Below are 57,671 nucleotides of genomic sequence, written 5' to 3'. Positions count from 1 at the left end.
CTTCTGCTCAAGCCAAAGCGTCTCATCGTGCCCGGCCCAGCCCTTGAAACCGAACCGTTCACGGTCCAGGTTCGGCGCCTGGTCGGCGGCCATCAGTGCGGCCTCAATCAGCAGCGTGCCGGCACCACACAGCGGATCGATCAACGGCTCGCCGGCTTTCGCCCGCTCGGGCCAGCCAGCACGGATCAGCAACGCTGCCGCGAGGTTTTCTTTGAGCGGCGCATGGCCGACATCACGACGATAGCCCCGGCGGTGCAAGCTCTCCCCCGAAAGGTCGATGCCGATGGTCAGGTTGGCGCGATGCAGATGTGCGTAGAGACGCAAATCCGGCGTTTTGGTATCGATGGAAGGACGCTCCTGCCCGGCAAGCTGTAGCGCGTCCACCACGCCATCTTTTACCGTTTGGGCGCCAAATCGAGTATGGCGAATGTGATCACTGCGGCCATGAAAATCCACCGCCAGGGTTTTGCCAACCGCCAAGTGCTGGGTCCAGGCAATGCGGGCAACCACGTCGCGTAGTTGCTCCGGCGTTTCAATCATCGGCTCGCGAACCAGCTGCAGAATGATCCGGTTGGCAAGGCGTGACCACAGGCATACACGGTAGGCGATGGCTTGGCTGGCGGTAAAGTACACGCCAGCCACGGTGGTTTTTCCAGGCGTCGCGCCTAGCGCTGCCAGCTCATCGGCCAGCAGGCCTTCAATGCCTTTAGGGCAAGTCGCCAGCAGGTTCAGGGGGGCGTTTTGACTCGTTTCGGTCATAGTCATGGCAGCGCGTAACCGCGCGATATTCCTATATATGGCAAATGTATTTACATCTTATGACAATTTGGGGGTCGACAAGTGCCCCCATCATGATCTAAGAATAAAAGAGTAGCTACTGAAAACGCATGCGTTGCTTGTCTTGGTCATTAATAGACCAACGGGTCATTAATGGACTAAAGGCTTGTTTTGGTTGCCGCCTAGCCGGTTCAGCTCGTGAGTGCTAGACATTAGCGCACGGCTGGCAGCCTGCTCTTGAAGTCAGCTCTCGAAATAGGGGCCTAACGCCAAAGGCATAGTGCACTATTTCTTTTTAAAGGCTTTCATGAAAAGAGGTTAGCCAATGAAACGACAAAAACGTGACCGCTTCCAGCGGGCCTATGTTCACGGGTATAAAGCAGGTGTTATCGGCCGTTCCCGTGATGATTGTCCCAGTCAAGATGTCAATTTACGCGAATACTGGATGAGCGGTTGGCGTGAAGGTCGCGGAGACCAGTGGGACGGAATGACCGGCATTTCCGGTATCCACAAAAACCCCCTTGTCATGACCTAGCAATTTATATATTCCTTAATTTTCATTTTGGAACATGGAGCCCGCGTTTCAGCGGGCTTTTTAGCTCATGTTTTTTAATGCGCGTTTTTTAATTCACGCTGAAAAATTAATGCGCTTTTAGCGCACGGGCACACTCATTGACCAATTTGGGTCCTTGATAAATAAGCCCCGAGTAGAGCTGAATCAAATCAGCGCCCGCCGCTATCTTGGCCTTCGCAGCTTCCGCGCTATCAATGCCGCCTACGCCGATAATCGGAAGCGTTGGCAAATGCTGGCGTAGCAGGCGAATGACCACATTAGACGCCTCAAAAACAGGCTTGCCAGAAAGCCCACCCGCCTCACTCGCCTGCGGGTCGCTTTGCACCGCTTCACGTGACACGGTCGTGTTGGTGGCAATCACGCCATCCAGCTCATTGCGGGCGATGCTTTCTGCCACCAGCGCAACTTCCTCTTCGCTCATATCCGGTGCAATCTTAATTAATAGCGGCACCTTGCGCTCAGCTTGCGCGTCCAGGGCCCGGCTGCGCTCACGAATTGGCCCGAGCAAGCCATCCAATTGCTCACCAAACTGCAGCGTGCGTAGCCCTGGCGTATTGGGCGAGGAAATATTCACCGTAATATAGTCGGCTACCGAGTGAACAGCGTCCAAGCAGATCAGATAGTCATCCAGGGCATTGTCCACAGCGGTGCTGAGATTTTTGCCGATATTGATCCCTACCACGCCCTGATAATGGCGCTTTTTAACCTGCGCCACTAGATGCTCAACGCCTTTGTTGTTAAACCCAAAGCGGTTGATGATGGCGTCATGGCCGGCCAAACGAAACAGGCGAGGCTTAGGGTTACCCGGCTGCGCTTTGGGCGTCACGGTGCCCACTTCGACAAACCCGAAACCTAGCGCGCCCAGCGCGTCAAGATGGTCGGCATCTTTATCAAGCCCTGCGGCTAACCCCACGCGGTTGGCAAACCGCAGTCCCATCAGTTCGACCGGATCGCCGATCGACTTACCCACCAGTGGCGCTACGCCACCCACGCGATGCAAGGCGTCTAACGTCCCTAAAGCCAATCCGTGCGAGGTTTCAGGGTCAATACGAAAGAGCAGCGAGCGTGCAAGTAAGTACATCGACTAAATCTCTTTTGAAGGTGAGCGGTGCTGAGCGGCGCCGAGTATAGCGCAAACTGCCCTTTTGGCGCACGGCACTCAACAATTACCGGTGTAATAGGCCTAAAAAAACCGTGCCTGGATTGCCCAGGCACGGTTACTTTTTTCCACAACGCTTATTTACAGCGCTTAAGCGTTTTACCTAGCTAACGCCGTGGCGCTCAGGCTTCGCTGTCGCTTTCAGCAAGGTCTACCAACTCGCGCACGGCTACCGCAAACAGCGCAAACCCACCTTCACTGCCACCGCGCACTTCTTCAAGCAAACGGCGCCAGCGGTTATGCAGGTGATCGTGCTGCTCAAGCCACTGATCCACACGCTCTTGAGTGTCACGACTGCCGGCTTCAAGTTTCAGCACGCTGGTGGTAAGCGCCAGCTGCTGACGGTCGATATCATCGCGGAAGGTTTCCCGCGCCTGTACTTGCCACGCGTCACGCACTTCAAGCTGCGTGACCTGCTGGCTCATCCAGGGTAGCTCCAGGCGGCTGCCGATCTCGTAGAACACCTCGGCTACTCGCTGGGGCTTCTCGCTGGTAATCCGCGCAGCCTGAATAATACCCAGCCCAGCATACAGGTTAGGGGCTCCCGCAACCGTTGAGGCCAGCGCTTCAGGCACACCCGCTTCCTGCAGCTCATTACGACGAAGACGCCATGCTTCCAGCTCTTCACCGCTTAACAGCTCACCCATGTCTTCTTGCAACTGCGCCAAGCGAGGACCGAAATACTCGATCGTATCTTGCGTGGAAAGCCCCAGATGCTGGCGCAGGAACCAGCGTGTCGAACGGCGAATCAAGCGCATGAGATCCAGCATCATCGAGTGCTGTACCTTGCTTGGCACTTGATTATCCAGGGCTTCAATCTGTGCCCATAGAGAAAGCAAGTTAAAGCTGTCGCGGGCAATTACGTAGTTACGCGCGATATCGGCCCGACCTGCACCAGTGGAGTCTCTTAACCGGCGGACAAACACGATGCCCATATGATCGACCAGATCATTGGCAACTTGCGTAGCCACAATCTCGCGCTTCAGGCGGTGCTCATACATTTCTGGCTGATAGCGCTCGGTCAAGACTGACGGGAACAGCCGCTCAAGGTGGCGATGAATATACGTATCATCAGGCACATCAGAGGTAATCAGATCACCTTTAAGCGTGCTTTTGGCGTAGGAAATCAGCACCGAAAGTTCAGGCAAGCGCATTCCCTGCTGATTACTGGCACGCTCTTTTAATACGTCATCGGTGGGCAGAAACTCAAGTTCACGATCAATTTGGCCCGCGACCTCCAGCTCACTAATAAAGCGGCGATACGGTCCGATACCCTGGAGAGAAAGAATCTCCGAAAGATCTAGCGCCTGCGCTTGGCGATAGTTATCCAAAATCACCAGATCGGCCACTTCATCGGTCATTTCGGCAAGCAGTTCATTACGCTGCTTCTCGGTCATATCGCCACGCTTGACCACGTCATCAATCAATATCTTAATATTGACCTCGTGGTCAGAGCAGTTGACGCCGCCCGCATTATCGATAAAGTCGGTATAAACGCGCACGCCGTTGGCGGCGGCTTCCATCCGCCCACGCTGGGTAAGGCCCAGGTTACCGCCCTCACCTACCACGCGGCAGTTGAGGTCAGCGCCGTTAATGCGCAGCGCATCGTTGGCTTTATCGCCCACGTCAGCATCGGTTTCATCCGAGCTTTTCACATAGGTGCCGATACCGCCGTTCCAGATCAAATCCACCTTGGATTGAAGCATGGCGCGAATGAGTTCATTGGGCGACAGGCGTTCTTCCTGAATACCAAACACCTGCTGCATTTCGGGGGAAATCGCAATCGATTTGGCACTGCGGCTAAAGATACCGCCGCCCTGAGAAATCAGCTCGACACTGTAGTCTTCCCAGCTGGAACGCGGCAGATTAAAGAGCCGGGTACGTTCAGCGAACGCTGCTTCGGCATCGGGGTTGGGGTCCACAAAGATATGTAGATGGTTGAAAGCCCCGACCAATTGAATCTTATCAGACAGCAGCATGCCGTTACCGAACACGTCGCCAGCCATATCGCCTACGCCTACCACGCTGAACAGATCTTGCTGGGTGTCGATACCCAGGTTCTTAAAGTGGCGCTTAACCGACTGCCAGGCACCGCGTGCGGTAATGCCCATTTTCTTATGGTCATAGCCGTTAGCGCCGCCGGAAGCAAACGCATCGCCCAGCCAGTGACCGTATTCAATGGAGATTTCATTCGCGATATCTGAGAACGTGGCGGTGCCTTTATCGGCAGCCACCACCAGATAGGCATCATCCTCATCGTGGCGCACGACATTTTCAGGTGGCACAACGTCACCACCGTCCAGATTATCAGTGACATCCAAAAGTGCACGGATAAAAATTTTATAACAGGCGATGCCTTCTTTCTGCTGGGTTTCGCGGTCAGCATTTTCCGGCATCCGTTTACACACGAAACCGCCCTTGGCGCCGACCGGCACGATCACCGCGTTTTTAACCTGCTGAGCTTTTACCAGGCCGAGTACTTCGGTACGGAAATCTTCGTGGCGATCAGACCAGCGCAAGCCACCCCGGGCGACCTTGCCGCCACGCAGGTGAACACCTTCCACCCGCGGCGAGCAGACGAAAATTTCGAACATCGGCCGCGGCTTGGGCATTCCAGTGACCTTGGAAGGCTCTAATTTAAAGGCGATGTAGTCTTTAACACGGCCACTCTCTGCACGCTGGTAATAATTGGTACGCAGTGTTGCCTGGATAAGCTCCATAAAGCGACGTAACAGCTGGTCATCGTTAAGGCTGGCCACCGCTTCCAGGTGTTCATTAAGCCGCGCCACACACTCGTCGGTATCATGAGAGACGAGCGTGGGATCGAAGCGCAAGCGGAACATTTCGACCAGCTCTTGGGTAATCGCCGGATAGTTAGCCAGTGTCGCCGCGATGTAATGTTGCGACATACCAAAGCGGATCTGCTTAAGATAGCGCGCGTAGCCACGTAGCATCGCCACTTCATGCCAATCCAACCCAGCGGCAATGATCAGCCGGTTGAAGGCGTCGTTATCGGCCTCGCCCGCCCAGATACGCTTGAAGGCTTCACTGAAGGTTTCACGCATTTCGCCCAGGCTGACATCTTTATTGCCATGTTCAAGCTCAAAGTCATGAATCCAGTAGCGCTGCTCGGGGGCATTAATTTCGTAGGGGCGCTCACCAATAACCCGCAGGCCCAGGTTTTCCATCATCGGTAGCACATCAGAAAGCGGAATCTGTGAGCCTCGGTGGTACAGCTTGAGATTAACCCCACTGCCCTTCTCTTCTAACGGCCGATAAAGCGACAGTGATAGATCATCACCGTTATTGAGCGTTAGCAGATGCTGGACATCAAATACCGCCGTACGCGCGGTAAAATCTTCACGATAGCTTGCTGAAAACGCATTCTGGAACTGCTCCATTTGGTGATTGGCGCTCTCTTCCCCAAACCCTTCTACCATGGCGGCCATCAGCTCATCGCGCCAGCTACGCGCGAGGCGGGCAACCTTGCTTTCCAGGCGTTTAAGGTCGAACTGGCTTGGCGCACTGCCATTGAAACGTAAAATCAGCTGGATACGCGCCAGCACCGACTCAGACAGGTAGGTGTTGAAATCGCCAAAGTGAGCATCAAGCTCGTCACACAGCAGGTTCTGAATACGCTGGCGCAAATCGGTTGAAAAGACATCACGCGGAACGAACACCAAGCACGAGTAAAACTTGCCGCTAACATCGGCACGGATAAACAGGCGTACCTGACGACGTTCGCGAATATCGAGAATGCCCAGCGCAGTATGTGCCAGCGACTCCGTGCTGATCTGAAATAGATCATCGCGAGGATAGACTTCAAGCACTTGTAAAAGCTGCTTACCGTTATGCCCCTGGGGGTTAAATCCGGCGATATCCATCACGGCTTTAAGCTTGCGGCGCAGCAGCGGGATATTGCGCGGCGACTCGTTGTATACCGTTGAGGTAAACAGGCCGAAGAAGCGGCGTTCACCGATGACATTGCCGTCATCGTCGTAACGATCCACGGTGATGTAGTCAGGATAGGTAGGCCGATGTACCCGCGAGTGGTGGGCGCTTTTGGCAAACGAGAGCAGCTGAGGCACCAGCTCGTAGTTACCGTTCTCATCGATGCCTTCTTCAGAACGAATGCGCTCATCGTAGCGCGGCTCGTCCAGGCGGAACACGCCTAAGAGGCTGTTGGGGTCGCGCTGCAACTCACTACCTTCAAGCAGGTATTCGTCGTATCCCAGGAAGGTGAAATTATCTTTCACCAGCCACTCTAAGAAGGCAATGGCTTCTTCGTGGTCATCGGGGTCAATCTGTGGTGGGCAGTTTTTTTCAAGCTCTTGGATCGTGGCGGTGATTTGCCCACAGATCGCGTCGTAATCGCTCACCGCCGTGCGCACATCGCGCAGTACCTGATGCAGCTGCTTTTCGATATTGGAAAGCGCTTCAGGGTCAGTATGACGATCAACTTCAATTACGATCAGTGACTCACGCGCTTCAGGCGCGTTAGCGTCGCGGGGTGAGGCCAACGCCTGCAGTTGGTTCTGTTCATTGCGGGCAACGGCAAACACGGAGTTCTGGATCGCATGCACGGTAAGACCGCGGCGATTCAGCTCAATGCGCACCGAATCGACCAGAAACGGCATATCCTCATGCAATATCGCCACAAAGGTATGGGTCGACTGCCAGCCGTTTTCTTCAAAATCAGGATTAAACACGCGCACTTTAGGGCGTTGGGCATCGTGGTGCTGTAGAAACTGCCAAATGGATAGCGTGGCGCCGTACAGGTCATCCAGGCGACGATCGATAAGATCCTCTACCGGCACGCTTGCGTAAAATCGTCGTGCAAACGCTGATATCGCCGTTGCTCGGTCCGGTTCCAGCCGCGCTTCCAAGCGCTCAAAAAGCTGCTTCAAAAGGTCTTGCCGACTCTCTTCACTCGCAACGTAATCCATCCATCACCTCGACTGCCGGGGCCACATTTGGCCAAAAAAACGTAGGACAATAGGCCTTTAGGCCAATATAACGACTAGCTTACGCTACCCAGGGTCGCCACTCTATCCATCTGACATGTTCTTCATGGTGTATGCCACTTTCGCATCATGCGCCCTCTTGATTAATCTCGCGTCGCGTGAGCCATACACCACATTCACAATGGTTGGTGAACGGAAACTGGTCAAATAATGCAAAACGCTCTATCTGATGCGTTTTAGTAAGCAGCGCTAAATTTTCGGCAAGTGTTGCCGGGTTGCATGAAATATAGACGATCTGATCATATTCGCTGATCTGCTCGCAGCTCTGGGCGTCCAGGCCTGCGCGAGGCGGGTCTACCAACACGGTGGAGAAGCGATATTCGTCCAGCGCCATTTCGGCCACACGACGCCCCCCTTTCTCACCTTTGAGCGCCAGGGCAAACTCTTCAGCCGACATGCGGACTACATGCGCATTGGTGATGTTATTGGCGTCAAGATTGACGTTGGCACTAGCTACCGACGTGCGCGAGATTTCGGTCGCCAATACGCGCCGAAAATTATCGGCCAGAGCAATGGTGAAGTTGCCATTGCCGCAATAAAGCTCCACCAGATCTTCTGTCTGGCGGCCTGCGGTGACTTCCCGCGCCCAGCTCAACATTTTCTGGCAGATATGCGCGTTTGGCTGGGTAAAGCTATTTTCAACCTGCTGATAATCGAGCGCTCGCCCATCAACCGTTAGACGCTCCCAGACGTGGTCACGGGTTAGCACTAAGCGCTGCTTGCGCGAGCGGCCGATAATCATAATGCCAAGCTCGGCTTCCAGGGCGCGCGCTTCTTGCTCCCAGGACGCTTCCAGCGGGCGGTGATAAACCAGTGTTACCAGCGCCTCGCCTGACAGCGTAGTGAGAAACTCCACCTGAAAAAGCTTACGTCGCAACTCATTACTGGCTAAAAAAGCCTTGCGCAGGCGCGGCATTAACGCGTTGATGGACTCGCTCGCGACATCAAACTGATCCAGGCGTACCACGCGCTTGTTCTTAGGGTCGGCAGGGTCGACCTCGAACATGGCGTAGAAAAGGTCATCACCTTCGTGCCATATCCGAAACTCACAGCGCTGACGGTAATGGCTCGGCGGCGAGGCAAACACTTCAAGCGCAGGCGGATTAAACACCGCAAAGGTGCTTTCCAGGTATGCACGCTTCTCGGCGAGCTGCTCGTCATAACGTTCGGGGTTTATCACGGGGATAGCCAAGTCGGCGCCTCTTTTTCAAAAACGGTATTAATAACGATGCTAATAACAGTCGTGTCGGCTCAGGCTGAAAATACGCGCCCTAGGCGCTTAATTCCAGCCAGCCTGGAGTGTAAAAGCCGTACTGGGAAAAGCCTTCGCCGAGTGCCTCAGCAGAAGCAGTGGTAAAAAAGCGGCCATCCTGCCCGTTTTTTAACGCCGGGGCGATCTGGCCAACGCGCCGGGCAATGGCATCGCCGGAATCAACCCAACTCACAGGCGTTGGCGCAAGCGCCTCAAGCCAAGGTTTGAGTAGGGGGAAATGAGTGCAGCCGAGTACCACGGTGTCCACGGGCAGCTGATGGTCGACCGCTTGCCAAAGGGGGTATAGGGCTTGCTGAAGTCGTTCGCGGTTGGGAGAAACGCCGCCAAGTAGCGCCTCGGCTTCAAGCACCAGCGCGTCTGCCGCGACTCGGGTAATGATGCAGTCGCTGGCAAAACTCTCGATAAGCTTTTGCGTATAAGGCCTGCTTACCGTCGCACGGGTGGCTAGCAGGCCAATATGGCGCGTTTGACTGATGGCAGCAGCGGGTTTTATAGCGGGCACTGTGCCGACCACGGGAATCGTTAGGGCTTTGCGCAGGCCATCGAGTGCAAGCGTGCTGGCAGTATTACAGGCGACCACCAGAACGCTTGGCTGGCAGGCCCGAACAGCAGCTTGGCAAACGGCCACGATGCGTGCCGAAAGCGTGATGTCATCGCGCAGCCCATAGGGCATCCACGCGTTATCACAGGCGTAGCACATGGCCGTATTGGGGTAATGCTGGCGTAGCGATCGAGCCACGGAAAGCCCGCCTACGCCTGAGTCAAAAATCAGCACAGGGCCAGTCATTACTGCCCCTTTGCCTTTTGTTGGGCCTTAGCCTTTTGTTTGAATAGGTACACCTGCTTCTCCTTCAGCCGCTCAGTCACGGGGCGCTAGTTTAACACGCCCCGCTGGCCGCTGAAGGAAGCTTCGTGACTAGACCGCTTAGCTAGACCGGAGGCACTTCCGCACCGCGTAGTTCAGCATAAAGTTCTGGGTAAGCTTGCTGCAGGCGCTCAAGATCCTGCTCGGCACCTTCCGGCAGGGCGTGCAGCAACTCTTGCATGTCTTCTTGAGTAAAATGCTGATCTATCAGCGGAAAGAGGCCTTCACGCTCATGACGAAGATACGCCCGGTGCGCTTCAAGATAATCGCCCAGGTCCTCTGCAAAACGATCCATAGGCAGAATATTATCCATCAGGATCGTATCGATGTTGTCCGAAAGCTGCTGTAGCCGAGGCTTGAGCTTAAGGTAATCACTTGCCATCTGCTCCATTAGCGCCAAATGTTCAGGCGCTTTAGTCTCCAGACGGTCAACGCATATACGCTCTAATGGTGCAGCAAAACCTTCCATGTAGGCCAGAATGTAATCCACTACTTCACGCATCAGCTGAAAATTAGGCCGCTCGCCCACGGCCAGCGTTTTTTGTTTAAGCTGCAATACATGGAGCATTCGCGCCATGTTGGCATGATCTAGACGCAGTTGGTTTAACATCGTGCCGTCTCCTTGGTTGTGTCATGCCGGCCGCCGAATCCATAAGTGGCGTGGGCACGCAATTATAAGCGGGTTCACTACACTATGTTTATAAGACACTATGTTTACAAGACGCTATGTTTACAAGACATGTTTACACAAGACATGCCTATACACGATATACCCATACACGATGGCTAAGCACTTAAATCATGTGTGTTAATCAAATGCTTCAGGCTAGTTTTTCAAGCTAGCTCTGCCAATAAGTACACCAAATAAGCACTTTCGATAAGTACGATGGCTAGTGTCACCATGCACTTAAGACACTACCCTAGCAAGCGTATTGTTCGTATCATTTTGTAATGAGGGTTATGCAAAAGGTAGCCTGACAATGCGCCGTTTACCATACACACTTGTAGCTACTTTGCTGCTCAACGTCTAGATTTACAACGGAAGTTTACATGGACCTGTTTGACTCTCAGCGCTCAACACCCAGCGATGATGCCCCGCTCGCCTACCGGATGCGCCCGCAAACGCTAGATGACTACGTAGGCCAACAGGCGCTGGTGGGGCCCGGCAAACCGCTTCGCCGTATGGCAGAGGCGGGCCTTGTCCGTTCAATGATTTTATGGGGGCCTCCCGGCGTTGGTAAAACGACGCTTGCCGAACTGCTCGCTCATGCCTCCAATGCTCAGCTTGAGCATTTAAGCGCGGTAATGGCCGGGGTAAAAGAAATACGCGCGGCGGTGGAGCGCGCCCAGCAGCAGACTTCTCCGGTTATTCTCTTTTTGGATGAGATTCACCGCTTAAACAAAAGCCAGCAGGATGCGCTGCTGCCCCACGTTGAATCTGGCCTGTTGACCCTGATCGGCGCGACAACGGAAAATCCGTCGTTCGAGGTTAACTCCGCCCTGCTTTCACGCGCTCGCGTTTACGTGCTTAAAGCGCTCGACCAAGAAGAGCTGGTCAGCGTGATGCGCCAAGCGCTGAGCGACGACCAGCGCGGGCTTGGCAAGCGTAATATCCACGTTGATGACGAGGTACTTGCGGCCCTGGCGCATGCAAGCGCTGGCGATGCCCGACGGGCCTTGGGCCTGCTGGAAACCGCGTGTGATTTTACCCAGCCGGAAAATGGCCAGGAAGTGCTGCCCATGGCGGTATTGGCGGATGTAATCGGCCATCAGGCAAGCGCGTTTGATAAGCAGGGTGACGCCTATTACGACCTGCTCTCGGCTATTCATAAATCAATACGCTCATCACGCCCAGACGCCGCTCTACTCTATATGGCGCGGTTTATGCAGGGGGGTGGCGACCCGCTGGACGTGGTGCGAAGGCTTGCCGCGATTGCCTCAGAAGATGTCGGTAATGCCGACCCAAGGGCGCTGCCGTTGGTGATAGCCGCCTGGGATGCTTATCTGCGTTTAGGGGATTATGAAGGCCAGCGTGCGATTGCTCATGCGGCCATTCATCTGGCCGTGGCGCCAAAGAGTAACCGGATTGATCGCGCCTGGAAGGCCGCCAAGCAGTTTGTAAGCCAACAGCCTCAGGTAGAGGTGCCCACCTATTTACGCAATGCACCTACCAAGCTAATGGAGCGGCTAGGGCATGGTGAAGGCTACCGCTACGCCCATAACGAGCCGGACGGCTACCCGGCTGGCAGCGCGCATAACTGCTGGCCGGAGGACTTACCCCAGGCACGCTTTTTTGAACCCAGCGCGCTTGGCCAGGAAAAACGCTTTGCTGAGATTATGGCGTGGCGGGAAAGCCGCGACCAGGAAGCAGATCAGGCGCCCTAGGGCGCCTGATCGTTATTGTTACCACTTACTATTCACAACTCACCAATCACAACTCACTAATCACAACTCACTAATCACAACTCACTAATCACCACTAAAACTCTTCACGGATGACGTCGGTTCCCTCAGGAATATCAAAGTTAAACAGGCTACGATTGATAGAGCCGTTACGGATTATATCGCTAAAGGTAATCATGGTTTTCTGGCCGGTGCTGTCCATCATCCACAGCTCAGTCAGGGTTTCGTTGTCAAACACCAGGCTCAGCTCTTCAAACAGCGTATCTGCAGAGTTAGGCACCAGTGTAAAGATGTCTTCGCCGCCTTCCTGCTCATACACCACATCGTAGCTTTCGGTCAGATCACTGACATTGCCCGAAAGCAGTAGTGCCGGCGTATGCGTTACACGGTCATCCATCGGCTGAACCGTCACCTGCTCAAGATCCGGGTCGTATAAATACACATCGTTACCGTCGGATACCACAACCTGCGAATAAGGGGCTTCTACTTCCCAGCGCAGCATGCCCGGGCGTGAAAGCCACATTTCACCACGTGCATTCTGCAAACGCTCGCCAGCACCATCGAGAATTTTTTGATCGAAGGTGGCCTGATAGTTTTCCAGCGGCTCAAGCCGTTCAGTCAGGCGTTCAGCGGCATCGTTCGCCCAAGCAGCCGGGGCAGCAAACGTTAAGCCAAGGGCGGCAGCCGCCAATGATAATGGTGAAGAAAGCAGAGTTTGCGTATCGCGCATAGAGATCTCCCTGGGCATACGTTGTCAGATTCAATAGACATACGCTGCCGAATTAAAACAGTACTTAAAATCGTACTGAGGAATCGTACTGAGGACCGTCAACAACGTCCATGTGGTTAGTCAGACGCAAAACGCGCCGCAGGGTTTCACCTGCGGCGCGACTTTCACGCTTATTGCACGATTAACCGGCGCAGCATCAGCGCGCAGCCGCCGGTGCCAGCACTTCACGGGCACCGTTGGTTCCCATTGAGGAAACAACGCCAGCCATTTCCATGGCATCAACCAGGCGGGCGGCGCGGTTATAGCCAATCTTAAAACGCCGCTGCACCGCTGAAATTGACGCTTTACGGGTTTCGGTCACGAACTGAACGGCCTCGTCATAAAGCGCGTCCTGCTCAGCGTCGTCGCCTTCACTGCCTTCGGCTTCAAGGCCGGTCAAGGCATCGGCTGACACGCCGCCCGAAAGAATCTCCTCAATGTACTCAGGCTCTCCGCGACGCTTCCAGTCATCGACTACGCGGTGCACTTCGTCATCATCCACAAATGCGCCATGCACCCGGTTAGGCGGGCCGGAACCCGCGGGCAAATACAGCATATCGCCGTGGCCCAGCAGGCTTTCAGCACCGCCCTGATCGAGAATGGTGCGTGAGTCTATGCGTGAAGAAACCTGGAACGCCATGCGCGAGGGAATATTCGCCTTGATCAGGCCTGTTACCACGTCCACCGAGGGGCGCTGGGTGGCCAGGATCAAGTGTATACCCGCAGCCCGGGCTTTTTGCGCCAGGCGGGCGATCAGCTCTTCGACTTTTTTACCGACGATCATGAACATATCGGCAAATTCGTCGATCACGACGACGATATATGGCAGCTTGGCAAGTACCGGCGGCGGCTGATGCATTTCCCAGGGCTGCGGCTCCCATAAGGGGTCAGCTACCTGAGCGCCCGCGCGCTCTGCTTCATCCAGACGCGCATTGAAACCAGCAATATTACGAACGCCCATGGCCGCCATCAGCTTATAGCGACGCTCCATTTCGGCCACGCACCAGCGCAGGCTGTTGGCGGCTTCTTTCATATCCGTCACGACCGGCGCCAGCAGGTGTGGAATACCGTCGTATACCGAAAGCTCCAGCATCTTGGGATCGACCATGATGAGCTTCAACTCATCGGGCTTGGCCTTAAGCAACATCGAAATCAGCATTGCGTTAACGCCGACCGATTTACCCGAACCGGTAGTACCCGCCACTAACAAGTGGGGCATTTTGCCCAGGTTGGCAATCACCGGGCCACCGCCGATATCCTGCCCTAGCGCCATAGTGAGCGGCGATGTTTCCTGCTGAAAACGCTCGGAATCGATGACTTCGCGCAGGCGGATCATGGCTCGATGCGGGTTGGGAATCTCGATCCCGACAGTCGGCCGCCCAGGGATGACTTCCACCACGCGTACGCTTTTCACCATCAGCGAGCGGGCCAGGTCTTTGGCAAGGTTGCTTATCTTGGAAGCTTTGACACCTGCTGCCGGCTTGATTTCAAACCGGGTGATAACCGGGCCGGGCCAGGTATCGACCACTTCTGCTTTGACGCCATACTCGCGCAACCGCACTTCTAGAAGCTCGGCCATATCGGCAAGCTGTTCTTCCGTGTAGTTAGGCTGATGCGGTTCAGCGGGTGTCAGCAATTGAAGGCTGGGCACCTCGCCTTCGGGCTCAGGCAGCGTTTCAAAGGCTGGGCGCTGGCTCTGCAGATGCTCGACCGTCCAAAGCGTTGGGCCGCTGTCCACCTCACCTGCCACGTCGTCAGCCGAGAAAGTGGGCTCATGGCGTGCAGCGTTTGTCGGCATTGGCGTTGGCGTTGGCGTTGGCGTTGGCGTTGGCGTTGCAGCCAGCATCACATCGTCTTCGTCATCTTCCCATACCGGCTCGGGAACCACTTCAGGCACGCGTTCACGACGCGGCTCGGCTGTCAGTGAAGGCTCAGAGCGCGCGGCCTCGTCAAGCGGCTCAGCATCGCTTAATGTGGGCTCAGAGCGGAACGGTACGCCGCGGGACACAGCAGGTTCTTCGCTGTGCCACTCGCCACGCTGCCTCTCATCGTTATAGTCGTCGCTCTCGTCCTGCTCATCCTGTGCGCTTTGCTCGTCTTCTGGCGCATCGTCAGCCTCTTCCTGGGCAAAGAAGTGCTTGGCAATGGGCACAGCGGCGTCTTCTTCGCGAGAAGCCCGCATCATCATCGATGGCTCGGCCTGCTCGCGCGCTGGCTCAACAGTAGCGGTAGGCGCTTCAGCGGCAGGTTCGTCTTCTGGCCCCCGTGAAGACACCGCAGGCGAAGGTGTCAGAGCTGGCTCTTGGGTACGAGCCGCGAAAGCATCCGCACGAGGTGTGTTCGGTACCGATACGCTCGGCTCACGAACTTCAGGCGTTATTTCTGGGGTTCTCTCCGGAGTTCTCTCCAGGACTCTATTCGGGCTAGCCGGTGCGGGCTCTGGTTCAGCCTGAGGCTTGAGCGCTGGCTCAGGCGCTAACGTTGGCTCTGGCGCGCTGGCAACGGCGGGCTTAGCCGGTGTTTTCACCGCTGGCTCTGCCGCTGCAAAAGCGGCGGCCTCCCAGGGAATGGAGGTGTCGGTTGGTTCAGCTTTTCGCGCCTCAGACGGTGCTTCGCTCTGGCGATTGATATCATCCGCAACATCCGCCGAGAAGCCAGGCTCTCTGCGCTCACGGCCCGTATCACGCTTGGGCTTAGGCGCCCGCGTAGGCTCTTCCTCTTTTGGCGCGGGTTTTAAAGAGGCACGCAGCGCGGCTCGTTCACGACGTTTCTCACGGCGCTTTTCCCTGCGCGAACTAAACCAGCCGCCTACCCGGCATAAACGACGCCCTACTTCATCGGCCACCTGCAGCCACGACATGCCGCTAAACAGCGGGAACCCGATTAGGATCAAGGCTGCGGCAATCAGGCCCACGCCTCCACTGCCCACCAGGGGCTTGAGCGTACCCACCAGCCCTTCGCCTAAAATACCGCCGGAGGCATAGGGCAAAATGCTGTCAGGATGATAAAAATGCAGCGCACCGAGCATGGTAGTGCCAAACATCAGCAGCACGAGACCACCGGCGTGCACGGCAATGGCAACCGGATCTAATTCAAAGCGCACCTGACGCGAGCGCATCAGCCACCAGGCAGCAAAGCCAAACATGCCCGGCCACCAGAGCGCACTCGCCCCCAGGAGCGAATAAAGTACATCCGCCAGCCAAGCACCGACGGGCCCCATCCAATTGCGAACATCCGTTTCCGGCCCCTGGTAAGACCAGCCCGGGTCTTCCGGCTGGTAGCTAAACAGTGCTAATAATAAAAAAACACACAGCGCGAGCAGTACCACCACTACGCCTTCACGCACCGAGCCCTGTAAACGCAGGCCAACCCGGCGAGCTTTATCTTTCGCGGCTTTAACCCGCGCAGAAGAGGCTGAAGATGGTGCTTGACGCGAATTACGCTGCGTTCGCTTGTCTACCGCCTTATTCACTTTCAAGCGATTCTCCCTTTACACCTCAATGGCGTCTTTAATCCACTTGCGAGTTTGCATCATACCGAGCATCCTTCCGCCGTCACAGAGCTTCTCTACAAGTGCTCAGTAACAGGAGCAAATAATGCTACCTTGGCTTTCTTCGCCATATCCAATATTTCCATCTACCGCCATTGCGCTGGATTCGCCCAATGGCCTGCTGGCCGCGGGCGGCGATCTTTCTCCGCACTGGCTGGTAGAAGCGTACCGTCGCGGCATCTTCCCATGGTACAGCGATGATGACCCCATTTTATGGTGGAGTCCCGATCCGCGCATGGTACTACGTCCTGAGCAATTCAAGCTGCGCCGTAGCTTAGCAAAACGGCTGCGCAATGGGGGGTTTGACGTTACCCTGAATCAACATTTTGAGCACGTAATTAATGCCTGCGCCGCGCCACGCGATGAAGACACCGGCACCTGGATCACCGACGACATGTACAATGCCTACGTTACGCTTCATCGTCTAGGGATTGCACACAGTATCGAGGTACATCAAGCGGGCCAATTGGTGGGCGGCTTGTATGGGTTGGCGATGGGGCCTGTGTTTTTCGGGGAATCCATGTTCTCCAATGCGCCTGATGCCTCCAAAATAGCGCTTGCCCGCCTGGCAGGTGCCATGCAAGCCCATGGCGGTAAGCTGATTGACTGTCAAATGCATACGCCGCACCTTGAAAGTCTGGGAGCAACAACAGTCGCCCGCGAGACGTTCATCAACTATCTTGAACAGTGGCTGCCCGAAACGGCGTTTAGCGTCTCATCGTCGTTTGCTGGAGCACCATCGGTGCCTGCATCCCCATGGCTTCAGTCGATAGCAAGCCACGGCGATTCATAATGCTGGCAAAGCCCTGGTTTATTTGCCAAGGAGGCAAGCTGTGAGTAGTAATACTCCGCGTCAGCCGGTACAGGATCTGCGCTTTTTTCTTACTGTGCCCCATACTTGCAGCTATTTACCCAGCAAAGAGGCGACGACACTTTTTCTCGACCCGCTGGAGTCTCCCGTCACGGGGGTCTACGATTCGCTTTCACTGCTTGGTTTTCGACGCAGCGGGCGGCATTTATACCGTCCTCACTGCGAAAACTGTAACGCCTGCCAGTCGGTGCGCATCCCCGTCGAGCAGTTTGCGGCCAGCCGTTCCCAGCGCAAGGTGTGGAGACGCAATACCGATATCACCACTCGCGTGGTACCCGCGCGCTATGAAGCACGCCACTACGAGCTTTACGCAAACTATATTCGAAAGCGTCATGCCGATGGTGACATGTACCCGCCTAGCAGTGAACAGTACCGTACGTTTCTAACCCTGGAAGAGCCTTACGCGTACTTACTTGAAATGTACCTGGGTGAGGAGCTCGTGGGCGTCTCGGCATTTGATCAGCTGGAGCATGGGCTTTCGGCGATCTATACCTTTTTTGGCGTTGACGACGAACTCGACAGACGCTCGCTTGGCACGCTTGCCATTTTAAAGTTGATTGAGCTGAGCCATAAAAAAGCCCTGCCCCATCTATATTTGGGGTACTGGATCGCAGAGTGTCGTAAAATGCGCTACAAGCAAGATTTTTCCCCAATCGAGCGGCTGGATGGGCGCCATTGGCGGCCACTAATTTGTTAAAACGTACAAATTAACCCAGCTTTTTTGCCTTGACGACGGGCTTACGGCACAATATAGCGCTGTTTCTTAAGTGCCAGTCCTTTGGCCCTTAAAACCTGAAACGGTTTTTGGTTTGCTAACTACGTTAAATAAGTGAGGATCTGCCTATATGGCACGCGAAGATCATATTGAAATGGAAGGCGTTATCGTTGATACCCTTCCTAATACCATGTTCCGTGTTGAACTGGAAAACGGCCACGTTGTAACTGCTCATATCTCTGGCAAGATGCGTAAAAACTATATCCGCATTCTGACAGGCGATAAAGTGAAAGTGGAACTGACACCGTACGATCTTTCTAAAGGCCGCATTGTCTACCGTTCGCGCTAAGCCTTTCTAACGCCTTTTCAGCCAGCACGCAGTACGGCGCCGTCACCTGTATACGACAACGCCCCGTCGAAGACAGGGCGCTGTGCATTTTTACGGCATGATTAGGCGCTACGCACTAAGGCGATCTTAGCGCCCTTTTCAGGGCGCATCCGCCATTTCAGTCTCGGTGGAGAGATGAAGCTCGCCCTCCTCCAGACTGACATGCACAATACCGCCATGCTCGGCCAGCTCGCCAAACAGAATCATTTCGGCAAGTGGCTTCTTCAGCTTCTCTTGAATCAGACGCGCCATGGGACGGGCCCCCATATCCGGATCATAGCCTTTCTCAGCCAGCCAATCGCGCGCCACATCATCTACTTCCAGCTGTACGCGTTTCTCGTCTAACTGCGCCTGTAGTTCGATCAGGAATTTGTCGACTACGTTGCGCACCACCGATGTCTGCAAAGCATGGAACTGAATGATGCCATCCAACCGGTTACGGAATTCAGGCGAGAACGTCCGCCGGATAACTTCCATGGCATCGGTTGAGTGGTCCTGATGCTGGAAGCCGATAGAGCGACGTGACGCCTGCTCGGCCCCGGCATTGGAGGTCATGATAACGATAACGTGACGGAAGTCAGCTTCCCGCCCGTTATTATCGGTCAGACGACCGTGATCCATGACCTGCAGTAGCAGGTTAAAGACTTCAGGGTGCGCTTTCTCAATTTCATCCAGCAACAGCACGCAGTGCGGCTGCTTGGTCACGGCTTCAGTCAGCAAGCCGCCCTGGTCATACCCGACATAGCCGGGAGGCGCACCAATCAGACGCGATACGGTGTGACGCTCCATGTACTCCGACATATCAAAGCGCACAAGCTCAATACCCATGATATGGGCAAGCTGCTTGGCCACTTCGGTTTTACCGACACCCGTAGGCCCTGCGAACAGGAAGCTGCCCACAGGCTTATCCGGCGACTTTAGACCGGCCCTGGAAAGCTTGATGGCGGCTGAGAGCGTATCGATTGCTTCATCCTGACCAAACACCAGCATTTTCAGATCGCGATCAAGTTTTTCAAGCAGCTTACGATCCGAGCTTGAAACGCTCTTCGGCGGAATGCGGGCAATGGAAGCGACGATCGCCTCGACCTGCTCGACATCGATCGTGCCCTTACGCGCTTCTGGCGGCAGCAGCCGCTGGTGCGCTCCAGCTTCATCAATGACGTCAATGGCCTTGTCCGGCAGATAACGGTCGTTTATATAACGATCAGCCAGCCGTGCGGCGCTTTCCAGCGCGCCATCGGTGTACTTGATTTCGTGGTGCTCTTCAAAGCGTGAGCGCAGCCCCTTGAGAATCTTGATGGTGTCGTCAACCGAAGGTGCCAGTACATCGACTTTCTGGAAGCGACGCGCCAGCGCGCGGTCTTTTTCAAAAATACCGCGGAACTCTTGGAAAGTGGTTGAGCCAATGCAGCGCAGCTCACCTGACGATAACAACGGTTTGAGCAGGTTAGAGGCATCCATGACACCACCGGACGCCGCACCCGCACCAATGACCGTATGGATCTCGTCAATAAACAGCACGGCATTAGGCTGCTTACGTAGCTCACCTAGCAGGCTTTTCAGGCGCTTTTCAAAGTCGCCGCGGTACTTGGTGCCAGCAAGCAGCGCACCCATATCCAACGAGTACACGACAGCGTCGGCGATAACGTCAGGTACGTCTTCTTCAACAATACGCTTGGCAAGGCCTTCGGCTACAGCCGTTTTACCCACGCCAGCTTCACCCACCAGCAGCGGATTGTTCTTACGCCGACGCGCCAGAATCTGTACAACACGCTCAAGCTCATGGTCACGGCCGATCAGCGGATCGATCTTACCCAGCCGCGCCTGCTCGTTAAGGTTGGTGGCATAGCCAGTCAGCGGATGAGTTCCGCTTTCAGAAGCGCCTTCTTCAACGTCTTCACCCTCTTGAGAAGCGCTGGAGGGTGAATGACCATGCCCCGCCACTTTGGAAATACCATGGGCGATGTAGTTGACCGCATCGACACGGGCAACGCTTTGCTGCTTAAGGAAATAAACCGCCTGGCTTTCCTGTTCGGAGAAAATGGCTACCAATACGTTGGCGCCGGTTACTTCACTTTTGCCCGACGACTGAACGTGGAAAACCGCACGCTGCAACACACGCTGAAAACCGAGCGTAGGCTGCGTTTCACGATCTCCGTGACCTTCGGGAATAAGCGGCGTCGTTGAGTTGATAAAATCCTGCAGATCGGACCGCAGCTTGTCGAGGTTAGCCCCACACGCCTTTAAAACATCAACGGCTGAGGCATTGTCCAGCAACGCTAGCAGCAGATGTTCAACGGTCATGAATTCGTGGCGCTTTGAGCGGGCCACGGTAAAGGCCGTGTTCAGGGTCAGTTCAAGTTCTTTGCTCAGCATGGCAGTCCCCTTTTCGCTACTACCTAGGGCGTATCGCCACCTAGGACTTGCGTCGGATCAAATTAGTCGACCGGCACTTTCAACATCGGGTACAAATGGCAGGGTTGCAAGCCTCACCGACAAATTTTTATCAACGCACTCAATTTGCGGCTTCAATATCACTCATTAGCGGGTGTTCGCACTCACGCGCATACTCGTTAACCTGATGACATTTAGTCTCTGCGATGTCGCGAGTAAAGACACCACAGGTAGCTTTTCCCTGAGTGTGTACCGCAAGCATTATCTGAACAGCCTTTTCGCTGTCCATATTGAAAAACTCCTGCAGTACTTCAATGACAAAATCCATTGGCGTGTAGTCATCGTTATGCAACACGACCTTATACAAGGGAGGCTGTGCCAGCGCCGGTTCAGCAGACTGAACGGCAACATCCCCATCGTCAGGCATTTCGGGTCGTGTCATACCGGCCATTACACATGGCGCTTTTGTCTTATCAAACACTAGATTAGGCATAGATTGCACTGTTGGTTATCTCAAGACTCATGAATGACCTAGCCAGCGCTCATCAACAATTGCAACCCGCAACAGTGACCAGTCAATAGCTATGACGCTCAAGTTCTACAAGGGTTCACATGGCATTAAAAATATCATACCGCAAAAGCTAAAAAACCCCCGCCCACCAGCGGGACGAGGGTTTTGCTACACGCCCATGCAGTCAGGGCGATTCAGCATCAGCCTTTTGCAACCACTGCTAACGCTTCGTTCAGCGTTTTGCTTGGGCGCATGGCCTGACTCGCCAGCTCACCGTTCGGACGGAAGTAGCCCTGAATATCCACGGCCTGTCCCTGAACACCATTAAGCTCTTTCACAATGGTGTCTTCGTTGGCTTTCAGCTTATCAGCCAACTGCGCGAAGAGCGATTTCAATTCAGCGTCGTCGTTCTGCGCGGCCAGGGCTTCTGCCCAGTAAAGCGCCAGATAGAAGTGGCTGCCGCGGTTATCAAGCTCGCCCACTTTACGCGACGGTGACTTGTTACTGTCCAAAAACTTGCCGTTGGCTTCGTCAAGCGTCTTGGCCAGCACGGTGGCGCGTGCATTGCCGAAGGTGCTGCCCAGGTGCTCAAGCGACGCCGCCAGGGCCAGGAACTCACCCAGCGAATCCCAGCGCAGGTGGTTTTCTTCCAGGAACTGCTGAACGTGCTTGGGTGCACTACCGCCAGCGCCAGTTTCAAACAGGCCACCGCCGTTCATCAACGGAACGATAGACAGCATTTTCGCGCTAGTGCCCAGTTCCATGATCGGGAACAGATCCGTCAGGTAGTCGCGCAGCACGTTGCCGGTGACGGAAATGGTGTCTTCACCTTTGCGGATACGCTCAAGCGATACCGCCATGGCATCGACCGGCGCCAGGATACGGATATCCAGACCGTTGGTATCGTAATCTTTAAGATACGCTTCTACCTTTTTGATCAGCTGCGCGTCATGGGCGCGGTTCGCATCCAGCCAGAAAATAGCCGGAACGCCGCTTTCGCGTGCACGGGTAACCGCAAGCTTCACCCAGTCCTGAATCGGCGCGTCTTTGGTCTGGCACATACGCCAGATGTCGCCCGCTTCAACGTCATGACTGAACAGCGTATTGCCGTTTTCGTCAGTAACCACCACGGTGCCGTTGGCAGCGATCTGGAAGGTTTTGTCGTGGGAACCGTACTCTTCGGCTTTTTGCGCCATCAGGCCCACGTTAGGCACGCTGCCCATGGTGGTTGGGTCAAACGCACCGTGCTTTTTACAATCTTCGATCACGGCCTGATAGATAGTCGCGTAGCAACGATCCGGAATGACGGCTTTGGTGTCGTGCAGCTGATCGTCAGCGCCCCACATTTTACCGGAATCACGAATCATCGCCGGCATGGAAGCGTCGATGATCACATCAGAAGGCACGTGAAGGTTGGTGATGCCTTTATGGGAGTTCACCATCGCCATCGGCGGGCGCTCTTTATAAAGTGCTTCGATATCACCTTTAATAGCGTCTTGCTGGTCGCTGGGCAGCGACTCAATGGCGCTGTAGAGATCGCCAATACCGCTGTTGGCATTAAAGCCAACTGACTTGAGCGCATCGGCATGCTTTTCAAGTGCGGCTTTATAGAACTCTTCAACCACGATACCAAACATGATCGGGTCGGAAACCTTCATCATGGTGGCTTTCAGGTGCAAAGAGAACAGCACGTTGCGCGCTTTGGCATCGTTGATTTCGCTGTCGATAAAGCTGCGCAGGCGGCGGCTGCTCATGGAAGCCGCGTCAATCACTTCGCCTTCAAGAACGGCCAGACCGTCTTTCAGAACGGTAGTGGTGCCATCTTTTTGTTGCAGCTCAATCTTGAGCTTGCCGGCTTTTTCCATGACCGCGGATTGCTCGCTGCCGTAGAAGTCGCCTTCGCTCATGTGAGCTACGTGAGACTGAGAATCAGCGCTCCACTCGCCCATGCGATGCGGGTATTTACGCGCGTAGTTCTTGACCGACTTCGGCGCACGGCGATCAGAGTTGCCTTCACGCAGCACCGGGTTTACCGCACTGCCCTTGGCCTTGTCGTACGCCGCTTTGATGGCTTTTTCTTCATCGTTCTTAGGCTCGTCCGAGTAATCCGGCAGCGGGTAGCCCTGGCCTTGCAGCTCTTTAATGGTGGCTTTTAGCTGCGGACCGGAAGCACTGATATTAGGCAATTTGATAATATTGGCTTCAGGCGTAGTCGCAAGCTTACCCAGCTCAGCCAGATCATCACTAACGCGCTGCTCATCGTTGAGCAGGTCAGGGAACTGAGCCAGTACACGCGCTGCCAGGGAGATATCGCGAGTCTCTACCTCAATACCGGCAGGATCGGTAAATGCATCGATAATCGGTAACAGTGAATATGTCGCGAGCGCAGGGGCTTCGTCGGTGAGCGTATAAATGATCTTCGGCGTTTGGGACATTTTTGCGTTAACCTCTTTTCTAGTCGCTTTAGTTATAAAATCCTAAGCTACGCGGCTCATTCGACGATAGACCGTGCCGCGAAGCGCGCGGGGCAGCGTATCAATCTTGCTGCTTTACTATCACTTCGGTGGTGTTGACGACGACTCCAGCGGTCACGCAGGAGTATACCAGCGCTGCACTTTAACCGCATGAGAGATTGTCGACAAATCAGGCGTAAGACGTAAGAGACTTTATGAGCAGCCTATACCTACTGCATAAACCCTACCGTATGCTCTCCCAATTTACCGACAGTGAAGGACGGGCTACCCTCGCCGATGTTATCGAAGTGCCCGGCGTTTATGCCGCTGGCCGACTTGATTACGACTCTGAAGGGCTTTTGTTACTCAGCGATGACGGCGCGCTCATCCACCGCATTGCGCATCCTCGCCATAAGCAGCCTAAAACCTACTGGGTGCAGCTTGAAGGTCAGATAGACGATACCGCCCTTAACGCGCTGCGTACGGGTATTACCTTAAAGGATGGCCCTACCCGGCCGGCCAAGGCCCGCTTGATTGCCACCCCGCCGCTGGCGCCACGCGAGCCAGCCATTGACCCCAAGCGCCACCCTTCCACCAGTTGGCTGGAATTGACCATTAGCGAAGGGCGCAACCGTCAGGTACGCCGAATGACCGCCCACGTCGGATTTCCCACGCTTAGATTAATTCGCGCCTCGATTGGCGCTTGGCAATTGGGCGACCTAAAGCCCGGCGAATGGCGTAAGGAAACCCTGCACGCCCCACGCCCGGCCCAGGCGTCCAAGCGTTCGCGCAAGCCAGTGGCTTCACGCCGGAAACCCTCATGAGCGCTATTCGAACCAGCGCCATTCACAGCACGGCCGCCTGCGTTATTCAGCGCGACAATCGGTTCTTGCTGGTTGAAGAAGCCAAGGGCGGCCCCTTTACGGTATTCAACCAGCCGGCGGGTCATATTGAGGCGGGCGAAGGGCCTATGGCAGCGATTTTACGTGAAGTTGAGGAAGAGACCGCCTGGCGTGTCACGCTAAACGGCTACCTGGGACTTTATATTTTTCACACCGATAGCGGCCAAACCTTTCATAGTCATGGGTTTACCGCCGAGCCCGCCGAGTTTCTCAATACGCCGCTGGACACTGACATTATCGCGACACACTGGCTCACGCTTGCCGAAATTCGTGCCTTAAGCGCGCAACAGCGGCTACGAAGCCCGCTGGTACTCAAGCGCATTGAGGACGCTGTCAGCGAATGCTGCTATCCATTAAGCGTCATTCAGGAGTGAAGCGCTCGAAGCAGCAACCCCCTATCGTGTATAATCGCTGCCCAATTGCATACCACTTCAACCGAGGATGCCAATGACATCCACCAATGGCACACCCACCACCGAGGCATCCGCTGCGGGCAAAGTAATTGTCGGCATGTCTGGTGGCGTCGACTCGTCCGTTTCTGCCTTGCTTCTGCTTCAGCAGGGGTACGAGGTGGAAGGCCTGTTTATGAAAAACTGGGACGAAGACGACGGCACTGAATACTGCACGGCGAAGGAAGACCTTGCCGACGCCGAAGCAGTGTGCGCCAAGCTGGGCATTAAGTTACATACGGCGAATTTTGCCGCCGAGTACTGGGATAACGTCTTCGAGCATTTCCTCGAAGAGTACAAGGCTGGACGCACCCCCAACCCTGACATTCTGTGTAATCGAGAGATCAAGTTTAAGGTATTTCTTGAATACGCCGAAATGCTGGGTGCCGAGAAGATCGCCACCGGCCATTACGTTCGTGAAGGACGGGTTCGCCAAGGTACTAGCGATGTTCGCCCGCGCCTGCTTAAAGGGCTGGACGGTAACAAGGATCAGAGCTACTTCCTGCACGCGGTACCTGAAGCCGCCATTGCCCGCACGCTGTTCCCGGTGGGCGAGCTGGAAAAACCCGCCGTTCGCGCGCTTGCCGAAGCGCACGACCTGATCACGGCTAAGAAAAAAGACTCTACCGGTATCTGTTTTATCGGTGAGCGGCGTTTCCGCGACTTTCTACAGCAATACCTACCCGCCCAACCCGGCAAGATCGAAACGCCCGAAGGCGACGTGATCGGCGATCATATGGGATTGATGTACTACACCCTGGGTCAGCGCCAGGGGCTAGGGATTGGCGGGCTTGCCAACTACTCAGAAGAGCCTTGGTACGTGGCGGCAAAAGATCTGGAACGCAACGTGCTGATCGTGGTGCAGGGTAAGCATCATCCGCTGCTTTTATCGGACACCCTGGCGACTGAAGCCATGGACTGGGTTGCGGGCGAGCCGCCAGCTCAACACGGCCGATTTACCGCCAAAACCCGGTATCGGCAAAGCGACTGCGGCTGCGAAATGCGCACCCTGCCCGATGGCGGCGTTGAAGTGACGTTCGATGACCCCCAATGGGCGGTAACGCCCGGCCAATCGCTGGTGCTTTACGATGGTGATATTTGCCTGGGTGGCGGCGTTATTCGCGCCACCTGGAAAGCGTCGGAGAACCCCGCATGAGTACCACAACGCCCATTCACCGCGCACCCGACTCACCGTCGGTGCGCCAGGCGCTTGCCTTGGCCGGGGTATTCCAAGCCGCCAGCCTGGTCGATGAACTAGCCCGCACAGGCCAGGTTGATAACCGTGCCTGGGACACGCTGATTGAAGCGACCGTGGATACCAACCCGGAAAGCTTTGAAGCCATTTACGGTGGCCATCCGAATAACCTGCGGCGCGGTCTTGAAACGCTTGAGGCACTCGTCGGCCGCAAGCAGGCCAATCCGGTGGTGCTGCGCTATGGTTTTACGATTCTACTAGTCATGAACAAGCTGCGTACCAACAGCGACATGATGGATTCCCTGGGCCAGCACCTTACCCGCATCCAGGGTCAGGCCGAGCACTTTAGCCCGACGCATGAAAACGTTATCGCAAGCTTGGGCGAAGCCTACCAAGAAACAATCTCCACCTTTAAAACGCGCATCGTGGTACAGGGCGACCCGTCGCTACTGCAAAGCCGGATGATGCCCGAGCGCGTGCGGGCCTGTTTATTGTCAGGCATTCGCTTTGGGCTTTTATGGCACCAGCAAGGCGGGCGCCGCTGGAAGCTGGTGTTCCAGCGTAAAGCGCTGCGCCGCGCGCTGGATAGCCTCGGCTAGCCATTTGATTGATGATAGTGCGCTCTATACCCCTTTTCCGACTCACCTGTTCTTGAACTACTTGGAAACGACGCCATGCAACTCTCCGCTCTGACTGCTCTCTCCCCCGTTGACGGCCGCTACGGCTCCAAAGCCTCTGCGCTGCGCGAACATTTCAGCGAATTCGGCCTGATCCGTGCCCGTGTCATTGTGGAAGTCCGCTGGTTACAGCGCCTGGCTGAGCATAGCCAAATCGTTGAAGTACCGCCGCTTTCTGCCGGCGCGACCGCCTTTCTTGAACAATTGATTAGTGAGTTCTCCTTAGATGACGCTGAGCGTATCAAAGAGATCGAGCGCACCACCAATCACGATGTGAAAGCGGTCGAGTACTTCCTGAAAGAAAAAATCGCTGGCAACGCCGAACTGAATGCAGTGACCGAATTCATTCACTTCGCGTGCACCTCAGAAGATATCAACAATCTTTCTTACGGCGTGATGCTGGCCGACGGCCTGCAGGCACTGCTGCCCACCATGCATGAAGTCGCCGATGAAGTAGCTAAGCTTGCGATTGCTCATGCCGCTCAGCCGATGCTCTCACGCACCCATGGCCAAACGGCAAGCCCGACTACGCTTGGCAAAGAAATGGCCAACGTGGCGTATCGCTTGAAGCGTCAGCTCAAGCAGATCGAGCGCGTTGAGATTTTGGGTAAAATCAACGGCGCGGTAGGCAACTACAATGCGCATCTGGCAACTTACCCTGAAATCGACTGGGAAGAAAACGCGCGGACTTTTGTCGAAGGCTTAGGGTTAAGCTTCAATCCCTACACCACGCAAATCGAACCCCACGACTACATCGCTGAGCTGTTCGATGCGGTATGCCGTTTCAATACCATCCTGATCGACTTCAATCGCGATGTCTGGGGCTATATTTCTCTGGGCTACTTCAAGCAGCGCACGGTAGCGGGCGAAATCGGCTCTTCTACCATGCCGCATAAGGTCAACCCGATTGATTTTGAAAACTCTGAAGGCAACCTGGGTCTGGCCAACGCGGTACTGAACCACCTGGCGCAAAAGCTGCCGATTTCCCGCTGGCAGCGTGACTTAACCGACTCCACCGTGCTGCGTAACCTGGGTGTTGGCCTGGCGTACGGCCTGATCGGTTACCACGCTGGCCTTAAAGGCATCAGCAAGCTGGAAGCCAACCCTGAGCGCCTGGCAGAAGACCTGAACAACAGCTGGGAAGTGCTGGCCGAGCCGATTCAAACCGTCATGCGCCGCTACGGTATCGAAAAGCCGTACGAAAAACTTAAAGAGCTGACCCGTGGCAAGCGCATCGACCAGGCAGGCTTTGCCGCGTTCATCGATACTCTTGAGCTGCCAGCCGACGTAAAAGCCGAGCTTAAAGACCTCTCGCCGGCGAGCTATATTGGTAATGCACAAGCGCAGGCCGAAGCGCTTACCCAACGCCTTGGCAACTTGTCATAAGCGCTGCGGCCACTCACCTAGGATACCGCTATGAGCCAACACGATAAGCCACTCACCCTGCTGGGCGATTTAACACCGGCAGAATTTTTGGCCCACTACTGGCAACAGAAACCGCTGCTGATTCGTGGCGCTATCCCCGACTTCATCAGCCCAATCGACCCTGATGAGCTTGCAGGACTTGCCTGCGAGCCGGGTGTAGAAGCGCGCCTGGTTGAAGAAGACGGCCCGGAGGGCGCCTGGCAGGTGTCTCACGGCCCCTTCGACGAAACAACGTTTGAGCGTCTGCCTGAAGGCCACTGGAGCCTTTTGGTTCAGGCGGCGGATCACTACGTGCCGTCTGTCGCGGCACTGATGGATGAATTCGACTTTCTGCCCCGCTGGCGGTTAGACGATATTATGATCAGCTACGCGCCTCCCGGCGGAAGCGTAGGTCCGCATGTCGATCAATACGATGTCTTTTTACTACAGGCCAGCGGTCACCGTCGCTGGCAGCTGGGTGGCAAGCAGGCAGACGACGCACCCATTATCCAGGGCGTTGACCTGCGTATTCTGGAAACCTTTGAGGTCGAGCAGGATTCTGACTGGACGCTGGCACCGGGCGATATGCTTTATCTGCCGCCAGGTTGGGCACACCACGGTGTCAGCCAGACGGATGACTGCATGACCATTTCAGTCGGCTTTCGGGCACCGTCTGCCGACGAGTCAATCACCTCTTACGCCGACTACCTGGGCGAACAGCTACCCGCCTCGCAACGCTATAGCGATGCGGGCATGGCGCCTGCCAGCCAGATCGGTGAGCTGGACGACGCAGCTGTCGAGCGCATGCGCCAATTCATGCTGAAAACGCTTGATAACCCCGCGCAAATCGCTCAATGGTTTGGCCGAGTAATGACGCAACCTAAATACGTCGATCAAGTCGCTCCGCTTGAAGAGCCGATGGATGAAGCGGCGCTGATGGAACACCTTCAAGAGGGCGAGCCGCTCCTGCACATGCCCGGCTCGCGCTTTGCCTGGCGTAAGGATGCAGGCAGCGTAACGCTATTTGTCGATGGCGACGCCCATCCCTGCGCCGAAGCGCTGGCAAAACGCTTAGCTAACCCGGCTCCCATGTACGAAGACGTACTGGAGCTTGAAGGAGCTGCACTGCTGCTCACTCAGCTGGTTAACGCGGGTAGTCTGGGCTTTATGGGTGAAGACGACGAAGAATAGTCACGCCCTTTATCGACCCAGCGATTAAATGTTTAGCGCCGCCCCAAAGCGGCGCTTTTTTGTATTTGGTTTATCTTCCTGACAAAAAACGACTACATAAACGCGGCGTTTTGCTAACCCATTGTCGTCAAGTTACAACCCCGCCTGCCCCCAAGTGTCAATTGTTAGATGCTCCTTTGTCGTCAATAGTTATTGCACTGCAGCGCTATCAAGCCTGCCCAGCTATTCACTGGCCATCGTCCTTTGCCGGTAAGCAGCTGGAAACGTTTTCGCAAGCGCAGCACCGCTATAAAACAACTTACGAAGTGCTCATACGACCCTGGAGAAATTACTCATGACTGGACTGCTTAACGATATTAAAGCCATGGCTCAATTACGCGAAGCCCAGCGTGGCAAGTGGGATGCCATCAAACCTGAATACGCTGCCCGCATGCGTACTCAGAACCGCTTTCATACAGGTCTCGACATCGCCCGTTACACCGCCAAGATCATGCGTAACGATATGGCCGCCTACGACGCAGACACTTCGCAGTACACGCAGTCACTGGGTTGCTGGCACGGCTTTATTGGCCAGCAGAAGCTGATCTCGATTAAAAAGCACTTCGGCACCACCAAGCGCAGCTACCTGTACCTTTCGGGCTGGATGGTGGCCGCACTGCGCTCTGAGTTTGGTCCTCTGCCCGATCAGTCCATGCATGAGAAAACCTCGGTCGCCAACCTGATTGAGGAGCTATATACCTTTTTAAAACAGGCCGATTCTTGGGAGCTTAACCATCTGTTCCGTGCCCTGGACGACGCCAAAGCCGCTGGCGACAGAACCAAAGAGCAGGAAATCATTAGCAGCATCGATAATTATGAAACCCATATTGTGCCGATCATTGCCGATATCGATGCGGGGTTTGGCAACGCAGAAGCGACTTACCTGCTGGCCAAGAAGTTTATTCAGGCAGGCGCTTGCTGCATTCAGCTGGAAAACCAAGTCTCCGATGAGAAGCAATGCGGCCATCAGGACGGCAAAGTAACCGTCCCTCATGAGGACTTTCTGGCCAAGATCAACGCGGTTCGCTATGCATTTTTAGAGCTCGGCGTAGACGACGGTGTGATTGTGGCACGCACCGATTCTTTAGGCGCAGGCCTGACGCAGAAGATTGCCGTTACCCACGAGCCCGGGGACCTTGGCGATCAGTACAACAGCTTTCTGGATGGCGACGTTATCGAGAACGCCGCCGATATCAATAATGGCGATGTGGTGATCAAACAAAATGGTCAACTGGTAAAACCCAAACGTTTGCCATCCGGCCTTTACCAGTTTAAACCGGGGTCAGGCGAAGACCGCGTTATTCTTGACTGCATCACCAGTTTGCAAAATGGCGCCGATCTTTTATGGATCGAAACTGAAAAACCCCACGTTGGCCAAATTGCCAGCATGGTCAACCGTATTCGTGACGTTGTGCCGGATGCCAAACTGGTTTACAACAACTCGCCTTCTTTCAACTGGACGCTCAACTTCCGCCAACAGGTATTCGACGCCTGGGAGAAAGACGGCAAGGATGTTTCCGCCTACCAGCGCGACAAGCTGATGAGTGTTGAGTACGACGATACCGAGCTTGGCCAGCTGGCAGATGAATGGACGCGTAATTTCCAGCGCGACTCCTCTCGCGAAGCGGGTATTTTCCATCACCTGATTACCCTACCCACCTACCACACCGCCGCACTCTCCACCGATACGCTGGCCAAGGGCTATTTCGGCAAGGAAGGTATGCTTGCCTACGTAAAAGGCGTTCAGCGTGAAGAGATTCGCCAAGGAATTGCCACGGTAAAACACCAGGACATGGCGGGCTCCAATATTGGCGATGACCATAAGGAATTCTTCCACGGCGATGCCGCGCTTAAAGCAGGCGGCAAAGATAATACGATGAACCAGTTTGGTTAATTAGTTTTTCCATCCTCATTCATTGAAAGCCCTGCAAACCAGGAGACCTTAAGGCTCCTGGTTTTTTCGTTATATCTGCACACTGTTTTCTTATTCACTGTCTACACTGAGATTTATGATCTTTTCGAATGATCAGTGGTCATAGCCAACAGCTTCAGTTATCTTTTAGCGAACACTGTTTTATAATTGAAGTATCTTGATATTGCCATTTGAGCTGCAACACCTTGGAGGTTTTAATGAAACGTTTACTACCTGTTGCTGCATTAAGCATCCTGACCTTAGCCGGGTGTGCCAACACCTCACCTTACTCGGGCGATGTATACCGCGGCAACCAAGCACAGACAGGCCAAAGCGTCTCTTACGGTACGATTGTTGCTATTCGTCCGGTACAAATTCAGGCCGATAGCCGTGCTGGGGGCCTGTTAGGTACCGGTGGCGGTGCTATCATCGGTGGCCTTTTAGGTAGCCAAGTGGGCGGCGGTTCTGGTCGTCAGCTAGCCACCGTTGCCGGTGCGTTAGGTGGTTCCGTTGCCGGTTCAGCAGCCGAAGATCGGGCTAACCGCGTTGCCGCCTTAGAAATGGAAATTCGCCGTGATGACGGTAGCGATGTAGTGGTTGTACAGCGAGCTGACCATCAGTACCAAGCTGGTCAGCGCGTGCGCCTGATTGGTAGCGGTGGCAACCTTAGTATCGCGCCTTACTAATCATTGCCACTTGCCCATTATCGTGATTGATGGTGGGCAGTGAACAGATTGGCATCTTTACGCACTACCGCAGTCACTTAGAAACGTTGTTAACCGCAATACAAAAAACGCCCGACCATTTTTTGAATGGTCGGGCGTTTTTATTTAAGCGCGGTGATAAATCAGTGCGCCATACTGCTCGCCCACTCAGCCAATTTCATAACGACTAGACCAATAATTACCAGCAGAATAGCTACCAGCAGAACTTCTACCGGGCGTACCAGCGTAGTTGCACCTAATACAGCCAGTGTGCCGACCCATAAATAGCGGTTTGAGCCATGACTTTTCATTACGCTGGGCAGCATTCGATCTAGGCCGCAGCTAACGCCGCTATGCCATTTTTGATTGACAAAATAGGCAATTACGCCAAAAGCGATAAGCCAAATAAGGAAAGTCGTCATAGCAAACTCCGGTGAATGGAATTTAAAAAAGGCCAAAAGTTGTTGGCGTAGGGTATCCCCGGTCACCGTGCGGCGCAATACCGCGATGAACGAGTGAGCGTAAAAACCTGGCTTACCCCCTGACAAGCCGCGTTTCACGCGTTACCATGTTGGGACATGCACTCACCGAAAGGCTATTCAATGCAAATTGCGCAAAACTCGGTTGTCGCGTTTCACTACACCCTGACCAATGACTCAGGTGAAGTGCTAGACAGTTCCGAAGGCCGTGAGCCTCTGACGTATCTCCATGGCGCGGGCAACATTATCCCGGGTCTGGAGAAAGAGCTTGAAGGCCGCGCAGCGGGTGACAAGCTGAACGTCAAAGTAACTCCGGAAGAGGGTTACGGCGAAGTTCAAGAACAGCTGGTACAAGAAGTACCGCGTGATGCTTTCCAGGGCGTCGAAAACATTGAGCCGGGCATGCAGTTCCAAGCCCAGACTCAAGGTGGCCCGCTGATGGTGACGGTTAAGAACATCGAAGGCGACACCGTTATCGTTGATGGCAACCATCCTCTGGCGGGCGAACATCTTAACTTTGATGTTGAGATTGCGTCCGTTCGTGAAGCGAGCCAGGAAGAAACCGAGCACGGCCACGTGCACGGTGAAGGCGGCGTTGAGCATTAATCGCTTACGTTTGCTGAAAAAGGCGGCCTGCGGGCCGCCTTTTTTTTATGAATGTTTATTATGCAGTGAGTCTTCAAGTCTCAGGAATCAGCACCAGTTGGCCATGGCGCACGCTGCGCGATGAAGTGACTTCATCTGCAAACTGCTTGAGCTCATGCCCCTGCCCTTTTAATAAAGCGACTTCCAGACAGCTATCGTGATCGATATGCACGTGCAGTGTTGAAAGCGTAAGACTGTGATGATCGTGGGAGTGACGCGTTAAGCGCTTTGAAAGATCCCGCGCCGCATGGTCATAAACGTACACAAGTGCGCCCATACAGAGCGCTTCAGGCACGGCCTCCTCTTTTATCTGCTTAAGACCGCTACGCGTTAAATCACGGATAGCTTCCGAGCGGTTCTGGTAGCCGCGCGCGCGCATTAACGCATCGACCTCGTCTAACAACTCTTCATCCAGCGTTATCGTGACGCGTTGCATACATCTTCTCCTTGATCATGGCCTTCAGCTATCCGCTTTTGAGGAGCTCAGTATGATGTTATTGTAAAAACATCATACTCTTTTCCAAGCGGACCCTTGCAATGTATAAACCCAACTGCGGCACTATCTTACTCGGTGTGCTGCTTAGTAGCTTGATGATTAGCACGGCCAGTGCCAAAGAGCAGCTCGTGCTTGCCATCGGTGGCGAACCTGAGCAGGGGTTTGATCCGCTATTAGGTTGGGGACAATACGGTAACCCGCTTTTTCAATCGACCCTGCTCACGCGCGGCACAAATCTTTCTTTGCAGCCAGAGCTTGCAACCGAATGGTCGCTCTCAGCCGACCGCCTTACGTGGACCATTACGCTGCGTGACAATGTGCGCTTTTCAGATGGTACCGCGCTCACCGCCGAAGACGTTGCATTTACCTTCAATAAAGCGGCTCAAGCGGGGGGTCGAGCGGACCTGAGCGCGTTACAAACCGCCGCGGCGATTGATGATCACACCGTAACACTGACCCTGCACAAGCCGCGCATTACGTTTATCGATCAGCTCCTTACTTTAGGCATTGTGCCCCATGCTGAGCGCGAAAACGGCTATACGGATAACTATGGTCGGCATCCGGTTGGCTCAGGCCCTTACCAATTAGTGGAGTGGCAAGAAGGCGAGCAGCTTATTGTCGAACGTAACCCCTACTTTTACGGGCAGCCCCCCACGTTTGCGCAGCTGGTTTTTCTATTTACCGGTGAAGATACCACGCTAAGCGCCGCTCATGCGGGCGGCGTCGATATCGCTGCGCTACCACCTGCTCTAGCGGCCAACCTGCCTTCGCATATGCAGCCCGTTGTTATGCAAAGCGTCGATAACCGGGGCATTATGTTTCCCATGCAGCCTGCCAATGGTGACCGCGCGCCCTCCGGCGCCCTCATTGGCAATAACGTGACCGCTGATCTTGCCATTCGTCAGGCAGTGAACCTGGCGCTTGATCGTCAAACCCAGGTTGATATAGCGCTACATGGTTACGGCCGCCCGGCATTCGGCCCGGCGGATGGTCTGCCTTGGAGCCACACTGATGAACACATCGATGCCCCAGACCTTGATCAGGCCGCCGACATTCTGGAGGCCGCTGGCTGGCAACGCCGTGACGACGGCCTGCGCTATAAAGATGACCAGCCAGCCCGCTTCCATCTGACCTATCCATCGAGTGATAGTACCCGGCAGCTACTGGCAGAAGTGAGCGCTGAAATGGTACGCCCCCTGGGTATCCAAATGCAGCCCACGGGGCGCTCCTGGGACGAGATTCAGCGCCAAGCCCTGCATCAGGATGCCGTAGTCATGGGGTTTGGCAGCCAAAGTCCCCAGGAGGTTTATTACCTTTATCATAGCCAGCACGCGGGCAACGGCTTTTATAACAGCGGCTATTACGCAAACGCCACGGTCGACAGCCACCTGGAAGCCGCCCAAACCGCTGCCAGCGCTGAACAGGCCAATCAGCACTGGCAGGCTGCCCAATGGGATGGCAAAACCGGCTACGGCTTCCGTGGCGATGTTAGCTGGGCCTGGATGGTCAATCTTTCTCACGTTTATGCCGCCGACAAGTGCCTGGATGTAGGCGAATTAGGCGTGGCCCCTCACGGTCATGGGTGGCCCGTGACGGCGAACCTGCTTGACTGGCGCTGGACGTGCGATTAGGCCTCGTCATCGCACGGCGCCTGCTACGCCTGGGGCTCGTATTGCTCTGCGTGGCGGCGGTGTCCTTTAGCCTTATGATGGCCTCCCCGGTAGACCCGGTAGATGCCTACCTTGGTCCGCAAATGGCCCAGGTAAGCCCCGAGCAGCGTGAACTTATCGCTCAACGCTGGGGGTTTAACGACTCGGCCCCGCTACAGTTTGGCCGCTGGCTGCAGCAGTTAGCCAGCGGCAATCTGGGGTTTAGCCATGTATATAACCAGCCAGTAGGTGACGTCATTAGCCAACGCTTTAAGCGCTCAATTGCATTACTGGGCAGCGCCTGGCTACTGTCCATCCTGCTGGGCTTCACGCTGGGGGTTATTGCCGGGGCCAAAGAGCGCTCACCGCTTGATAAAGTGATTAGCACCTACGCCTATATCACCGCCTCAACGCCTACCTTCTGGCTCGCCATTCTCAGCGTTATGCTTTTCTCTGTATATTTGGGCTGGACACCGGTTTGCTGCGCAGGGCCGACAGGAGTGCTAAGCAATGAGCTAGACCTTCTCACGCGAGCCCACCATCTGGTTCTGCCGATTGTTACGCTGACGCTGCTGGGCACGGCCTCTATCACCCTACATACCCGAACTCGCATGCTCGCGCTGATGCGCTCAGAGATTGCCACCCACGCCTTTGCCCAAGGCGCCAGCCGGCTGGACATTGCCTGGCGACACGGCGTACGCCATGCAAGCCTGCCAGCAATGACATTGGCCCTGGCATCACTGGGTGAGCTATTCGGTGGCTCAATTTTAATCGAGCAGGTGTTTGCCTACCCAGGCCTCGGCCGAGCCACGGTCGAGGCAGGTCTTCGTAGCGATGTGCCGCTGTTATTAGGCATTGCACTATTTACCGCGGTATTTGTTTGCACGGGCAATATGCTGGCGGACAGCCTTTACCATCTGATTGATCCACGCATGCGCCGGAGACACGCATGAGGACTACCCAGCCGCGCCTGCAGACTATCGCGTACGCGAGTATCGCGACGCTCGCTTTGTTAGCGCTGCTATCAAGCCACTGGTGGGCCGGGGGAATGGCGGGGCAAATGCAGTTTGATGCGCGCTTACTCCCCCCAAGTACTGCGCACTGGCTGGGAACCGATGCGCTGGGGCGTGAGCTTTGGGCACGCACGCTTGCCGGGCTTGGCTTGAGTTTTTGGGTGGGCTGCCTGGCGGCTCTATTGGGAACGGCCATTGCGCTAAGCCTTGCCATACTGGCAATGCTCTCCCCCCGACTGGATGCCCTGGTGCAGTTATTAATCGATACACTGCTTAGCGTGCCGCATCTTATCTTATTGCTGCTAATCGCTTTTGCTCTTGGCGGCGGCCTGCATGCGGTTATTATCGCGGTGGCGACCACCCATTGGCCCAGCCTGGCGCGGGTGTTGCGCGCCGAGCTACTGCAGCTGCGCCACGCGCCCTACATCGGTATTTCACGCGCGCTGGGCAAATCCCAGGGATTTATCGTGCTGCATCATTTCCTACCCCATGCGCTGCCGCATTGCTTGGTTGGCGCGCTGCTGCTGTTTCCGCATGCGATTCTGCACGAGGCCGCGCTGACATTTCTGGGCGTTGGGTTAAGCCCTAGCCAACCGGCTATTGGTATTTTGCTGGCAGATGCCATGCGCTATCTAAGCGGCGGCTACTGGTGGCTGGGTGTTTTCCCTGGGCTGGGGTTACTGCTGATGGTGCTCAGCATTGAGCGCACGGCAACACTTCTACGTCGCGCGCTCTCACCATAGAGCCGGGGATCTTTTCACCAGTGGAGCTTTATATGCTACGTATTGAGCAGTTAACCCTTGAGCTTCCCTACTCTCCACGCTGGTGGCAGCGCCACTTTGCAACGCATCTGGATCAACTTTCGTTTAGTGCTGCGGCGGGCAGTCTACACGCGGTAGTCGGCGCATCCGGGGCGGGCAAAAGCCTGCTCGCGCATACCATCATGGGGCTATTACCTGCGGATGCCCGGCTAAGCGGCCAGTGCTTTTATCAGGAGACGCTGTTGGATGCCAAACGCCAGCGGCACTTGCGTGGCCGTCATATGGCGTTAATTCCTCAGTCCTTAAACGCGCTCGACCCGTTGGTACGCACCCAACGCCAGGTAAGCTGGGCGGCAAACCGTTCAGGCCTCGTTCATAAAGCTGCCTGGCAGGCTGCCGGGCAAGCACTCAACCACTACCAGCTTAATGACCGCGCAGGCCGCGCCTACCCCCATGAACTGTCGGGCGGTATGGCCCGGCGAGTGCTCACGGCTATGGCCCATGTCGGTCAAGCGTCTCTTATTATCGCCGACGAGCCCACTGTTGGCCTGGACCCCGTTCAACGCGACCGGGTGCTCAGCGCGCTACGTTCACTGGCACATCAAGGCAAGGCGGTGATCTTAATTACCCACGATTTACGTCATGCGCTACCGATTGCCGACCACGTGACTATCATGCATCAGGGCCGCAGTGTTGAGACAGCCCCCGCCAGCGCCTTTACCGGCCTGGGCGAAACCCTTAAAAGCGCTTACGCCCAGGCGCTTTGGCAGGCCCTGCCGGACAATGCCTTTAGCGCTCCACAAATAATGCACAAGAAGGAGGGGAACATTGCTTGAAGCCTGCCAAGTAAGCTTTACTTTCAAGGCACAGCCGCCGCTTTTGAAGAGCATTTCAATGGGTGTAAACGCTGGCGAATGGGTGGGACTTAGCGGCGATTCAGGCGCGGGCAAATCCACGCTCGGTCAGCTGCTTGCGGGCTATTATTTACCCTACAGTGGGCGCGTTTTAGTGGATGGTGAAAAGCTGCCGTCCCGGGGTATAAAGCCGGTGCAATGGCTGCCTCAATCACCGGAACTTGCGGTTAATCCGCGCTGGCGAGTAGGCCGGGTGCTGAACGAGGCGTGGACGCCGCCTGAAGCGCTGTGCCGTGCGTTTGGCATTAAGCCCGACTGGTTAAACCGCCTGCCTGGGTCGCTTTCCGGCGGCGAGCTGCAACGTATCTGCGTATTAAGGGCTTTAGCACCCGGGGTACGTTATTTAATCGCCGATGAAATCTCAACAATGCTTGACCCGATTACCCAGGTAGCGCTCTGGCAGGCGCTAAAAGCCGAGGCGCAAACGCGAAGGCTTGGCGTTTTAGTCATCAGCCATGACACGGCCTTGATCAAGCGGCTTTGCAGTCGCCACTATCACCTCAAGAGCCGTCAATTACAGGCCTGCTGAGATCTTTAAGACCGGCATCAACGTCTGCAACGGCGCTCGAAGCGGCGCATACCCAACGTAATCATCAGGGTGACGCTTAACAGAATCCACGACCCCCAGGCGATGCCTGTCCAACCGGCGCCCTGCCAGAAAGGCTCCAGCCAAAAGCCACCCAGGCTTGCACCCACGTAGTAAAACACCAGGTACAAAGCCGATGCGCTGCCTCGCGCCCCCTGGGCATAACGTCCCACCCAGCTGGATGCAAGAGAGTGAGCCAGGAAAAACCCAAATGCGTTTATAGTGAGGCCCAGAATAATCAGCACCAGCGAATCATTCAGGGTGACGGCGGTACCTAGCATTAAAATCACCACGCCGGCCATCATGCAGCTAGCGGGGGAATAACGCTGAGCTAAACGCCCGGAGATGGTCGACGCAAACGTACCGCCCAGGTAAGTTAAGAAGATCAGCCCCAGTCCGCTGGCAGCCAACTGGTACGGCTCGACCGCCAGGCGAAAGGTAATATAGCTATATTGATTGATAAAAATCAGAAAGTTAATGCCGCCCAGGCAGTAGGCGGCAAGCAGCACCGGGGTACGCAGATGCCCGACTATATCGATTAAGGCGCGGCGCAGTTGAAACTGCTTGGGAGTAAACGCACGGCTATTGGGCAGCAGGCGCCAAAAAATGGCGCAGCCCACCAGCGTCATTACCCCTACCGCAATAAACGCAGCGGAAGACCCACCCACTTCTGCCGCTGCACCGCCGACAATCCGCCCGCTAATGCCGCCTAACGTATTGGCGCCAATATACAGCCCCACTGCGCTGAGCAGCGCGGGTTTCTCAAAGGCATCGCCCATCCAGGCAATCGCAACGGCAGGTAGCCCTCCCAGGACAAATCCCTGAATCAGACGCAGCACCAGCAGGCTTTCAAAGTTTGGCGCAAATGCCAGCAGTAGCGAACAGCCACCGGCCAGCAGTAGCGTAATCCGCATAATGTCTTCACGGCCTATCGCATCGGAAAGCGGCCCAAACACTAACAGGGCAAACGCCAACGACAAGGTAGCGACCGACATCAACAGGCTAACGCCTAGCGTCGATACTTCGTAGGCGGTTTTAAGCTCAGGCAATAACGGCTGGGGAACATACAGGTTAATAAAAACAAGAAATGACCCTAAACACAGGGCCATTGTTGCTCGCCACCAAGCCGGTGTTTTATCTGCAATCATGCCATCCCTAAGCGTAAGCAGCGCAGCCCACTATCCTCACGGCGTAAAATTACTGCCCAAATAAGCCAGGTTGGTTGGCTCCAATGCCCGCCGTGACTGCCAGTAATAGCGCTGCCAATAACTGTTATCCAAGCTGGAGATGATCACCCCTTGCGATGTAGAGGCATGTAGAAAATAACCATCTCCTACATAAATCCCCACATGGTTGTAGCGTCCCGGGGGTTGGAAGAAGACCAGATCGCCCGCCTGCAGCTCTTGGCGGTCGATCGGGCGTCCCTCATTTACCTGATCGTAAGTCGAACGGGGTAGTTCTAAATCAAACGTATCGCGAAAAACATTGCGCACCAACGCCGAACAGTCGATCCCTCGCGCTGAAGTTCCACCGATGCGGTAAGGCGTCCCGGCCCATCGCTGGTGTTGCTCCATTAGCGCTTGGCGTACAAGCGTTGGTGGAGGTGTCTGAAAACTACGTAACTGTGCAACGGAATTATTGATGGGTGACATTTGCGGGGTAGAACCTTTTGTCATCCCTGGCAGCGTCATCGCGAAGTAATCTTCAGGGGGCTCGATCGATTGACGCGAGGAGCCTGCACAACCCGAAAGAAAGGCAACGACAACACAAACACTTACAACACGGACAGCGGTCACAGCGGGGTGTGGCAACGCAACCATGCGATTAACCTCGTACTATTATGGAAAGGGTATAAGTAATAACACGCGATAGACTATAAGCTAGGTCGTACATGCTTGGCGAGCCTCAATGTAGTGTTCTCTGATCACCCGGTAAGGTGTCGATGTGAAGTGGCGCAAAATGACGCGGCTTATTGCCCGGAAAATCGAGGCTGGCCCAGGGTCCAGCCAGAATCGGTGCCCCACAAACCCAGGCCACCATTGCTTGACGAAATCCCGCTAAAAAGCTCTCGCGTTCCGGCGTTTCGCCCATAAAAAATGAAAACCCAGCATACATACCCGCGGCATACTCTTGCCAGCCAGCATAGTGGTCAGCGGCTAACTGATACGCGCGGTCCAATACCTCAGCAAATGCCTGACTTTCCAACCAACCAAGCTGCCGGGCAGCAATGGCCAGATCGACCAGCTGAGCAATATCCCACGCGGCCATGTCGACATCATTACAGTGATCTTCATTTCCCTGCACGCGGCGTAAGCGCAGCAGGTGATGACGCTCTTCCTCAGCGCAGTCACCCGATTCTAAAATGGCAATTTCAGCTTTTAGGCGCTCCGGGTTCAGCGTGTAAGGCGCGTAGTTGATCTGGTACTCCTGACGATCGCCAGCATCGAGCATCAACGTTAAGAACTCCTGCATATCGGCGGCGCTGGTCAGGTGATAGTGGCTCTCTACCCATTCGCGAATATCGTCACACTCGCGCGGACTTTCAAGCTGGGGCTCGCACCAGACGGCGCTATTAAGCGGCCCAACCAGCGACATGGCGGTAAAGTGCGTCAAGGTAGGCCGCCCACCAGGCTCACACCAGGCATCGTGCTGCCAGTCAAGCCAGTAAAACAGGCTGCCCGGGTCATCCAGATGCCAGGCGATTTCATTGATCAACGAGTCGTGCTCAGGCTCGGGCAGGCAACTTTCCCAGGCAAACCAAGCTTCCAGCAGCCGCTTGGGATTGGGGTAAAAGCGGCACAGGCAGCTGCGCAGCGCGCTGGCATAAGCAAACAGCGGCTCGCGCTCAAACAGATCGCTATCCAAAGCCATATGCAGGTAAAAGGCGAATTTTTCCGCCATATGGATGGTCGCCGCATGGCGGCTAACGCCTTTTACGGCATTACGCTGTTTCAGCTCATCCGGCGTGGGCTGGCCAAACAGCGTTTGCGAAGGTGGCCATACGCCATGCACCGCATCGGCTGCTAACTGATTAAGGTGGTGGGCCTGGGCAGGCAGCCAATAGCGAGCCAATACCTGCGGTCCTTCATCGGCATGCAAGCCAAGCGATTCCTGTAGATAAAGTGCAGCGTCAGCGCGGCGCTGCTCATCGATAGGGGCGCCTGGATTTAGCTGGCGCAGCATGACATCAGGTTCGCGTACCCCTGCAAGCGCCAACAGCCAGTGATGGGGCGTATTGCGCCACTGTTTAATGCGCTGCTGAGAGGCTTGGCGAGTCGAGTCGTTAAGCAGCGTCGTGGGTGGCCGCTTCCACGGGCTATGCGGGGCGTTGATCAACAGCACGTGGTGCGCATTGGGCGTCATATTGCGTCGATCAACGCCTTCAAAGAGGCTTTGCCCGCGCATATAGGCTTTTAGTATGGCGTGCCAGTCATGGTAACGATGGCCGATAAGGTCTGCCGCATGGCACGCTAGGTCATCCGCCTCTGCCTGGGTGAGCCAGCCGCAGCAGGCGCCCGCCCAGGCAATTTCCACCAGCCGCAGCCAGTCCCACGCGGCCCATTCGAGCGGCTCGCCCTGGCTTACAAATGCATTGAGTACGCCAGCGTAAGGGGAGTCTTCGATTTCATCGTGCTGCCAGGCAAGACGCTGGGCATTATCCATCGCCAGCAGTTCACGGGCCTCAATGTCCCAGCGCTGACGTTCACCCTGCGCGCTTAGCCACAGCGCCACTTCCAACAGCTGTTCTCGGTCATTGATCTGCCAAATGCGCTCAAGCCACTGGCTGGCATCAGGCCAGTCGGTCTGGCTTGCCGGATAGCTGATCACCGGGCGAAACAGCGCGCCTAAGCGCCATACCTGGGCTTCAGGGGCTGTAGGCCATACCGAGGCCGGTGCCGGCAGCTGTGCCAGCGCCTGCTCAAGCATTTCCCAGGTGATACCTTCACCTTCGTTTTCAAGGGCAGAAAGCGCCTGACAGGCATCGATAAAACGATCGTCGGCGCCTATTTCCCACCCGTTGGCTCCCAACACGCGGCGCAGCTCTGAAAGCCAGGCGCGTAAATCGCTGTAGTCAGAGGTAATGCGGCGTATGACATGGTGCGCCCACGTTCGTGCCTGACCGGCCTCAAGCCAGCCTGCCGCACCGGCCAGCGCCGACCATTCCAGGGCACCCAGCAAGCGGTCGGCCTGCCCTGTCGAGGCGCCTAACGCATGAAAGAGCTGTTCCGCCAGCTCATTACGGCTGGTAATACCCAATTGCAGCAAGCGCTGCTCTGCCGCTTGCGTATCCACCGAAAGCGGATGCGGGGTAAATGCCCAATCACAGAGCACCAGCTGTTGGGCCCACCAGGCGTTTAACGCGTCGACCAAGAGACACCTCGAAAGCAAAAATCTACCAGCAATGCGCTAGAACAAAGCGCCTTAGTGTAACGGAAAGTGGTGCCAAGACCGATAGCTAAACCTATCTATTGTCGTAAAACCTATTGGTCTAAAACTTAGTGGCCTAAAACGACGCTGCCCGGCACAGGGCCGGGCAGCAATAACCATGTAAGCTAGTCGATGCTAAGCTTTTCTAACCTTACTAATAACCCAAAGCAGCACCACCGCCCCTACCGTCGCGGTGACCAATGAGCCAATAAAACCGCCCGCCTGCAGACCTAACAAACTAAACATAAAGCCGCCGAGCACAGCACCGACAATACCTACGCCAATGTTTCCTAAAATGCCGAAACCGCCGCCGCGCATGATGTTGCCAGCGATCCAGCCAGCTAAACCACCAATGATTAACCAAGCAATAAAGCCCATAGTGCCTCCTTGATATCCACTTACCAGGGTTTTACGTACGTGTTTTACCTACAAGTCTTGCTTGTCCTACCATAGCACACAGCGCGACAATTCTGCCTACTTTGATGCAAACCCTTTTGATACAAACCCTTTTAAGGAACGCCGATGACCCCTGATTCCCTCGTTAACCTCATTGCCCATGTAGAAGGCCAGCAAACGGCTAACTGGGAAGGGCGTGATGTCGCGCTTTTCAATATGCCCTGGGGTGAACTGGCGATCAGCCTGCAAGGCGCTCAGGTGCTGCATTTTCGCCCCGCCAATGATACCGGCTGGCTGTGGATAACCCCAACACCGCAGCCCTTGCCAGACGTGATACGTGGCGGCATCCCACTATGCTGGCCCTGGTTTGCCGACGAACGTTATGCTGATGAAAGCCCTGATCGCAATGGCCCGTTCCATGGCCTGGCGCGTCAGGCGGCTTGGCGGCTGGACGCCGTCGATGAGCACGCTGAAGGCATTGAAGTGCACCTTTCCCCAGCGCAATCCTTACATAGCCAGCTCACCGCGCGCGTGGTCATTCAGGCTAATGCGCAGCGCCTAAACGTTGAGCTTATCAGTGAAAACATCGGCGATGCGCCGGTAAAAACCAGCGGCGCGCTGCATACCTATTTAGCTGTCAATGACATTCACGCCTGTCGACTGGAAGGACTTGCAGGGGCACGCTACTTGGATAAACTGCGTGACTTTGCCGAATCCGAACAGCAAGGTACGCTTGCCATCCACGGCGCCATCGACCGGATTTATCACAGTAATGAAGCGGTGATGCTTAATGATGGCGTACGCAGCCTGCGCGTTGCCAAACAGTCAAGCGACTCAACGGTCGTGTGGCACCCTAATACCGAACTTCCCAGCGACACCCCAGCCGATGCAGCACGCCATTTTGTGTGCATTGAATCAGCCAATACGCGCCTTGATCCGGTATGGCTGGTGCCTGGCGCGCAGCACCTGTTGGGGACCACGCTTAGCCGCGGTTAATGAACGGTTCATTAACCTTTCGCTATGCTGTTCACTAGGCAAGCCGCTTTACGGCTTAAAAATCAGATAAAGGGAATGCCAGATGCGCCAGCCGTTAAGCCGCGAACTGAGTAATCTACTGGAGCGAGGCCGGGATCGTCAGCTGCGCTTAGCAGTAACGGGGCTATCGCAAGCGGGCAAAACGGCGTTTTTAACGTCGCTGGTGAACCAGCTGCGCCACGCAGGCGTGGAAGCGCAACTGGATCTTTTGCCCGCGGCACGTGAAGGCCGCTTGCTAGGCGCGCAGCGGCTCAACCAACCGGACTTGGGCATTCCACGCTTTCCCTATGACCCCGGTATGGCAGCGCTGCGCGATACGCCGCCACGCTGGCCGGAGCCTACGCGCGGCATCAGCGAATTGCGCCTGCAACTGCGCTACCGCCCGGCCCAAACCGGCTGGTTTGCACCGGACATCGCCCACTTGACGTTGGATCTGTTCGACTACCCAGGCGAGTGGCTGCTCGATTTACCGCTGCTTCAGCACGATTTTTATAGCTGGTGCCACGCCCAGCCTCTGCTGGAAGGTGAACAACGGCGCGCCCTGTTTAGCGAATGGCTAGACGCTGTTAAATCGCTGGACCCAGCGTCTGAAGCCGACGAAGCGCAGCTTGCCCACTTGGCTGAAGCTTACGCCCAGGGGCTGCGCCGTGCCAAGCAGGCGGGCTTTTCAGACCTTCAGCCAGGGCGATTTTTACTCCCTGGTGAGCTTGATGGAGCACCGGTACTGCAGTTTTTTCCGCTGCCTCATCTTGATTCTTCCAAAGAGATGCTCGACAGCCTGCCTGACAGCAGCCTTTATGCCACGCTGGCGGCACGTTTTCGCTACTACCAGCAGCAAGTGGTACGGCCTTTCTACCGCGACCACTTTCGTCGCTTTGACCGCCAGATTGTCCTGGTCGATGTGCTTGGCGCGCTCAATGCCGGGCCCGAGCGGTTTGAGGATCTATCCCGTGCGCTGCGCCAACTGATGCAAAGTTTTGATTACGGCAAACGCAGCCTACTGTCGCGGCTGTTCGCGCCTAAGATTGATCGTTTGGCGATTGCGGCCACGAAAGCAGACCACGTCACCCCGGAACAGCATGGCAACGTGGTTCAGCTACTCGAAGCGCTGTTGGCCGAGCCGCTTAAAGACCTGCGCTTTGCCAACGTGCCGGTAAAAGCGCTATCGATTGCTGCCATCCGCGCCACCGAGGCGCGCGAGGTACTGCACGATGGTAAGCGCTCCGCCGCCTTGCGCGGCACAACGCTTGAAGGCGAAGAGGCGCTGGTTTACCCCGGCGACGTGCCGAACCGCTTACCCAATGCCGATTTCTGGAAACATCAGGGATTCGACTTTCCCAGCTTTCGCCCCATGCCCGCCACCTCGGATGCGTTAACCCACATTCGTATGGATGCCGCCATTGATTGGCTGATTGGAGATAAACTCGTATGACCGACCCTCAGCCACGGCGCAACTTCCGCCTCAATGATACGCCTGACGACGTTGTCGAACAGGAACCCAGCCTGCGCCAACACCAGCGTTTTGAAGCAACCGACACCCACCAGCCGCTAATCACCGCAGCCGAGGAGCAGGCCCTACCGGAGACTAGCCTGGGAGCGCCGCGCAAGCGACGCTGGGGGTTGATGTTTGCCTTGGCGGGTGGTGCAACGCTTGGCACTATCGAGTTAGTCACCGGCATTCCCGAGGCGCTTTCCCAATCCCAGTGGATGGCCATGGCGTGGCAGCTGTTTGGTGTAAGCCTGATTGGTATTGGCGGCATCTCAGTACTCAAAGAACTCGGTCGGCTCAGCCGTTTAAAGCGCCACGACCGGCTGCGCAGCGACCTGGCTGAACTGCCCCAAGGCTCGCCCCGCCAAGCCAGAAAAATGGCTGAGCAGCTGCGTCAACAGCTCAAACTTTCAGACGACGACCCGCACTGGCAGGCCTTTCAACGCGCCTGCCAGCCGCACCATGACGGTGAAGAAATTCAAATGCTGCTGCGCCATCATTTGTTAGCGCCACGCGACCGTGAAGCCCAGCGCCTGGTTACCCGAATGTCGGGAGAAACCGCGATCATGGTGGCGATTAGCCCGCTGACGCTGGTTGACATGGCGCTGGTGGCTTGGCGCAGCCTGGTCATGGTAGATAGGCTATGCCGCCTCTACGGGCTCGAGCTTGGCTATGCCAGCCGCCTGCGTCTTTTCCGCAACGTGCTGCGCAATATGGCCTTTGCTGGCGCCAGTGAGCTTGCCACTGATGCCAGTATGGATATGCTTTCGCTACATTTAGCCAGCCGGCTTTCGGCCCGAGCGGGCCAGGGGCTTGCCACCGGGTTACTGAGTGCACGTCTGGGTTTACGCGCCCAGCGGCTGTGTCGCCCGGTGGCGTTTACGCCTGAAGAGCAGCCTAAACTAGCCGATTTACGTCAGGACTTGTGGCGACAAATCAAACGCCTGGACAAAGAACCCGCCTCCAATACTCGCGAGGCTTAAAACCCTTTGATTAGATAGCCATCACTCTCTGCTCCAAAACCGAATGCTCAATCAGCCTTATCGGCACTAGCGGTGACTATAATAACCCCTCGGCTGATGGTAGAACCTGCCATCGCTGGGGCAATATCCAATCGCCAGCTAGCTCGTCAATCAACTGACTCTTGAATAAAAAAACCATCTTGATACTTCAATGGAAACACGTTGCGCCCACAAAGCGCTGACGCTCTCACGCTTTAAATAAGAAAAAAAATTCTTATTACTTTTGAATAGTTGCTACATCGAGCTCATTCTAGTTAACTATTTAGCTTAAAAATAACTTACACAAACGATCTTAATAAGCATATTTTTTCATAATCAATATTGCGCACGTCTACAACAACAAATAGAGAGTTTAACTATGAGCGAATCTATAGCGCTTGAACGACATGCAGGCTTCTTCGATCGAGAAAACACCATAGCCGGGCCAAACTTTAATCGCTGGCTGGTACCTACCGCCGCACTGGCGATTCATTTGTGTATTGGTATGGCGTATGGGTTTTCGGTGTTTTGGCTCCCCATGGCTACGCTTATCCCAGCCTCAGAGGTTGCCGCTAGTTGTGGCGACATCGGCTTATTACAGGCACTTACCAGCACGTCATGTAACTGGGCAGTTAGTCACGTTACCTATACTTTCGGTATCTTTATCGCCATGTTAGGTATTTCAGCCGCTCTTTGGGGCGCATGGCTGGAGCATGCTGGCCCGCGTAAGGCGGGGGCTATTGCGGCGCTTTGCTGGGGTGGCGGCATGGTGCTTGGCGGCGTCGGCGTGATGACTCATCAACTATGGCTGCTGTATCTGGGCTGCGGCGTTCTAGGTGGGATAGGCCAGGGGCTTGGCTACATTACGCCGGTCTCAACGCTGATCAAGTGGTTCCCAGACCGCCGAGGCATGGCAACCGGATTTGCTATCATGGGATATGGTGGTGGTGCCATGGTGGGCGCCCCATTAGCAGTATGGCTAATGGACCATTTCTCAGCGGGAGGCGGCACAGGTGTCGCTGAAACGCTGATTGTAATGGGTATGATCTACTTTATTGTTATGAGTGCTGGCGCGCTAGGCTTTCGCGTTCCGCCCAACGGTTGGAAACCACAGGGCTGGGAGCCCTCTAGCTCACAGAAAGCTAACGCGATGATCACACAGGGTCATGTACATCTCAACAAGGCCTGGAAAACCAAGCAATTTTGGTTAATTTGGAGCGTACTTTTTCTAAACGTAACGGCTGGCATTGCGGTTATTTCCATGGCTAGCCCAATGCTCCAGGATGTTTTTGGCGGCGCTCTCCTGGGATTGGAAGATACCGGTGCAGCAATGACGGCGGCCCAGCAAACAGCCATCGCCGCCGCCGCTGCGGGCTTGGTAGGGCTAATCAGCCTGTTTAACAGTGTAGGCCGACTATTCTGGGCGTCACTTTCAGATAAGCTCGGTCGTAAGAACACCTACTACATATTCTTTGTACTCGGCATCATTACCTACTGCCTGCTGCCGACCTGGGGCCACATGGGCTTAGCGGCAATGTTTGTAATTTCTATCTGCTTAATCTTGAGCATGTACGGCGGCGGATTCGCCACAGTGCCAGCCTACCTCGCGGATATCTTCGGCACTCAAATGGTAGGTGCCATCCATGGTCGATTACTGACCGCCTGGACAGCGGCCGGGTTAATTGGGCCGGTGGTTATTGCGCTGATCCGTGAAGCGCAATTAGCAGCCGGCATTGCACCGGCGCTGGTATATGATCGCACGCTTTATATTATGGCTGGCCTGCTGCTGCTGGGCCTCATTTGTAACAGCCTGATCAAACCCGTGGACTCATCTTTACAAATGACTGAAGCAGAGCTTGCCCATGAACGCGCGCTGCAGCACGATACTGGCGTTTCCAACAACGCCCAGACGGCAGCACGCGGCGCCTTTGGCATTACCGGCGTTTTGGCATGGCTGGCGGTGGGAGTGCCGTTTTTGATTGGCCTTTATATCGCACTGGCCAAGGCCGCTGCCTTGTTTTAAAACACAATCCATTTGAAACTGCCGCCCAGGATATTTGCCTTGGGCGGCTCACACTAACGATGGGCGCAGCCAAGGCGGATAACTTTGCCTTGGCTGCGCGATTGGTATGCTTCAACTATCTTCGGCGAGGAGTTCTTCAAAAGTAATAATTTGCCCAGTTTGGTCCGTCTCATAGCCGGGCAATCCCTCAATACGGCTAATAAATTCTGGCGAACGCATCAGCTCCAGCAGGTGAGAAAGCTTGCCCCGCTCAAGATCGTCCTCACGACAAAGCAATAAGTAATGCTCACAGGCCAACTCTTTAAAGTCGAGATCGAACTGATGAGCTGCAGTGGCTACGCCAAAGCCAATATCAGCCATTCCCGCTGCCACAAAGGCGGCAACAGCTGTATGAGTAAACTCCTGTTGTGGTGAGCGGTTAATACAGTCTTCAGGCAGCCCGGCTTCACGCAGCAGTAAATTAAACAGGATACGCGTCCCTGAGTGACGATCCCGACCGATAAAACGCAGTTTGGCATCGGCCAGTTCGTGCAGCGTACTGACCTTTACCGGCGAATCCTTACGCATCATCAGCCCTTCTCGCCGAATAACAAATCGAATAAGGCGAAAAGGACGACCATCCAAGTGATGCTGATAGTGATTTAAAATTTCTCGTGCGCGGTTGGGGCTGGTGGGAAAGTGAAAGCCTGCCAGATCGCACTCGCCTCGATTGAGAGCCGATAAGGCTTCTGCCGGGTTACGGTATTGCAAGTTGATTTCAACTTGATCCGAAAACTCTGGCAACAGTGCGACCGCATAACCGTGGCTAGCGTGTAGACGTAAAACCGGATGAGCCCCCGTCAGCAACTGCTGAATCTGTTCGTTCAATTCAGATGCCATGCTGTCAATTTGCGGCCCTAGACGAGCTTTGACCCGATGGATTGCCCATAGCAACTTTTCACCTAGCGGTGATAATTGACTGCCGTGGCCTTTACGCATCACTACTAGCGGTAAACCAAAAAAATCAGCGGCTCGGTTAAGAAGATTCCAAGCATGTCGATAGGAAATATTGGCGTCCGCTGCAGCCATGGTTAACTTACCGGTATCCCGGATACTTTCCAGCAGACGGAAAAGCCGCGGTTCAAACAATTCACCATCATCAGTTCGAAAGACCCATTCAGGAGAGATAGTGAGCTTCTTTTTTTGCATAACAGTTCATATCCCGCAAAAGAAAATCGAGTGCTAGCGCTAACAATACTGTATAAAAATAAAAACAGATAAGCACTGTTATGCAGACGTTAAGAGCCGATCGACTCGCCGCAGAGTTCAGACGTCGTGACGGAAGCCAGAGAGAGCCCCTTCCATAATTCAGAATGTCCGCCCTACCACTAGCGCTACAAAGTTCGGGATGATAAACGCTGTTTTATAGTCCAAACCGCTCGCGCAGCAGCACGGCTACCGCTGCTTCACCATGATGGCCAATCTGTCGCGCAACACTTAACCTGCCCGCCATTTCCGGATGCGAATTGATCATAAAGTGCGGCTCGCCCACCAGGCTCAGCATCTCGACATCATTCAGGTTATCACCGAAGGCTAAGCAGTTTTCAGGCGCGATGGAAATCCGCTTGAGCAGTGCTGAAAGCGCCACGCCTTTGTTGACACCTCCGGCCATGATTTCCAGCGAATCACTTGTCGAGTAGGTGACATGCAGTGAGTCGTCGCAGCTCTCACGAATCAGCGTTTCGATCTTGATAAGTTCTTCAGGGGCTCCGCCGTAAAGTATCTTGCCAATGCCTTCGGTGGGCATTTGGTCAGGCGGGACGACCTGGTAAACAAAGCCAGTCGCGGCATGCATTTTCAGGTGGCTGGGCGATTCCGCATCAATATACCAGGCATCGTCCAGATAAAGGCTCAGGCGAACGCTGTCCGGGCGCGGTAATCGAATCAGTGCGGCAGCCTGCTGAGGAGCGACATGATGGGCATCCAGCAGCTGATCCTCAGGGTCATGAGTATAGGCACCGTTGCTGCTGATCAGGTGAATAGGCACATTGAGCTGATCTCTGAAAACACGCATATCGGCATAGTGCCTGCCTGACGCTAGCACCAGATGGTGGCCCTGGCCCACCAGCGTTCTCAATACGTCGATGGTATCTGGGTGTAAGCGATGGTCGCGTCCCAACAGCGTGCCATCCAGGTCAGAAACAATCAGCCGCGGTGTCATAGCATACTCCCTATCAATGAAACGCTAGCTTAACCGATCTCTCTCAGGCGCTGTAAAGCGCTGATCGTGAATAACCAATATCAACTTCCACGGCGGATAATTGGCGCAGCCTTCGGGAATCCGTATAGTGGCAAGCTACTCTTGCCAACTGATTGACCTCATGCTTCAGAATAATTCTATGCTTGCTCAGCTCAAGCAACAAATCCGTGATACCACCCCACGCGCCGAAGGGGTGATTAAAGCTACCGAGAAGGGCTTTGGCTTTCTCGAAACCGACAACGGTGAATCCTACTTCGTACCGCCCCCCGCGATGAAGCAGGTGATTCACGGTGACCGTGTGGAAGCGGTGATCCACGAAAACGGTGACAAAAAGTCGGTCGAGCCTGAAAAGCTGATCGAGGCGGGTCTTGACCGCTTTGTGGCTCGCGTGCAAAAGCGCGAAGACCGTTTGGCCGTGGTACCCGACCACCCCTCTATCCGCAATGTGCTCAAGTCACGGATCAAGAACAGCCTGGACGAAGCCAGCATTGCCGATGGCGATTGGGTCGTTGCCCGTCTGGTCCGCCACCCGCTCAAAGAAAACGACCGCGGCTTTTTTGCTCAGATCGACGAATTGGTCGCCAAGGCAGATGATCCTGCCGTGCCGTGGCGTGTGACCCTTGCACGTCACGCGCTGGAACAGGACTGCCCCGATGCTGGCACCGAATGGCCACTGCACGATGAAGGCCTGACTCGCGAAGACCTTACCCAACAGCCTTTCTTCACTATCGACGGTGAAAAAACCCGTGATATGGATGACGCGCTGCACATAAGTGCCCGCGCGGAAGGCGGCTGGCAGATGAGCGTCGCGATTGCCGACCCCACGGCCTATGTGGAAGAAGGCCATGCGGCGGACCTGGAAGCCCGCACCCGCGCGTTTACAGTTTACCTGCCGGGCCAGAACGTCACTATGCTGCCCGAGCAACTGGCCGACGACCTGTGCTCGCTCTGGGAAGACAAAGAGCGCCCGGCACTGGCCTGTACGCTGAATATCAATGCCGACGGCAGCCTGGGCGACTACCGCTTCTTCGCAGCCAATGTTAAGTCCCACGCCAAACTTGTGTATGACCGCGTTTCCGACTGGATTGAAGGTCAAGGCGACTGGACACCTGCCGACAACATTGCCGAGCAGCTGACCGCGCTACGCGACATGACCGAAGCGCGTACCGCATGGCGTAACGAGCACGCTCTGGTGTTCAAAGACCGCCCGGATTACGTATTCGAGCTGGATGCGGCAGGCAATGTCCTGGCCATTAATACCGAAGAGCGGCGTATTGCCAACCGCATGATCGAAGAGTCGATGATTGCGGCCAACGCCTGCTGTGCGGACTTCCTGGCAAGCCATATCGGTCACGGTATCTTTAACGTGCATCGTGCGTTTGAACCGGAAAAAGCCGAAGCGGCGCAAGAGTTCCTGGCCACTCAGGAAATCGCCGTTGATCGCGAAGCGCTGACCGAGCTTGCCCATTATAAAGAGCTCAAGCGCGCGCTTGAGAGCCGTGACGATGCCTGGCTGGATGCCCGTCTGCGCCGTTTCCAGGGCTTTACCAGCATGTCCGCTCAGCCGGGGCCGCACTTTGGCCTTGGGTTACCCGCCTACGCTACCTGGACCTCGCCGATTCGTAAGTACGGCGATATGGTCAACCACCGCTTGATCAAGCGTGTGCTAAAAAGCGAGCAGGCACCGGCGGAAGCGAGCCAACAGCTCACCGAGCAGCTCACCGAACGTCGCCGCTTGAACCGTATGGCCGAGCGTGATGTAAAAGACTGGCTCTACGTGCGCTTTTTGACCCCGGCCGCGCAGAACCAGGACACGTTTGATGCCGATATAATGGCGATCAACCGTGGCGGTATGCGCGTACGCCTGTTAGCGAATGGTGCCACCGCGTTCGTTCCAGCGCCCTTGATGCACAGCGATCGCGACAAAGTCGTGATCGACGACAAAGAAGGCCGCATTCAGATCGAAGGCGAAGAACGCTACAAGCTCGGCGATAGCCTGCGCGTCGCCTTGGTGGAAGCGCGCGAAGAGACCCGCTCTCTGGTAGCCAAGCCCGCCGAGTAAGCTGGCAAGGCAGGCAAATAGAACGGCGGCGCCCTGGGGCGCCGCCGTTTTTTTGATGGCTTTCTTATTTTTGATGATGCTTTTAATGATGGTGCTGCATGAAAAAGCGCAACATCTCCTTGGAAGCATCCGGCCCTTTGGGGTCAGTGTAACTTCCTAGAGAGCTACCCCCGGCCCAGGCGTGGCCAGCACCGTGAATGCGCCACTGCTCCAGACGCGCCTCACCCATGGCGTCGCGATAGACCGTGCGCGTGTAGCCATGGCCGCCCGCCGCCCGTCCTGCATCAACATCCCCTTTGCCCTGTGTGATGGCGTACTGCGCCGCTACGCGTTCGGCATTGCTCAGGTGAACGGTGGTGTCGCGATCACCGTGAAAGATGATCGCCGGCACGCTGGATGCCGGATGACGCCCCTGCCCTTTTGCTCCGGGTGCGCCGCCCTGCATGGCGGCCAGCGCGTCGGGCAGGCTCTTGGCCACGCCATGAGGCAGCCCGGAGTGCACACCTACGGCGGCGAAAAGTTCCGGATAGGTCATCGCCAAGGTTGTAGCCATGGCGCCGCCGGCGGAGAGCCCGGCGACGTATACCCGCGTAGCGTCAAGCTTATGGGTATCGAGTATCTCGCGCGTCATGCCCGCCAGCACCTCGGGCTCACCGCCGTCGCGCTGTTGATCGCTCGCCTTGAACCAGTTCCAACATCTGGAGCTGTTGGCACTTATCGGCTGGGCCGGATAAAGCACGCAAAACACCTGCTCTTCGGCCAGTTGATTCATCTGGGTTCCTGCCGCGAAGTCATCCGGGTTCTGGGTACAGCCATGCAGCATGACCACCAGCGGCATCGCCTGCCCGTGATAGCTACTCGGCAGAAAAATTTTGTAATCCCGCGTGCCCACTCGATTGCTGAAACTGCCTGCGGTAAAAGCTCCGGGCTTTGCTTCTTCAGAACGACCAGGCGTATGACCAGGCTGCGCCATGCCTTGAAAGCTAGTCCATTTGCTGCGCCAGTCAGGTGCCTCTTGGGTACGGGTACGTCCAAAGGGGGAAGATTCTGCCTCAGGTTTAACGCTTGAAACTTCTTCTTCCACACACTGGCAGGTACTTTCATACACATTACCGGGCTGAGAAGAGGCTATGGGTGCCTGCTGACGTTTGAAGCCATCCCCGTCGCCCTGAAGCAGCGCCATGGCCTCCTTCAATTTTCCAGCGCGGGTAAGCCGCGTCGCTTCTTGCATTCGTTGGGTCACAGTGGCGTCGATCATTATCAATGCCCTCATCAAGAATTCAGTGAATGCGGTCTGCCAACGCAGCCTTCACTGCGGCACTGGCATTTAAGGCGCCCAACACGACCACCGATTCAATGGTGGCGGCAGCGAGCTCGGGGGTAACGTCGTTTGCAATGCTGGCCATGCCCAGCACCTGAATCTGCAGCATCTCGCCCGCCGCCTGAACGGCTTCTAAATCCGAGCGACTGTAGTGCTCCAGCCCGAGCACGAAAGATTTACGCGACACGGTTTCTTTGACCACCTCGGCATGGGTTGCCAACTGATTACGGATAGCCGTACGAATCAAATCGGTTCGGTTGGAGTAAAACCCTTCCTGAACCAGCAGGTCGATCTGCCCCAGATCGATGACTCCCACATTAATCGTGATCTTTTCGCTGGAGTCGCCAGGCTTACGGCGTAATTCATGCACGCTCATATTTACTTCCTCAGTGGCCTTACCGCAATGCAGAATAAAGGCTAAAAAAACATCCTTATGGAATCCATTTACCATCCATATGGATGGTAGAGTAGATTATGCGTTGTTATAGTCAAGACGGCAGACCAGGATAAGAGTGAATACCCAGAAGTTTTAACAAAGATGGGAATCCCCCGGACATTACCAGAACAAGGGGACTTAACAGGCCAAAAACGCAGGTAAGTACTGAACACTCGGATACTCTGAGCGGGCCAAACTGGCCAGCTGGCGATAACTGTCGTATAACTGACTTATCTCTGCATTATGATAAACCGATGACACTTTGATGGCTCGGAGGTTGCTTTGCATATTGCCGATGTGACCATGTTTCATGCGCCCGCCAGCGGCGGTGTCCGCACTTATTTACAGGCCAAGCATCGCGTTATGAGTCGCTATCCCGACTTTCGTGCGAGCTTGCTTGTGCCTGGCGCCGAGCGCGATAGCCTCGGCGATCTGCATACCCTGCCCGCGCTACGGTTGCCGTTAGGTCAGGGCTATCGTTTTCCAGTGCGCAGCACGCCTTGGCGGCAACGATTGATAGAGCTAAACCCGGATATGATCGAAGCGGGTGACCCCTATGTGACGGCTTGGGCAGCTCTTTCCGCTGGCCAAAAGCTGGGGGTGCCGGTATCCGGCTTCTATCATTCTGATCTGCCGCGCCTGATGGGCGACCGTTTCGGTAAACGGGTCTGCAAGCGTCTTGAGCGCTACGTCGTGGATCTCTACTCGCGCTTCGATAGTGTTTTAGCCCCATCTCAAACGATAGCTGATCGGTTACTCGAATGGGGTGTGCCTAATGTACGCGTGCAGCCGCTGGGCGTTGATCTTGAACGTTTCCATCCCGGCGCCCGTGATCCGCATCTACGCAGTACGCTGGGTATTGCTCCTGATAAGCGCCTGCTGATATTCGTTGGGCGTTATTCACGCGAAAAAAATATTGATGTGTTGCTTGCCACTATGCGCAAGCTGGGTAGTCAGTACCATCTTTTGTTAATCGGGCCAGGCATGCCGCGCCAGGTTCCCAGCAATGTATCGGTGGTGGATCGCTGTTGTAATGCTCATGAAGTTGCCACAGCATTAGCCAGTAGCGACGCACTGCTTCATGCAGGCACCCGGGAAACGTTTGGGCTGGTCGCCCAAGAGGCAATGGCATGCGGCCTACCGGTTATCGCTGCCAATATCGGCGCCTTGGCTGAAAACGTGCCGTTGGGGGGAGGTGTTCTTTGCAAGCCCCTTGACCCTGATGAAATGGCGGACGCCTGCCACGCACTTTTTAACCGCGATATCGCGGCCAGTGGGCGCTATGCTCGCCGCCATGTTGAACGCCACTTTAACTGGGATAAGGTTATTCTTGATCTTTTAAAGCATTATCAGGCGCTCCATCAACCCGAAACGCAGCAACTTCATGCCAAAAACGGTTAAACACCTTATTCAGTCCAAGTGGTTGCTTCATCTACTTTTCATTACCTTGGCGTTGTCAGCGCCGTTACTGCTCACCCATTGGATAGGCGGGGATGCCGCCTGGAGCGAGCTGGCAGCGTTTCCTTTCTCAATTTTTCTGGGCATGCTGGCGTTAGCCGTGCTGTGCTGGAATTTGAATGCCTTAAGGCTGCGCCTTTTATTGAATGGGCGTGCAGGCCCCATGAATCAACGTAGCGCTTTAGGTATTGAACTAGCCACCAAGTGTGCACTTTGCGCAACGCCTGGAGGAAGCGGAGGGCCTGCGGTTTTGCTCACACTTCTTGCCCGGCGCGACCTGTCGCCCGCGAAAGGGGCCGGTGTATTTTTGATCGACCAGGGGTTCGACTCGCTATTTTTCATCAGCTTATTGAGTGGCCTGGCAGCTTATACCCTATCCGTCGATACCGGTTGGCCCTATCAGACCTTAATTCAGTGGTCCTTATTGGGGCTACTCACGGTTATCGTGCTGGTATCACTGTGTCTGTGGACATTTCCGCGCTGGCGGCTTGGCATATTTACCGATAGCCGTTTTTTTAGGCGCACTTGGCAGCGCACGCTGCTTCGTCGTTCGCTACGTTGTCGCCAGGCATTTTTACGTACGCTCAAACTTCCTAAACGGATACTGGGGGCCGTATGGGTACTCACGATAATGCACTGGTGCGCTCGTTACAGTCTGCTGTATTTGGCGGTGATCGGCGTGGGCGGCAATATCGATTGGCTCTGGACATTCTTTACTCAGATGCTGGGTATGGCTGCTAGCCAGTTCAGCTTTCTGCCAGGCGGTGCGGGCACTGCCGAGGTAGGCGTTAGCGCGTTGTTAATGCCTTTTTTAACGACGGCTCAAATAGGTGCGGCGGTATTGATCTGGCGGCTGGTGTCGTATCACCTTTACATACTCGCAGGCGCTCCTGTCCTGCTGTGGTTCGGCTTTAAGCGCCTGGGGCAGCAAGCTTCACCGCATGAGGCCAAGCTTAGCCGCTCTAGATAAAAAAGCCTCAGCAAGCGGCCGATCGTCCTTGAGTCAACAAATGCCAGGCAATAAAAAAGCACCCCGAAGGG

At 55.4% G+C, this 57,671-nt stretch carries 47 protein-coding genes (1 of these 47 running past the window's edge); 26 read left to right on the top strand and 21 right to left on the bottom strand.

What is annotated here, in order from left to right; all coding sequences use genetic code 11:
- Positions 1-759, bottom strand: the 5' portion of a protein-coding gene (gene rlmKL, locus ACT3R7_RS12405; protein ID WP_193092634.1) for a bifunctional 23S rRNA (guanine(2069)-N(7))-methyltransferase RlmK/23S rRNA (guanine(2445)-N(2))-methyltransferase RlmL. The gene continues 1,440 nt to the left of window position 1, outside the view; the window shows 759 of its 2,199 coding nt (coding positions 1-759); it begins with the start codon at positions 757-759; the stop codon falls past the left edge of the window.
- Between the two features lie 343 nt (positions 760-1,102).
- On the opposite strand from rlmKL, the gene rmf reads away from it, so the two are divergent.
- On the top strand, positions 1,103-1,312 hold the full coding sequence (gene rmf / locus ACT3R7_RS12400) for a ribosome modulation factor (RefSeq protein WP_192538941.1): 210 nt from the start codon (positions 1,103-1,105) through the stop codon (positions 1,310-1,312).
- Positions 1,313-1,418: 106 nt separating this feature from the next.
- Here rmf and ACT3R7_RS12395 read toward each other — a convergent pair whose 3' ends face one another.
- From ACT3R7_RS12395 to ACT3R7_RS12375, 5 genes are all read right to left on the bottom strand, one after another.
- Complete coding sequence (locus tag ACT3R7_RS12395; RefSeq protein WP_193092633.1) at positions 1,419-2,432, bottom strand: quinone-dependent dihydroorotate dehydrogenase; 1,014 nt, start codon at positions 2,430-2,432, stop codon at positions 1,419-1,421.
- 200 nt (positions 2,433-2,632) lie between these two features.
- On the bottom strand, positions 2,633-7,456 hold the full coding sequence (locus ACT3R7_RS12390; protein WP_193092661.1) for an NAD-glutamate dehydrogenase: 4,824 nt from the start codon (positions 7,454-7,456) through the stop codon (positions 2,633-2,635).
- Between the two features lie 145 nt (positions 7,457-7,601).
- Positions 7,602-8,726: a tRNA (uridine(54)-C5)-methyltransferase TrmA gene (gene trmA, locus ACT3R7_RS12385; RefSeq protein ID WP_193092660.1), complete on the bottom strand. Its 1,125-nt coding sequence runs from the start codon at positions 8,724-8,726 to the stop codon at positions 7,602-7,604.
- A gap of 79 nt (positions 8,727-8,805) precedes the next feature.
- Positions 8,806-9,594 (bottom strand): glutamate racemase, encoded by a 789-nt coding sequence (gene murI / locus ACT3R7_RS12380; protein WP_193092659.1) that lies wholly within the window; start codon positions 9,592-9,594, stop codon positions 8,806-8,808.
- A 142-nt stretch (positions 9,595-9,736) separates the two neighbouring features.
- Positions 9,737-10,282, bottom strand: coding sequence for a hemerythrin domain-containing protein (locus tag ACT3R7_RS12375; RefSeq protein WP_193092658.1), 546 nt, complete (start codon positions 10,280-10,282; stop codon positions 9,737-9,739).
- A gap of 440 nt (positions 10,283-10,722) precedes the next feature.
- On the opposite strand from ACT3R7_RS12375, the gene ACT3R7_RS12370 reads away from it, so the two are divergent.
- Positions 10,723-12,057, top strand: a complete 1,335-nt coding sequence (locus ACT3R7_RS12370) for a replication-associated recombination protein A (RefSeq protein WP_193092657.1) — start codon at positions 10,723-10,725, stop codon at positions 12,055-12,057.
- A gap of 94 nt (positions 12,058-12,151) precedes the next feature.
- Here the strand turns inward: ACT3R7_RS12370 and lolA are convergent, their stop codons facing one another.
- Positions 12,152-12,805: an outer membrane lipoprotein periplasmic chaperone LolA gene (gene lolA / locus ACT3R7_RS12365; protein ID WP_193092656.1), complete on the bottom strand. Its 654-nt coding sequence runs from the start codon at positions 12,803-12,805 to the stop codon at positions 12,152-12,154.
- 196 nt (positions 12,806-13,001) lie between these two features.
- Entirely contained in the window at positions 13,002-16,322 is a 3,321-nt protein-coding gene (locus tag ACT3R7_RS12360; protein ID WP_444490221.1) for a DNA translocase FtsK 4TM domain-containing protein, read from the bottom strand.
- 118 nt (positions 16,323-16,440) lie between these two features.
- On the opposite strand from ACT3R7_RS12360, the gene aat reads away from it, so the two are divergent.
- The 3 genes from aat to infA all read left to right on the top strand — a co-directional run bounded on the left by aat (position 16,441) and on the right by infA (position 18,329).
- Positions 16,441-17,187, top strand: coding sequence for a leucyl/phenylalanyl-tRNA--protein transferase (aat, locus tag ACT3R7_RS12355; protein ID WP_192538950.1), 747 nt, complete (start codon positions 16,441-16,443; stop codon positions 17,185-17,187).
- A gap of 40 nt (positions 17,188-17,227) precedes the next feature.
- The gene (locus ACT3R7_RS12350) at positions 17,228-17,962 is read left to right on the top strand and encodes an arginyltransferase (RefSeq protein WP_192538951.1); all 735 of its coding nucleotides are present in this window, start codon (positions 17,228-17,230) and stop codon (positions 17,960-17,962) included.
- A 148-nt stretch (positions 17,963-18,110) separates the two neighbouring features.
- Complete coding sequence (gene infA, locus ACT3R7_RS12345) at positions 18,111-18,329, top strand: translation initiation factor IF-1 (RefSeq protein ID WP_007111068.1); 219 nt, start codon at positions 18,111-18,113, stop codon at positions 18,327-18,329.
- A 138-nt stretch (positions 18,330-18,467) separates the two neighbouring features.
- On the opposite strand, the gene clpA is transcribed toward infA, so the two are convergent.
- The 3 genes from clpA to ACT3R7_RS12330 form a co-directional block, all read right to left on the bottom strand.
- On the bottom strand, positions 18,468-20,744 hold the full coding sequence (gene clpA, locus ACT3R7_RS12340; protein ID WP_192538952.1) for an ATP-dependent Clp protease ATP-binding subunit ClpA: 2,277 nt from the start codon (positions 20,742-20,744) through the stop codon (positions 18,468-18,470).
- A 139-nt stretch (positions 20,745-20,883) separates the two neighbouring features.
- Positions 20,884-21,204, bottom strand: a complete 321-nt coding sequence (clpS, locus tag ACT3R7_RS12335) for an ATP-dependent Clp protease adapter ClpS (protein ID WP_371827760.1) — start codon at positions 21,202-21,204, stop codon at positions 20,884-20,886.
- A gap of 269 nt (positions 21,205-21,473) precedes the next feature.
- Positions 21,474-23,708, bottom strand: a complete 2,235-nt coding sequence (locus ACT3R7_RS12330) for an NADP-dependent isocitrate dehydrogenase (protein ID WP_193092654.1) — start codon at positions 23,706-23,708, stop codon at positions 21,474-21,476.
- Between the two features lie 233 nt (positions 23,709-23,941).
- On the opposite strand from ACT3R7_RS12330, the gene ACT3R7_RS12325 reads away from it, so the two are divergent.
- From ACT3R7_RS12325 to ACT3R7_RS12290, 8 genes are all read left to right on the top strand, one after another.
- Complete coding sequence (locus ACT3R7_RS12325) at positions 23,942-24,550, top strand: pseudouridine synthase (RefSeq protein ID WP_192538954.1); 609 nt, start codon at positions 23,942-23,944, stop codon at positions 24,548-24,550.
- A complete protein-coding gene (locus tag ACT3R7_RS12320) occupies positions 24,547-25,002 on the top strand; it encodes an NUDIX domain-containing protein (protein WP_193092653.1) in 456 nt (151 codons plus the stop codon). Before ACT3R7_RS12325 ends, ACT3R7_RS12320 begins: the two co-directional genes overlap by 4 nt.
- 73 nt (positions 25,003-25,075) lie before the next feature.
- Complete coding sequence (gene mnmA, locus ACT3R7_RS12315) at positions 25,076-26,233, top strand: tRNA 2-thiouridine(34) synthase MnmA (protein ID WP_192538956.1); 1,158 nt, start codon at positions 25,076-25,078, stop codon at positions 26,231-26,233.
- Positions 26,230-26,871: a high frequency lysogenization protein HflD gene (gene hflD / locus ACT3R7_RS12310; protein WP_193092652.1), complete on the top strand. Its 642-nt coding sequence runs from the start codon at positions 26,230-26,232 to the stop codon at positions 26,869-26,871. The genes mnmA and hflD overlap by 4 nt, the downstream gene beginning before the upstream one ends.
- Before the next feature lie 75 nt (positions 26,872-26,946).
- On the top strand, positions 26,947-28,335 hold the full coding sequence (gene purB / locus ACT3R7_RS12305) for an adenylosuccinate lyase (RefSeq protein ID WP_193092651.1): 1,389 nt from the start codon (positions 26,947-26,949) through the stop codon (positions 28,333-28,335).
- A 30-nt stretch (positions 28,336-28,365) separates the two neighbouring features.
- Positions 28,366-29,544, top strand: coding sequence for a cupin domain-containing protein (locus ACT3R7_RS12300; protein ID WP_193092650.1), 1,179 nt, complete (start codon positions 28,366-28,368; stop codon positions 29,542-29,544).
- Positions 29,545-29,878: 334 nt separating this feature from the next.
- Positions 29,879-31,477, top strand: a complete 1,599-nt coding sequence (locus ACT3R7_RS12295; RefSeq protein ID WP_018916638.1) for an isocitrate lyase — start codon at positions 29,879-29,881, stop codon at positions 31,475-31,477.
- Between the two features lie 236 nt (positions 31,478-31,713).
- On the top strand, positions 31,714-32,181 hold the full coding sequence (locus tag ACT3R7_RS12290; RefSeq protein ID WP_192538962.1) for an outer membrane lipoprotein: 468 nt from the start codon (positions 31,714-31,716) through the stop codon (positions 32,179-32,181).
- A gap of 161 nt (positions 32,182-32,342) precedes the next feature.
- Here ACT3R7_RS12290 and ACT3R7_RS12285 read toward each other — a convergent pair whose 3' ends face one another.
- Entirely contained in the window at positions 32,343-32,621 is a 279-nt protein-coding gene (locus tag ACT3R7_RS12285) for a hypothetical protein (RefSeq protein WP_192538963.1), read from the bottom strand.
- 180 nt (positions 32,622-32,801) lie between these two features.
- Between ACT3R7_RS12285 and ACT3R7_RS12280 the strand changes: the two genes are divergently transcribed.
- Entirely contained in the window at positions 32,802-33,284 is a 483-nt protein-coding gene (locus ACT3R7_RS12280) for an FKBP-type peptidyl-prolyl cis-trans isomerase (RefSeq protein ID WP_192538964.1), read from the top strand.
- Between the two features lie 73 nt (positions 33,285-33,357).
- Here the strand turns inward: ACT3R7_RS12280 and nikR are convergent, their stop codons facing one another.
- Positions 33,358-33,759, bottom strand: a complete 402-nt coding sequence (gene nikR / locus ACT3R7_RS12275; protein WP_193092789.1) for a nickel-responsive transcriptional regulator NikR — start codon at positions 33,757-33,759, stop codon at positions 33,358-33,360.
- Positions 33,760-33,860: 101 nt separating this feature from the next.
- On the opposite strand from nikR, the gene ACT3R7_RS12270 reads away from it, so the two are divergent.
- From ACT3R7_RS12270 to ACT3R7_RS12250, 5 genes are read left to right on the top strand one after another with little or no spacing between them, the layout of a single operon-like run.
- Entirely contained in the window at positions 33,861-35,450 is a 1,590-nt protein-coding gene (locus ACT3R7_RS12270) for an ABC transporter substrate-binding protein (protein WP_193092790.1), read from the top strand.
- Complete coding sequence (locus ACT3R7_RS12265) at positions 35,441-36,421, top strand: ABC transporter permease (protein ID WP_192539533.1); 981 nt, start codon at positions 35,441-35,443, stop codon at positions 36,419-36,421. The genes ACT3R7_RS12270 and ACT3R7_RS12265 overlap by 10 nt, the downstream gene beginning before the upstream one ends.
- The gene (locus ACT3R7_RS12260; RefSeq protein WP_193092791.1) at positions 36,418-37,224 is read left to right on the top strand and encodes an ABC transporter permease; all 807 of its coding nucleotides are present in this window, start codon (positions 36,418-36,420) and stop codon (positions 37,222-37,224) included. The genes ACT3R7_RS12265 and ACT3R7_RS12260 overlap by 4 nt, the downstream gene beginning before the upstream one ends.
- 32 nt (positions 37,225-37,256) lie before the next feature.
- Positions 37,257-38,078: an ATP-binding cassette domain-containing protein gene (locus ACT3R7_RS12255; RefSeq protein WP_193092792.1), complete on the top strand. Its 822-nt coding sequence runs from the start codon at positions 37,257-37,259 to the stop codon at positions 38,076-38,078.
- Positions 38,071-38,685, top strand: a complete 615-nt coding sequence (locus tag ACT3R7_RS12250) for an ABC transporter ATP-binding protein (RefSeq protein WP_193092793.1) — start codon at positions 38,071-38,073, stop codon at positions 38,683-38,685. The genes ACT3R7_RS12255 and ACT3R7_RS12250 overlap by 8 nt, the downstream gene beginning before the upstream one ends.
- 17 nt (positions 38,686-38,702) lie before the next feature.
- Here ACT3R7_RS12250 and ACT3R7_RS12245 read toward each other — a convergent pair whose 3' ends face one another.
- The 4 genes from ACT3R7_RS12245 to ACT3R7_RS12230 all read right to left on the bottom strand — a co-directional run bounded on the left by ACT3R7_RS12245 (position 38,703) and on the right by ACT3R7_RS12230 (position 43,548).
- Positions 38,703-39,890: an MFS transporter gene (locus ACT3R7_RS12245; RefSeq protein WP_193092794.1), complete on the bottom strand. Its 1,188-nt coding sequence runs from the start codon at positions 39,888-39,890 to the stop codon at positions 38,703-38,705.
- Positions 39,891-39,926: 36 nt separating this feature from the next.
- A complete protein-coding gene (locus ACT3R7_RS12240; protein WP_225736314.1) occupies positions 39,927-40,562 on the bottom strand; it encodes a C40 family peptidase in 636 nt (211 codons plus the stop codon).
- Positions 40,563-40,647: 85 nt separating this feature from the next.
- Positions 40,648-43,113, bottom strand: a complete 2,466-nt coding sequence (locus tag ACT3R7_RS12235; RefSeq protein ID WP_193092795.1) for a DUF1266 domain-containing protein — start codon at positions 43,111-43,113, stop codon at positions 40,648-40,650.
- A 192-nt stretch (positions 43,114-43,305) separates the two neighbouring features.
- Positions 43,306-43,548 (bottom strand): GlsB/YeaQ/YmgE family stress response membrane protein, encoded by a 243-nt coding sequence (locus ACT3R7_RS12230; protein WP_018916625.1) that lies wholly within the window; start codon positions 43,546-43,548, stop codon positions 43,306-43,308.
- A 144-nt stretch (positions 43,549-43,692) separates the two neighbouring features.
- Between ACT3R7_RS12230 and ACT3R7_RS12225 the strand changes: the two genes are divergently transcribed.
- From ACT3R7_RS12225 to ACT3R7_RS12210, 4 genes are all read left to right on the top strand, one after another.
- The gene (locus ACT3R7_RS12225; RefSeq protein ID WP_193092796.1) at positions 43,693-44,562 is read left to right on the top strand and encodes a D-hexose-6-phosphate mutarotase; all 870 of its coding nucleotides are present in this window, start codon (positions 43,693-43,695) and stop codon (positions 44,560-44,562) included.
- An 82-nt stretch (positions 44,563-44,644) separates the two neighbouring features.
- Positions 44,645-46,033 (top strand): YcjX family GTP-binding protein, encoded by a 1,389-nt coding sequence (locus ACT3R7_RS12220; protein WP_192539540.1) that lies wholly within the window; start codon positions 44,645-44,647, stop codon positions 46,031-46,033.
- Positions 46,030-47,073, top strand: a complete 1,044-nt coding sequence (locus tag ACT3R7_RS12215) for a YcjF family protein (protein ID WP_192539541.1) — start codon at positions 46,030-46,032, stop codon at positions 47,071-47,073. Before ACT3R7_RS12220 ends, ACT3R7_RS12215 begins: the two co-directional genes overlap by 4 nt.
- 397 nt (positions 47,074-47,470) lie before the next feature.
- Positions 47,471-49,114, top strand: a complete 1,644-nt coding sequence (locus tag ACT3R7_RS12210) for an L-lactate MFS transporter (protein WP_192539542.1) — start codon at positions 47,471-47,473, stop codon at positions 49,112-49,114.
- 111 nt (positions 49,115-49,225) lie between these two features.
- On the opposite strand, the gene ACT3R7_RS12205 is transcribed toward ACT3R7_RS12210, so the two are convergent.
- Entirely contained in the window at positions 49,226-50,302 is a 1,077-nt protein-coding gene (locus ACT3R7_RS12205; protein ID WP_193092797.1) for a substrate-binding domain-containing protein, read from the bottom strand.
- A 214-nt stretch (positions 50,303-50,516) separates the two neighbouring features.
- Positions 50,517-51,314, bottom strand: a complete 798-nt coding sequence (locus ACT3R7_RS12200; protein WP_193092798.1) for an HAD family hydrolase — start codon at positions 51,312-51,314, stop codon at positions 50,517-50,519.
- Between the two features lie 160 nt (positions 51,315-51,474).
- Between ACT3R7_RS12200 and ACT3R7_RS12195 the strand changes: the two genes are divergently transcribed.
- A complete protein-coding gene (locus ACT3R7_RS12195; RefSeq protein WP_192539545.1) occupies positions 51,475-53,415 on the top strand; it encodes an exoribonuclease II in 1,941 nt (646 codons plus the stop codon).
- A gap of 82 nt (positions 53,416-53,497) precedes the next feature.
- Here the strand turns inward: ACT3R7_RS12195 and ACT3R7_RS12190 are convergent, their stop codons facing one another.
- A complete protein-coding gene (locus tag ACT3R7_RS12190; protein WP_193092800.1) occupies positions 53,498-54,673 on the bottom strand; it encodes an extracellular catalytic domain type 1 short-chain-length polyhydroxyalkanoate depolymerase in 1,176 nt (391 codons plus the stop codon).
- Positions 54,674-54,695: 22 nt separating this feature from the next.
- Positions 54,696-55,112, bottom strand: a complete 417-nt coding sequence (locus tag ACT3R7_RS12185; protein ID WP_193092801.1) for a CopG family transcriptional regulator — start codon at positions 55,110-55,112, stop codon at positions 54,696-54,698.
- A gap of 342 nt (positions 55,113-55,454) precedes the next feature.
- Between ACT3R7_RS12185 and ACT3R7_RS12180 the strand changes: the two genes are divergently transcribed.
- A complete protein-coding gene (locus ACT3R7_RS12180; RefSeq protein ID WP_441675227.1) occupies positions 55,455-56,573 on the top strand; it encodes an N-acetylglucosaminyl phosphatidylglycerol synthase in 1,119 nt (372 codons plus the stop codon).
- Positions 56,557-57,600: a glucosaminyl phosphatidylglycerol flippase gene (locus ACT3R7_RS12175; protein ID WP_193092803.1), complete on the top strand. Its 1,044-nt coding sequence runs from the start codon at positions 56,557-56,559 to the stop codon at positions 57,598-57,600. Before ACT3R7_RS12180 ends, ACT3R7_RS12175 begins: the two co-directional genes overlap by 17 nt.
- Positions 57,601-57,671: the final 71 nt, after the last annotated feature.

Source organism: Halomonas sp. AOP43-A1-21 (genome assembly GCF_052376775.1).
Lineage (GTDB): Bacteria > Pseudomonadota > Gammaproteobacteria > Pseudomonadales > Halomonadaceae > Vreelandella > Vreelandella colorata.
Note: the sequence above shows the minus strand (reverse complement) of the source record. Positions and strands in the feature narration are given on the sequence as shown.

Bases quoted from the DNA above. Each gene is read 5' to 3' on its own strand.
- rmf (WP_192538941.1), top strand. From the start codon at position 1,103: ATGAAACGACAAAAACGTGACCGCTTCCAGCGGGCCTATGTTCACGGG.
- ACT3R7_RS12395 (WP_193092633.1), bottom strand. From the start codon at position 2,432: ATGTACTTACTTGCACGCTCGCTGCTCTTTCGTATTGACCCTGAAACC.
- ACT3R7_RS12390 (WP_193092661.1), bottom strand. From the start codon at position 7,456: ATGGATTACGTTGCGAGTGAAGAGAGTCGGCAAGACCTTTTGAAGCAG.
- murI (WP_193092659.1), bottom strand. From the start codon at position 9,594: ATGACTGGCCCTGTGCTGATTTTTGACTCAGGCGTAGGCGGGCTTTCC.
- ACT3R7_RS12375 (WP_193092658.1), bottom strand. From the start codon at position 10,282: ATGTTAAACCAACTGCGTCTAGATCATGCCAACATGGCGCGAATGCTC.
- ACT3R7_RS12370 (WP_193092657.1), top strand. From the start codon at position 10,723: ATGGACCTGTTTGACTCTCAGCGCTCAACACCCAGCGATGATGCCCCG.
- lolA (WP_193092656.1), bottom strand. From the start codon at position 12,805: ATGCGCGATACGCAAACTCTGCTTTCTTCACCATTATCATTGGCGGCT.
- aat (WP_192538950.1), top strand. From the start codon at position 16,441: ATGCTACCTTGGCTTTCTTCGCCATATCCAATATTTCCATCTACCGCC.
- infA (WP_007111068.1), top strand. From the start codon at position 18,111: ATGGCACGCGAAGATCATATTGAAATGGAAGGCGTTATCGTTGATACC.
- clpA (WP_192538952.1), bottom strand. From the start codon at position 20,744: ATGCTGAGCAAAGAACTTGAACTGACCCTGAACACGGCCTTTACCGTG.
- clpS (WP_371827760.1), bottom strand. From the start codon at position 21,204: ATGACACGACCCGAAATGCCTGACGATGGGGATGTTGCCGTTCAGTCT.
- ACT3R7_RS12330 (WP_193092654.1), bottom strand. From the start codon at position 23,708: ATGTCCCAAACGCCGAAGATCATTTATACGCTCACCGACGAAGCCCCT.
- ACT3R7_RS12325 (WP_192538954.1), top strand. From the start codon at position 23,942: ATGAGCAGCCTATACCTACTGCATAAACCCTACCGTATGCTCTCCCAA.
- ACT3R7_RS12320 (WP_193092653.1), top strand. From the start codon at position 24,547: ATGAGCGCTATTCGAACCAGCGCCATTCACAGCACGGCCGCCTGCGTT.
- mnmA (WP_192538956.1), top strand. From the start codon at position 25,076: ATGACATCCACCAATGGCACACCCACCACCGAGGCATCCGCTGCGGGC.
- hflD (WP_193092652.1), top strand. From the start codon at position 26,230: ATGAGTACCACAACGCCCATTCACCGCGCACCCGACTCACCGTCGGTG.
- purB (WP_193092651.1), top strand. From the start codon at position 26,947: ATGCAACTCTCCGCTCTGACTGCTCTCTCCCCCGTTGACGGCCGCTAC.
- ACT3R7_RS12300 (WP_193092650.1), top strand. From the start codon at position 28,366: ATGAGCCAACACGATAAGCCACTCACCCTGCTGGGCGATTTAACACCG.
- ACT3R7_RS12295 (WP_018916638.1), top strand. From the start codon at position 29,879: ATGACTGGACTGCTTAACGATATTAAAGCCATGGCTCAATTACGCGAA.
- ACT3R7_RS12290 (WP_192538962.1), top strand. From the start codon at position 31,714: ATGAAACGTTTACTACCTGTTGCTGCATTAAGCATCCTGACCTTAGCC.
- ACT3R7_RS12285 (WP_192538963.1), bottom strand. From the start codon at position 32,621: ATGACGACTTTCCTTATTTGGCTTATCGCTTTTGGCGTAATTGCCTAT.
- ACT3R7_RS12280 (WP_192538964.1), top strand. From the start codon at position 32,802: ATGCAAATTGCGCAAAACTCGGTTGTCGCGTTTCACTACACCCTGACC.
- nikR (WP_193092789.1), bottom strand. From the start codon at position 33,759: ATGCAACGCGTCACGATAACGCTGGATGAAGAGTTGTTAGACGAGGTC.
- ACT3R7_RS12270 (WP_193092790.1), top strand. From the start codon at position 33,861: ATGTATAAACCCAACTGCGGCACTATCTTACTCGGTGTGCTGCTTAGT.
- ACT3R7_RS12260 (WP_193092791.1), top strand. From the start codon at position 36,418: ATGAGGACTACCCAGCCGCGCCTGCAGACTATCGCGTACGCGAGTATC.
- ACT3R7_RS12255 (WP_193092792.1), top strand. From the start codon at position 37,257: ATGCTACGTATTGAGCAGTTAACCCTTGAGCTTCCCTACTCTCCACGC.
- ACT3R7_RS12245 (WP_193092794.1), bottom strand. From the start codon at position 39,890: ATGATTGCAGATAAAACACCGGCTTGGTGGCGAGCAACAATGGCCCTG.
- ACT3R7_RS12240 (WP_225736314.1), bottom strand. From the start codon at position 40,562: ATGGTTGCGTTGCCACACCCCGCTGTGACCGCTGTCCGTGTTGTAAGT.
- ACT3R7_RS12230 (WP_018916625.1), bottom strand. From the start codon at position 43,548: ATGGGCTTTATTGCTTGGTTAATCATTGGTGGTTTAGCTGGCTGGATC.
- ACT3R7_RS12225 (WP_193092796.1), top strand. From the start codon at position 43,693: ATGACCCCTGATTCCCTCGTTAACCTCATTGCCCATGTAGAAGGCCAG.
- ACT3R7_RS12220 (WP_192539540.1), top strand. From the start codon at position 44,645: ATGCGCCAGCCGTTAAGCCGCGAACTGAGTAATCTACTGGAGCGAGGC.
- ACT3R7_RS12215 (WP_192539541.1), top strand. From the start codon at position 46,030: ATGACCGACCCTCAGCCACGGCGCAACTTCCGCCTCAATGATACGCCT.
- ACT3R7_RS12210 (WP_192539542.1), top strand. From the start codon at position 47,471: ATGAGCGAATCTATAGCGCTTGAACGACATGCAGGCTTCTTCGATCGA.
- ACT3R7_RS12205 (WP_193092797.1), bottom strand. From the start codon at position 50,302: ATGCAAAAAAAGAAGCTCACTATCTCTCCTGAATGGGTCTTTCGAACT.
- ACT3R7_RS12200 (WP_193092798.1), bottom strand. From the start codon at position 51,314: ATGACACCGCGGCTGATTGTTTCTGACCTGGATGGCACGCTGTTGGGA.
- ACT3R7_RS12195 (WP_192539545.1), top strand. From the start codon at position 51,475: ATGCTTCAGAATAATTCTATGCTTGCTCAGCTCAAGCAACAAATCCGT.
- ACT3R7_RS12190 (WP_193092800.1), bottom strand. From the start codon at position 54,673: ATGATCGACGCCACTGTGACCCAACGAATGCAAGAAGCGACGCGGCTT.
- ACT3R7_RS12185 (WP_193092801.1), bottom strand. From the start codon at position 55,112: ATGAGCGTGCATGAATTACGCCGTAAGCCTGGCGACTCCAGCGAAAAG.
- ACT3R7_RS12175 (WP_193092803.1), top strand. From the start codon at position 56,557: ATGCCAAAAACGGTTAAACACCTTATTCAGTCCAAGTGGTTGCTTCAT.